The sequence below is a fragment of the Nocardia sp. NPDC051911 genome (assembly GCF_040681035.1).
GTDB lineage: Bacteria > Actinomycetota > Actinomycetes > Mycobacteriales > Mycobacteriaceae > Nocardia > Nocardia sichangensis.
Genome location: NZ_JBFAXY010000009.1, coordinates 112,681 through 169,140, shown reverse-complemented (window position 1 = coordinate 169,140; position 56,460 = coordinate 112,681). Strand labels below are relative to the sequence as shown.

Sequence of the window (56,460 nt, the reverse complement as noted above, 5' to 3'; positions counted from 1 at the left end):
GTCCTTCATCGCGACCGCCATGCCCGCGCCGAGATCGGAGTTCTGCGAGATGGTGGCCAGTCGGTCGTAGGCCGTCTCGGTGAGCGGCTTCTCCGGCGGGTAGAGGAAGTAGGCGTAGCCGCGTTCCCGGCTGCGCCCGACCCGGCCGCGCAGCTGATGCAACTGCGAAAGGCCCAGCGCGTCGGCGCGTTCCACGATCAGGGTGTTGGCGTTGGAGATGTCCAGACCGGTCTCGATGATCGTGGTGCACACCAGCACGTCGTATTCGCGCTGCCAGAAGCCCTGCACGGTGGACTCCAGCGCGTCCTCGTTCATCTGGCCGTGCGCGACCGCCACCCGCGCTTCGGGCACCAGATCGCGAATCCGCTTGGCCGCCTTGTCGATCGACGACACCCGGTTGTGCACGTAGAACACCTGGCCGTCGCGCAGCAACTCGCGCCGGATCGCGGCGGTGACCTGCTTGTCGTTGTAGGCGCCCACGTAGGTGAGCACCGGGTGGCGTTCCTCCGGCGGGGTGAGGATGGTCGACATCTCGCGAATCCCCGCCAGACTCATCTCCAGGGTGCGCGGAATCGGGGTGGCCGACATGGTGAGGACGTCGACGTGCGTGCGCAGCGCCTTGATGTGCTCTTTGTGCTCGACACCGAATCGCTGTTCCTCGTCGACCACCACGAGGCCGAGGTCCTTCCAGCGCACGCCGGTCTGCAACAGCCGGTGCGTGCCAACCACGATGTCGACGCCGCCGTCGGCCATTCCCTCCAACACCGCGCGGGCCTCGGCCGGATCGGTGAAGCGGGACAGGCCTTTCACGGTGATCGGGAAACCCGCGACGCGCTCGGTGAAGGTCTGCAGGTGCTGCTGCGCGAGCAGCGTGGTCGGCACCAGCACGACGACCTGTTTGCCGTCCTGCACCGCCTTGAACGCCGCGCGCACCGCGATCTCGGTCTTGCCGTAGCCGACGTCGCCGCAGACCACGCGGTCCATCGGGACGGCCTTCTCCATGTCCGACTTCACCTCGGCGATGGCGGTCATCTGGTCGACGGTCTCGGTGAACGCGAACGCGTCCTCCATCTCCTTCTGCCACGGCGTGTCCGGTCCGAACGCGTGACCGGGCGCTGCCTGGCGGGCGGCGTACAGCTGCACCAGCTCGCCGGCGATCTCGCGAACCGCTTTGCGCGCCTTGCGTTTGGTGTTGGCCCAGTCCGAGCCGCCGAGCTTCGACAGGCTGGGCATCTCGCCGCCGACGTAGCGGGAGAGCTGGTCGAGCGACTCCATCGGCACGAACAGCCGGTCACCGGGCTGGCCGCGTTTGCTCGGCGCGTACTCGATCACCAGATACTCGCGGCGCGCGCCGCCGACGGTGCGCTCGATCATCTCGACGAACTTGCCGATGCCGTGCTGGTCGTGCACCACCATGTCGCCCGCGCTCAACGCGAGCGGGTCGACCTGGTTGCGCCGTTTGGCGGGCATCCGCTTGCCCTCGGTCGGCGCGGTGACCCGGTTGCCGGTGAGGTCGGATTCGGCGACGACCACCAGACCGGCGCCCTCGAAGACCAAGCCGTCGTGCAGCGAGCCGCACAGCACGCCCACCACGCCCTCGTTCGGCTCCGCGCCCGCCGCCAGCGCCGCGGCGGGGACCTCCGCGTCCGCCAGCCGTTCCAGGATGCGCTGCGCCGTGCCGTGGCCCGCGACGACCACCACGGCCCTGCCGCCGGTGAGCACGTGGGCGCGCAACGAGGCGAACATGGTCGCCACCAGTTCGTCGGACCCGCGCGCGGCCGGGCCGGGCAGCACCGGCAGCACGACCTCGGAGGAATCACCGGAAGCGAGCGGGCTCAGCGTCCACCAGGGCAGGCCCTGCCGGTCGGCGCTGGCCTGGATCTCGGGCAGCGGACGGTAGGCGGAGGCGGCCAGGTCGAGTCCGTGTCCGCCGAGCGGCGCCGCGCCGCCGAACGAGGCCGCGGTCCAGGATGCCTCCAGGAATTCCTCGCCGGTGCGTACCAGGTCGGCCGCGCGGGTGCGGATCTTCTCCGGATCGCACAGCAGTACGTGGGTTCCCTCCGGCAGCACCTCGGTGAGCAGGCACAACTGCCCCGGTTGCAGCACCGGCAACAGCGCTTCCATGCCCTCGACCGGGATGCCCTGCGCGAGTTTCTCCAGCATCTCCACCAGCGCCGCGTCGGCCGCGTTGGCGGCGGCGACCTCGGCCGCCCGCTCGCGCACCTCGGGTGTGAGCAGCAGTTCCCGGCACGGCGGCGCGACCACGACGTCCACCGCGACGTCCGGCAGCGAGCGCTGGTCGGCGACGGAGAACGGCCGCAGTTCGGTGACCTCGTCACCCCAGAATTCCACGCGCACCGGATGGTCGGCGGTGGGCGGGAAGACGTCCAGGATGCCGCCGCGCACCGCGAACTCACCGCGCTTGCCCACCATGTCGACCCGGGTGTAAGCGAATTCCACCAGCCGCGTGAGCAATTCGTCGAAGTCCAGCTCGGCGCCGACGCGCAGCACGATCGGCTCGATCTCGCCGAGCCCACCCGCCATCGGCTGCATCAGCGACCGCACCGTGGTCACCACCACGCGCAGCGGCGCGGGGAAATGCGGGTCGCCGGGGTGGGCGATCCGGCGCAGCACCTCCAGCCTGCGCCCCACCGTGTCGGCGCCCGGCGAGAGCCGCTCGTGCGGCAGCGTCTCCCAGGACGGGAACTGCGCGACCGTGGGACCGAGCATCTCCACGAGTTCGACACTCAGGTCGTCTGCCTCCCGCCCCGTGGCCGTGACCACCACCAACGGCCGCTCGGCGGCCAACCGCGACGCGACGAACGGCCGCACCGCCGACGGCGCGACCAGCTCGACCGACGATGTGCCGATCAGCTCCGCGACGGTCCGTAGCGAGGAATCGGCACCGGCCGCGGCGGCCAGTCCCGCCAACGGGGGGCGGTGGGTGGACATCGACAACTCCTGAGCGCAGGCGACACGTTTCGAGCGGCCAACCGAGTCTAGTTAAGCGGGCATCTTGTTTTTGCAGCGCCCGCGCCGCCGCGAGGCGACTGCCGCCCCCGCCCGGTACCAGAGCGCCCATCCGCGATCTATTTCGTCGCCGACACGGCCGCCCACCCGAACACGCTCCGGCTCCTCCCGGCGAGAAGCGAGCCACAGCGAGAAGGTCCCGGCGGAGTCGTCAGCACGATTCGCGGCTACGTCATCCGGCGGAACAAGCACACCACCGACGAGCACCTACGATAGCCAGGGCGAATCGCCCGACGCACACTGCGGGGCCCTTCACCAGAGGTGCAGGAAACTCCGGACGTCATCGAAACCGTCGAGTGCCCGCCCGTCCACGTCCGACGGATCCGCCTCGGCACGCGCCGACAAGGAGCGCGCCAACGCAACGGACTCATCGCTGAGCCGCCCGAATCGCCGAGCGGTATGTCCCAGGCACAGCCCGGCCAGCCCGAGCAGCGGGCTGCCGGCCACAGCCGGCGTTCCGACCCGCACACACCAGTGCTCGACGAACTCCCGATCGTCGTCGTTCAAGGCGCTGCCAACCAGAGCATCCGCCGCCTCGAACTCGTACGCGCGGTCTCCGAGTGCCCGCTCCAACACCGCGACTACCACCTCATGCGGCAGAGCAGGAGGATTGTGGAAGCTCCGATGCGTATGCATGCCGCGAGATTATCCATCCCCCCGCAGGTCCGCGACCCATGACTCGACAGGGCGAACGTTGCCCGAAGCGAGCTCGACCACCGTCGCGCCCAGCGCACCCACAGCCACGTCTTCCGAGCGAAGCAAGACCGAGCATCCGCCGTTCGCGGCCCGGCTCGCGTTTCCACGACCGCAGCGCACGCGACGAAAGAACAGCCCGAGCCCACAGCCAGCCGGCCACCACACGCGTGCACCGGGCAGCAAGCTTCGACACCGACGCGCCCAGCGCACCGTAACCACGTCTTTCGAGCGAAGCGAGACCGAGCATGCGCCGTTCGCGGCGCCGCAGGCGCTGCCAAAGTTACGGCACGTAGCGCCGCAAACGTCTTGCCGCGAATTCCCTGAAGTACGAGAGCTTCTCGGCCGGGACGATGGCCGGGAGCAGGAAGTACCAGGCGCGCTCCATCCGGACCGCCATCTGGTCGATGGATTCGGTGCCGACGGCGATGATGTGCACGCCCGCGGCCATCTCCTGCCACAGCAGGCCGATGACCTCGGCGTCCAGGTCGGCGATCAGGTCGCCTTGGGCGATGGCCCGTTCGGCGAGCAGCCGGTAGGTGTCGCCCCAGTTCTTGGCGATGTTGTCGCCTTGAGCGCCGCGGTAGTCGCCGATCTGGTGGGTCAGCTTCAGCATGGCGCCGACCATCGGGTCGTTCATCGATAGATCGGCGACGACGTAGGTGATGCCGATGCACGCCTCCAGCGCGGGCACTCGCGGATCGAAGAAGCCCTGACACGAGCTCGTCAACCGCTCGTTGCCCTGGTCGACCACCGCGCGCGCCAGCTCCTCCTTGGAGCCGAAGTGAAAATACAAGGCGCCCTTGGTCACATTGGACTGCGCGATGATCTCGCTCAGGCTCGCATTCGCATATCCCAAGCGCAGAAAGACATCGGCAGCGCCTGCCAGGACGGAGTCGCGGGTGATCTCCGCGCGCGCTTGCCTAGCCATCAGATCCGCCTGTCATCCCAAAAACCAGCCATCCTGAAGTAGACCGACATCCCGAAGTTGACCGACTTACCGCCCGAACAGCACCCAAAGGATGGGTGAACCGTACCACCAGGCGCGCGTCCAGCAGCCAATTCGAGCATTCGGCGAGAGCCGTCGCGCAATTTGCTGGTTAACAATCCGGCTCACTCACCGGCGCCCGCGCGCCATTCCGAACTCAGTTGTGGATCGGCTTCCAGATGACTCAGCCCGTTCCAGCACAGGTTCACCAAGTGGGCCGCCACAACCTCTTTCGAGGGTTTGCGCTCGTCCAGCCACCAGGTGGCGGCGGTGGCGACCTGACCGACGAGCGCCTGCGCGTAGAGGGTGGACAGACTGGTGTCGAACCCGCGCCGCGCGAAATCTCCGGCCAGAATGTGCGCCACCTGATTGGTCGCTTCGTTGAGCAAACTGGAGTACCTGCCCTCGGCGGCGGCGGCGGGCTGATCTCGCACCAGAATTCGAAACCCGTCGGTCCGTTCTTCGATATAGGTCAGCAGCGCCAGCGCGACCTGTTCGAGCCGGATGCGCGACCGGTTCTGGGTGAGCGAGGAGGTGATCATGTCCAGCAGCATCGACATCTCCCGGTCCACGACGACCGCGTACAACCCCTCTTTGCCGCCGAAGTGTTCGTACACCACGGGTTTGGAGACCTGGGCGCGTTGCGCGATCTCCTCGATGGAGGTCGCGTCGTAACCGCGTTCGGCGAACAGCGCGCGTCCGATCTCGATCAGCTGCTGACGCCGCTGGGTGCCGGTCATCCGTGGACGGGACACTCGATGCGACTCACTCGAAGACACCCCTGCTCCTCCGCCCTTCCCGCGTTGTTGCCGGTCGTGAGTGCCTCGACGGTTCCCGCCGAGCCGACGAGCGCATGCCGGGACGGGACCGCGGGCGAGCCCGGCGATCCGCCCTCGTGCGTGCCTGGTCAGCCGTCACATCGGGGCTCCGACGCACGACATCGACATTCGGATACCACTGTCCCAGACCGGTCGGCAGTCCGCTTCTCCGGGGCGAGGGGACGCGGGGGCTCTCCGCTGTAGTCGGCGATCGAGCGGTCCTCCGCCCGAGCGCTGCCCGGCCGGAGGACAGGAGCGCTCCCGCGCTGGTCCGGCCCGAATACCAGATGCCGCGCGGGGAACAATTCGCGGGGAGGCGGGCGAGTATGCGAGGATTCATCCCGTGCCATGGCACAGCGGCGGGGGTTTCGCCAACCGCCGGTGTGGCAATCCGCCGTGGTGTAATGGCAGCACATCTGATTTTGGTTCAGAGAGTTCAGGTTCGAGTCCTGGCGGCGGAGCTCGAGAGCACGATGACTTATCGTTGGCCCGCACATCGCTGACCAAGCACGACGACGCCCAGCACGAGGACAGGCAGCCGAGGGAGATCCATGCCACAGCAGACCGCCGTCGTCGTTCTCGCAGCCGGTGCCGGGACACGAATGCGGTCGAAGACCCCCAAGGTCCTGCATTCGCTGGCCGGTCGGAGCATGCTCGCGCACGCGCTGCATGCGGCGAACGAGATCGACCCCGCGTACCTCATCACCGTGGTGGGGCACGATCGCGAACAAGTCGGCGCCGCGGTGGCCGCGGTGGCCGACGATCTCGGCCGGGAGATCACCCCGGCGATCCAGGAAGAGCAACTCGGCACGGGCCACGCGGTGCAGTGCGCGCTTGCCGCCCTGCCGGTCGGCTTCACCGGCGACGTGCTGGTCACCTCCGCCGACGTGCCGTTGCTGGACGGACACACCCTGGCCGCGCTGCTCGATGAGCACCGCAGCTACGCCGAACGCCCCGCGGTCACCGTGCTGACCTTCGTGCCGCCGGACCCGAATGGTTACGGCCGCATCGTCCGCGACGCCGAAGGCCAGCTCGCCGAGATCGTCGAACACGCCGACGCCACCCCGGAACAGGCCGCGATCACCGAGGTCAATTCCGGCGTGTACGCGTTCGACGCCGCGGTGCTGCGCACCATGATCAGCCGCCTGTCCACCGCCAACGCCCAGCACGAGCTGTACCTGACCGACGTGCTGCGCCTGGCCAGGGAGGCCGGACACCCGGTGCACGGCGCACGCCTGGTCGACGCGGCCAAGGTCACCGGCGTCAACGACCGCGTGCAGCTGGCCTCGGCGGCGCGCACGCTCAACCGCTACATCCTGGAACGCCACATGCGCGCGGGCGTCACGATCATGGATCCCGCCTCGACCTGGGTGGACGCCAGCGTGCGCATCAGCAGGGACGCCGTGATACTGCCCGGTGTGCAACTGCTCGGCAACACCGTCGTCGGCGAGGACGCCGAGGTCGGCCCGGACAGCACGCTCACCGACGTGGTCGTCGGCGACGGGGCGAAGGTGATCCGCACCCACGGCGAGGGGGCCACCATCGGCCCGAAGGCGACCATCGGCCCGTTCGCCTACCTGCGGCCGGGCACCATCGTGGGCGACACGGGCAAGCTCGGCGCGTTCGTCGAGACCAAGAACGCCTCGATCGGCGCGCATTCGAAGGTCCCGCACCTGACCTACGTCGGCGACGCCACCATCGGCGAGCACAGCAACATCGGTGCGTCGAGCGTCTTCGTCAACTACGACGGCGTGACCAAGCACCACACCGTCGTCGGCTCGCACGTACGCACCGGCAGCGACACCATGTTCGTCGCGCCGGTGACGGTGGGTGACGGAGCCTATACGGCGGCGGGTACTGTACTGCGCAGAAACGTTCCGCCCGGAGCTCTCGCGGTGTCCGGTGGACCGCAGAAGAACATCGAGGGCTGGGTGCAGCGACACCGTCCAGGGACGGACGCGGCGCGCGCGGCGGCGGAAGCCATCGCGGCCAAGGAGATGTCGGGTCAGGCAATAGAGCAAAAGGATGGCAAACAGCAGTGACCGCGTCATGGATGGACAACCAGAAGAACCTGATGCTCTTCTCGGGACGCGCTCATCCTGAGCTGGCCGAGCAGGTCGCCAAGGAGCTCGACGTCCACGTCACGCCGCAGGTGGCACGGGACTTCGCCAACGGCGAGATCTTCGTCCGGTTCGAGGAGTCGGTGCGCGGCTCCGACGCCTTCGTCCTGCAGAGCTTCCCCGCGCCGCTGAACCAGTGGCTGATGGAGCAGCTCATCATGATCGACGCGCTCAAGCGCGGCTCGGCCAAGCGGATCACCGCGGTGCTGCCCTTCTACCCGTACGCCCGCCAGGACAAGAAGCACCGCGGCCGTGAGCCCATCTCGGCCCGTCTGGTCGCCGACCTGCTGAAGACCGCGGGCGCGAACCGGATCATCACCGTCGACCTGCACACCGACCAGATCCAGGGCTTCTTCGACGGCCCGGTCGACCACATGCACGCGCAGGTGCAGCTGGCGGAGTACGTCCGCACCAACTACAGCCTCGAGCACATCACCGTCGTCTCCCCCGACTCCGGCCGCGTGCGCGTCGCCGAGAAGTGGGCCGACTCGCTGGGCGGCTCGCCGCTGGCGTTCATCCACAAGACCCGCGACCCGCTGGTGCCCAACCAGGTCAAGTCCAACCGCGTGGTCGGCGAGGTCGAGGGCCGCACCTGCATCCTGATCGACGACATGATCGACACCGGCGGCACCATCGCGGGCGCGGTCAAGGTGCTGAAGGACGCGGGCGCCGGTGACGTGGTCATCGCCGCGACCCACGGCGTGCTGAGCGAGCCCGCCGCCGAGCGCCTCGCCAACTGCGGCGCCAAGGAGGTCGTGGTGACCAACACCCTGCCGCTGTCCGAGGAGAAGAAGTTCCCGCAGCTGACCGTGCTGTCCATCGCGCCGCTGCTGGCCCGCACGATCCGCGAGGTCTTCGAAAACGGCTCCGTGACCGGTCTTTTCAACGGAAACGCATAGAGCTCTTACCGCGAGAACGGCGGCTCGGACTACGGTCCGGGCCGCCGTTTTCGTGTCCGCGTTAGCCGCGGCGATCAGTGGGGATACTGAGGGTATGGACCGTGATCCGTTGGAGACCGAGATGGGGGACGACGACCAGGAGGACGAGATCCGCGAGTATCAGCGCAACATCGAGGATCCGCCCGACGAACTGCGCATCCGTTACCACGAGGACGAGGACGACGGCAGGCTCGGCATCGACGACGAGCTGGACCAGGAGTGGACGGCCCGCGACACCCTCGCCGCGGACGAGTCGGACGACCGGTCCGCCGAGGTGGCCGCGATCGAGATCATCGACGACGAGGATCTCTGAACCTGCTCCGTCCCCGACGCGCCTGTAGCAATCGGCTATGACGACGCGCTCACCGTGGTAGGCATAGGTTGCGTGACCGGGACGACACGAGGAGGGTGCGATGAGCACGCCGAAGGATCCGGACCACCCCGACGAGCAGCGGCCGCCGGAGTCACCGTCGAAGCCGACCGGGGAGACCTCCGGTGACGAGCCTGCCCAGCCGTCGACCGGCTCCGCCCCGGCGCAGACGCCCGGTGAACGACCCACCGAGCACGATCCCGCCGCCGCGCTACCGCCGGAGCACGAGCCGGGCCCGGCCGACCAATGGTGGCAGTCGAGCGGCTCGCCGCCCGGGGGAGCGCTGGGCGGCCAGTGGGGCGCCGAGCCCAGCGGCCAGCCCGCCGAACCCCGGCCTTGGGGCGCCAACGGCGGGGGCGAGCAGCAGTCCTGGGGCGCCGAACCCGCCGCGCCGGGGGCTCCCTCGCCGGGTTCCGGGCCACAGCCTCCCGACGAAACGACTCAGCGGTTCACGCCGGACGAGCACACGCAGTACGGTTCGGGCGGGCAACCGCCTTATCCGCCGAGCGGGCAGCCCGGTGACTTTCAGCAGCCGTATCCCCCGCAGCAGCCGTATCCGCCGACCGGGCAACCGCAGTACCCGCCAGGCGGTGGGTACGGCTACCCGACGTCCGGGCCGCAACAGCCGCAGTACGGCTACCCGTCCTATCCGCAGCAGGGGTACGAGCCCTACGCCACCCCGCCGAAGCAGCCGACCAGCCAGGTGTACTCGATCATCGGCTTCGTCTGCGCGATAACCGCGGTGCTGTTCTGCCCGATCTTGTTCGGCCCGGCCGGGATAATCCTGGGCATCATCGGGCGCAACAAGGGCGAATCGCTCGGCAAATGGGCAGCGATCGCTGCGGCCGTCGGGATGGTGATCGGCCTCATCGTGGGGTTCGTCGTGTTCGGCGGAGACATCACGACGTAGATTTTCGGTATGCGTCTATCGGGTGACATCAGCGCGGCGGGTGTGCGGGCATGACCGGATTCGCGGGTTTCCCGCTCGCCGGGCTCGACTTCTACGAAGACCTGGAGGCCGACAACTCCAAGGCGTTCTGGACCGCGCACAAGAAGATCTACGACGAGTCGGTGCTCGCGCCCATGAAGGCCCTGGTGGCCGATCTGGAGCCGGATTTCGGGACCGCCAAGATCTTCCGGCCCTACCGCGACGTGCGGTTCGCCAAGGACAAGTCGCCGTACAAGACCGCGCAGGGCGCCGTGGTGCGCGCCGCGGCGGGGGTCGGCTGGTACGTCCAGATCAATGCCGGGGGTCTGTTCGTCGGTGGCGGTTTCTACCAGGGCTCGTCCGAGCAACTCGCGCAGCTGCGGGCCACCATCGATGACGAGGTGCGCGGACCGGAACTGGTGGCGATCCTCGCGAAACTCACCGACGCGGGCTTCACCATCGGCGGCGAGAAGCTGAAGACCCGACCCAAGGGCTACGACGCCGACCACCCGCGCATCGACCTGCTGCGGCACAAGTCGATCACGTGCGGCCGGGAATTCGGCGCGCCCGCCTGGCTGGACACGCCGCGCACGGCGAAGGAAGTCCGCGCCGCCTGGGAGACGATGCGGCCGCTGGTCGAGTGGCTCGGGGCGGTGGTCGGCGGCGCCCCGTCGTGGTGAGCGCCGCCGATCGACACGTGGTCAGCGCCGCCCGGCGAGCAGCAGCGCGAAACGATCGTCCGGATCGGTCCACACGTGTCCGGTGGCGAAGCCCGCGGCGGCGAGTTCGGCTTCGAGGCCCTCGACGCGGAACTTGGCGGAGATCTCGGTGCGCATCTGTTCGCCGCGGCCGAAGCGCACGGTGAGGTCGAGATCGCCGACCGCGACGGTCATGTCCTCGCTCGCCTCCAGCCGCATCTCGATCCACTCCCGTTCGGCGTCCCAGACCGCGACGTGCCGGAATTTCTCCGGCGCGAAGTCGGCGCGCAGGCGAGAGTTCAGCACGTGTAGGACGTTCCGGTTGAACTCGGCGGTGACGCCCGCCGCGTCGTCGTAGGCGGGAACGAGTACCGCCGGGTCGGTGACCAGCCCGGCCCCGAGCAGCAGTTGCTCCCCCGGCTCGAGCAAGTCGTGGATCCTGGCGAGGAACTCCGCCCGTTCCGCGGGGACGAGGTTGCCGATGGTGCCGCCGAGGAATGCGATCATCCGGCGTCCGCCGCGGGGGAGGTTGGCCAGCGTGTCGGTGAAGTCGCTGACCACACCGTGCACGGCGAGCCCAGGGAACTCGACCGCGACCTCGTCGGCGGCCGACCGCAGCGCTGCCGACGAAACATCCTGCGGTACATACTTCTTCAACGGCCCGCGCGCGCTCAGAGCGGTGAGCAACAGGCGCGTCTTCGCCGCCGATCCGGCGCCGAGTTCGACCAGTACCTCCGCTTGGGCGGCGTCGGCGATCTCGTCGACCACCCGTTCGAGCAGAGCGCGCTCGGTGCGTGTCGGGTAGTACTCGGGCAGCTCGGTGATCCGCTCGAACAGCTCGCTGCCCTTGGCGTCGTAGAACCATTTGGGCGGCAACCATTTCGGGTTCGCGGTCAGGCCCAGCCTGGCGTCCGAGCGGAGCGCGGTGTTCAGGTCGTCTTCGGTCAGGTGGATGTCCAGCGTGACTGCGGTCATGGCACCGGCCTTTCGGGTCAGAGGAGGGGGTCGACGGACAGCGCGCCGGGCCTGGCGCTCACCAGGCTGCGGTCCGGGACCGACTGCCAGCGGGGGTCGTCGTCGAACGGTTCGGAGGACACGAGTGCGAAATCGTCGGTGACCAGCACCGACAACGAGTGGTGGCAGGTGGTCGCCCACAGTTGCGCACCGTCGGAGAGCAGGAGGTTCAGGCGTGCTTCCGGCGCCCGGTCGAGGATCGCGGAGACGAGCAGCCGCAGTGCCGCCGGAGCCGCCGACCACTCGCCGTCCGGTGCGCCGGTCGACAGCAGATCGCACAGCAGCACCCACAGCGTCGCCGCGTCGGTGGCGGATTCGGCCTCCAGCAGCCGCGCCGGAGAGAACAGGTCCTCGGCGCCGAGTCCGGCCGCGACGACCGCGAATTCGGCCGCCACGCCGGTCAGGGTGCGGCGCCAGTCCGGCACCACGCCGTTGTGGCTGAACGCCCAGCGGTCGCGGGTGAACGGCGCGCACGCGGACCGTTCGACCGGCATGCCGACCGTCGCCGAGCGCACCGCCCCGAGCACCGCGGCGGACTCCAGTTGCGGCAGCACCTCGTCAACGGCCGGGTCGGTCCAGATCGGCTCGGCGTTGCGGTAGCGGCTGGCGGTGACCGTGTCGTCCGGCGTGACGCTCCACCAGGCGACGCCGAAACCGTCGGCGTTGATGGTGCCGCCGTGACGCATGTCGCGCGGCGCCCACGCCTGGGTGCGCAGCGAATGGGAGCCGAGGGTCAACATGTCGCCCACCCGCACCGGCGGGCCGACGTAACCCAAGTGTCTACACATCCGCACCCGCCGGGGCCGACGTCGCGAGGCGCGGGCCGCTCGCCGCGGGACCGCGGCCGCACCATCGCCCGGCACGACGGGCGGCGCTCACTCCCCTTCTCCGGGCCGCAGATCCCGCGCCAGGCGGAACCCGGCGAAGATCTGGCGACGGATGGGATGGTCCCAGTTGCGGAAGGTGCCGCGGCAGGCCACCGGATCGGTGCCGAAGGAACCGCCGCGCAGCACACGGTAATCACCGCCGAAGAAGACCTCGGAGTACTCGCGGTACGGGAACGCCCGGAACCCCGGGTACGCCTCGAAACCCGAAGCGGTCCATTCCCACACGTCCCCGATCAACTGGTGCACGCCCGCGGGGGACGCGCCGGCCGGATACGCGCCCACCTCGGCGGGTTCCAGATGCCGCTGCCCGAGGTTCGCGGTGGCGACGTCGGGATCGGCTTCGCCCCAAGGGAATCGGCGCGACGCGCCGGTGGCCGAATCGAACCGGGCCGCCTTCTCCCATTCCGCTTCGGTGGGCAGGCGCTTGCCCGCCCAGTTCGCGTAGGCCTCGGCCTCGAACCAGCACACGTGCACGACCGGCTGTCGCGGCCGCAGGGGGGTCATCACGCCGAACACCCGCCGCCACCAATGCCCGGACGGATCACGCTCCCAGAACTGCGGCGCGACCAGGCCCGCCTCGACGCGATGCGCCCAGCCGCGCTCGGACCAGAGTTCGGGGCGTTCGTAGCCGCCGTCGTCGACGAAGGCCAGGTACTGCTCATTGGTGACCGGCGCGGCGTCGATCGCGAAACCGGCCACTCGCACCGGATGGGCGGGGCGCTCGTTGTCCAGCGCCCACGGGTCGGTGGAGGTGCCCATGAGGAATTCCCCTGCGGGGATCACTACTTCCGCGCCGACCGCCGCCGTCGCGGCCGGGGCGTCCGCCGCCGAGAGCACGGCGGCGCCGGTGCGCAACTGGTGGGTGGCCAGCATGGTCTCGTCGTGCTGCTGCTCGTGCTGGGCGATCATGCCGAAGGCGAATCCGTCGTCGATCAGCGGACGGCCGCGCAGATCGCTGCGCTCCAGTACGTCCAACACCTTGTCGCGTACGGTGCCGACATAGTCGCGCGCCTGGGCGGGATCGAGCAGCGGCAGCGTGGGCCGGTTCGCGCGGGCGTGTTTGAAGGCGTCGTAGAGTTCGTCGATGTCGGCGCGCACCGGGTCGCGTCCGCCGACGTCGCGCACGAGCCAGAGTTCTTCCTGATTGCCGATGTGCGCCAGGTCCCAGACCAGCGGGCTCATCAGCCGGGAATGCTGGGCCACGAGTTCGGCTTCGTCGACGCAGTCGGTGAGCGTGTGGGTGCGCAGGCGGGCGCGCGTGAGAACGTCGGCGATCCGATCCCTGAGCTGTTCGGTGCCGAAGTTGTCGGTGGGGGCGGGTTGGAAAGTGGTCACGAAAAATATCTCCGGGATTCATGGGGGTCGGCGGCGGCGATTCGGCTGGCGGCGGCCCGGTGGGCCTGCGTAGCGCCAGGGCAGCGCGGCTGGTTCACGTGGCGACTCCCGGAAGCCGCGGGCTCGGGGCGTGCTCGATGTCGTCCTCGGTCGGGGTGCGACCGCGGTGACATCGTTCGGCGGCGGACTCGACGGCGCGGGCCGCCTCGTCGGTCGCGGTGTGCTCGGCCGCGAGACGCAGCAGGGCGACCGCGCCCGCCCGGATGTCCGGATCAGCCAATCCGTAGCGGGCGGCATCGACCCAGCGGCCCGCCAGCGGCGCCGCGATCGAGCTCGCCTCAGCGACCACCGACGGGCTGGACATGAGCGCGTCGAACACGTGCACGGGAATGGTCCACGCGTCACCGGGCTGCGCGTCGATGTAGCGGACCTCCAAGTGGCCGGACGCGCGTACCGGCGGGAACAGCGTGGTGAGGTGATAGTCGAGATCGCCGGTGTCGGGGCGGCGGCCTACCTCGTCGTCCAGCGCGCCGGACAGCCAGTCGGCGAAGGTGGCCCCGGGCGGCGCGGACCATCCGTCGGCGTCGCCGCATTCCGCCGCACCGTCGGGTCGGCGCACGCACAGCAGCGGCACGTCCAGCGCCCATCTGCCGTAGGCGGCCACCGGGTCGGTCCAGTCCAGCACCGGCGGACGGGTGCGCGTGTTGTCCAGCCGCAGCCAGGCCCGCATGCGCTGGGAGGCCCACGCTCCGGGCGGCGCGCCACGCAGGACGGGTGAACAGGCGAAGGCGGCAAGCAGGGCCGGGCCGACGGCATACAGGGCGGTCCACCGCGCGGTGACGTCCGCACGGTCGGCGCCCGCGTCGACGCTGACCTGGGCGGCCGCGGTGTTGCACATCATCAGCTTGCCGAACGGCCCGATGCCGCCGAAGGAGCGCTCCATCGCGCGATAGCGCGGCAGCTGAAGCAAGCGTTTGGGACGGCGGTCCGCGTCGGCGGCGACGGAAACGGGGCGGATTGACCGGGATTCGAGAAGTTCCCGCAACAGGCGGGCATCATCGCGCAGTCGATCACACAGCTGCGCGGCAGCTTCGTAGGGAGCGCTGGAGAGTTCGATCTGACCACCGGGTTCGAGAGTGACCCGGCTGCCCCCCGGCAGCACGAGCGCCGGCGAATCAGGGGCGATGGACCGTGGTGCGTACGGTCCGAGAGCGTCCGCCAAGGCGGACAGTTGGGGGCGCGGAGCGGCCGAAGGTCCGGACGCCGAACACTCACCCTGCACCGTGAGCCATTCGAGTTCGGCGCCGATCAGCGTGGGTGGTCCGAGCTTGAAGCACACCCCGCCGATATAGGCCTCCGCCGCCGCGCGGGAGGACAGTTCTCCCTGCTCGGTGGCACAACCGGCCGACTCAGGACTCTCGAGCGTGACCGCCATGCCAACCTCCAGTGGGCGTCGGGACGTTGTCCGCTGTTCTTCGGTTATCGCCATTCGGCCCGGTGGTATTCCACTCACGGGCCGAAATTCGCGTGCGGCGATCCATCCAGCGTAGCCATGCGGACCGACAAGAAACCGACATGAAGCCGAACAATCGACCCGATAAGGTCGGCTCCATGCTGGATGACGCTCGCGTACGAGCCGACACTCCCGGATGCGTGTCCGGGCCGGAACCCGGACCCGTTTTCCTCGACAGCGCCGGCTCGTCGCTACCGCCGCGAGTCGTCACCGACACCGTTGTCGCGCATCTGCTGCGGGAAGCGGAGGTCGGAGGTTATCGCGCCGCGAACGAGCGGCTCGACGATCTCGCCGACGTCAAGACCGCGATCGGGGCGTTGATCAACGCCGAACCCGAGAGCATCGCGCTCAGCGACAGCGCCACCCGATCCTGGGCGGACTTCTTCTACTCGGTCCCGCTCGCGGCGGGCGACCGCATCCTGATCTCCGAGGCGGACTACGCCAGCAATGCCATCGCCGCCTTGCAGCGCGCCCGCGCCACGGGCGCCACGGTGGAGCGGATTCCGAGCGACGGCAGCGGGCAGATCGACCTCGACGCGCTCACCGCGCTGGTCGACGAACGGGTCAAGCTGGTTTCGATCCTGCACGCGCCGACCAACGGCGGGTTGGTGAACCCGGCCGCGGAGGCGACCAGGATCGCGCACTCGGTCGGCGCGCTGGTGCTGCTGGACGCCTGTCAGTCCGCCGGGCAGCTGCCTTTGGACGTGGCCGAGCTCGGCGTCGACGCCTTGTCTGCCACCGGACGCAAGTGGCTGCGCGGCCCGCGCGGCACCGGATTCCTGTATCTGCGGCCGGAGTTGGCGCGCTCCATGGAACCAGGCCGGCTCGACCTGCACAGCGCGGAATGGACCGGCCCGCACGACTACCGGCTCGCGCCCGACGCAGGCCGCTTCGAGTTCTGGGAGTGCGACGTCGCGGGCCGCCTCGGCCTGGGCGCCGCCGTGCGATATCTGCTCGAACTGGGCCCGGAGAACGTCTACGCCGCGATCGCGGCCCGCGCCGAGCACCTGCGCAAGGCGCTGCCGGAGATTCCCGGCGTCACCGTGCGCGATCTCGGCATCCGGCACAGCGGCATCGTGTCGTTCACCGTTGACGGCGTCGAGTCCGTCGAGGTGCGCGACCGGCTGCTGGCGCGGGACATCACCGTCACGGTCAGCCACGCGGGCTCGACCCTGCTGGACATGACCGGCCGCGGCCTGGCCTCCGTCGTGCGCGCTTCGCCGCACTGCTTCGTCGGTTTCGACGAGCTCGATCGCTTCGTCGCCGCGGTGGCGCAGCTGCGCGCCTGAGCCGCGAGCGCCACGGAACGGTCAGGCCAGATGCACGGCCAGTGCCCTGGCCACCAGAGCCGCCGCGTCCACTCCTGGGTCGACCAGGCGCAAGCTTCGATTGGCCTGTGCGGTGGCGATGCCGTGCACATTGGTCCACAGGGCGATCGCACGGTGGCGCGGGTCGATCGCGCCCGATTCCGCCGCCGCGCCGACCAGCTCGGCGAACCGCGCGAACAGCGGCAGGCTGACCGACCGCAGATTCTCGCCGGAGCCTTCGAGCAGGTCGTGCCGGAACATCAGGGTGAACATCTCCGGCCGCCGCGCGGCGAATGCGATGTACTCGGCGCTCATCCGGGTGAGACGATCGCGCGCGGCCCCGGCGTCCACCGCGGCGAACCGGTCCGCGAGATCGGCGAAACCGCGCGCCGCGATGGCGGCGAGCAGTGCGCGGTGGGTCGGGAAATACCGCCGCGGCGCACCGTGCGAGACGCCCGCGGCCCGGGTGATGACCCGCAATCCCAGTCCCGCGGCGCCGACCTCTTCGAGCAGGTCGACACCGGCGTCGACCAGTCGATCTCGTAGCGACTCGCTCTCGGCCATGCGGACATTGTCTACGCCTGTCGCCGTGTGACCACACACCGGGAGTAGACAGTGTCTACGAGATCGGGTAGACAATGTCTACGCTCAATGTCCCGGGAGGTTACGTGTGGTACCCGCTGTTCAAGTACGTCCTGCTCGGTCCGCTGCTGCGGCTGCTGGGCAGGCCGACGGTCGAAGGACTGGACAACATTCCGCGAACCGGACCGGTGATCATCGCGGCCAATCATCTCGCGGTGATCGACTCCCTCTACCTCGCGCTGGTCGTGCCACGGCGCGTGACGTTCCTGGCGAAGCAGGAGTACTTCACCGGAAAAGGCGCGCGCGGCCGGATCAACCGCTGGTTCTACTCGGTCTCCGGACAGGTGCCGGTCGATCGGACCGGCGGTGACGCGGCCGCCGCGGCGCTGGCCGCCGCCACCCGCATCCTGACGGACGGCGGGGTCTGGGCGATCCATCCCGAAGGCACCCGTTCCCCCGACGGCCGGATCCATCGCGGACGCACCGGCACCTTGCGGGTCGCCATGGCCACCGGCGCGCCGGTCGTTCCCGTGACCCTCTCCGGCACCGATCGGGTGAACCCGCGCGGCAGCCGTCTGCTGCGTTTCGGCAAGGTGCGTATCGCGTTCGGCGAGCCGCGTCGCTATCCGCCCGCCGAGCAGCGCCGGACGGTGCGCGCCGCGACCGACGAGTTGATGCGCGAACTGGCCGCCCGCTCCGGCCGGTGCTACGTCGATCGTTACGCCGCAACCTTTCCGACCGCTGTTTCGCGCCCCTGACCTGCGCCCCTGGAAATGGGGTTAACGCTGGGCCACTATGGCGTGATAGTCGGGGGAGGCCGGTTCCCGGCAACGGTTGGTGATGGAGGAGTTGGGACTTTGAGCAGATTCACCGACGAGATGTATGCGACCGCACAGACCTCCGAGCGCGGCCTGGTGACCGGCGAGCCCGGCGCCCCGCTGCGGCGCACGTGGTCGGAGATCCACCGGCTCGCCCGGCGCATGGCGGGCGGGCTGGCCGAAGCCGGTATCGGGCACGGTGACGCGGTCGGCGTGCTCGCGGGCATGCCGGTCGACATCGCCCCGGCCTGCCAGGCCATCTGGATGCGCGGCGCGTCGATCACCATGCTGCACCAGCCGACTCCGCGCACCGATCTGGTGGTCTGGGCGCGCGACACCGAAACCGTGCTGACCATGATCCGGGCCCGCGCGGTCGTGCTCGGCGCGCCGTTCGAGGCGGCCGAGCCGCTGTTGCGCGAACGCGGCATCACCGTCGTGCGCATCGACCAGCTGCCCGGCGGCCCCGACATCGATCCGGTGCCCACCGCCGAGGGCGATATCGCGTTGCAGCAGTTGACTTCCGGCTCGACCGGCTCGCCCAAGGCGGTGCGGATCACGCACGAGAATTTCTTCGTCAACGCCTACGCCATGTTCGACCGGGTGAAATTCCAGCTCGCCGACGATGTGATGGTCAGCTGGCTGCCGCTGTTCCACGACATGGGCATGGTCGGATTCCTCAGTGTCCCCATGCAATTCGGCGCCGAAGTGGTGTGCGTGACGCCGCTGGACTTCCTCACCAAGCCGCTGCTGTGGGCCGAGCTGATCAGCAAGTACCGTGGAACTGTCACCGCCGCACCGAATTTCGCCTATTCGCTGCTCGCCCGGCGGCTGCGGCAGGCCGACGAAGGCGCGTTCGACCTCAGCAGCGTGCGGTACATGTGGAACGGGGCCGAACCGGTGGACCCGGACACCATGGAGGCGCTGGCCGCGGCCGGAAAACGCTTCGGCCTCAACCCGATGGCGCTCACCCCGGTCTACGGCATGGCCGAGACCACGCTCGCCGTGTCGATCCCCGACCCCGGGCACGGACAGGTGCTCGACGTGATCGACGCCGACCTGCTCGAGGCGATCGGCAAGGCGGTGCCCGTGCCGGTGGAGCACGGCCAACCGGCCAACATCCGGCGATTGCCCACCCTCGGCTATCTGGTCGACAACCTGGAGGGCCGGATCGTCGACAGCGAACGTCAACCGTTGCCCGCCCGCTCGGTGGGCGTGATCGAATTGCGCGGTCCCGCGGTCACTTCCGGCTATGTGACGGTGGACGGATTCCAATCGGCCCGGGACGACGAGGGCTGGCTGGACACCGGCGACATCGGCTACTTCACCGACGAGGGACTGATCGTGGTGTGCGGCCGGATCAAAGACGTCATCATCATGGGCGGCCGCAACATCTACCCCACCGACATCGAGCGCGCGGCGGCCAGGGTGGCAGGCGTCCGGCCGGGCAACGCGGTGGCGGTGCGCCTGGACGCGGGCCAGAAGCGGGAGAGTTTCGCCGTGGTGGTGGAGAGCGGCAGCCACCAGGATCCCGACGAGGTCAAGCGCATCGAGCGCGAGATCGTGCACTCGGTGTTCGCGGAGGTCGGCGCGCGGCCACGCACCGTCACCGTGCTCGGTCCCGGCGCACTACCGAAGACGTCTTCCGGCAAACTGCGCAGGGCCGCGACCGCGATGCATCTGCCGCGCGGGTGATCGGCCGAGTGCCGCTCAGTGCAATTGGTTCTGCGCGGTCTCCAGCCCGACGCGCAGCAGCAGTTCCACCGCGTCGGCGGCCTGCTCGATGATCACCGGGACCTCTTTGCGCTCCGGCGTGGAGAACGGCTTCAACACGTAATCGGCCGGGTCCTGGCGGCCCGGCGGACGGCCGATGCCGATGCGGGTGCGCAAGTAGTCCTTGGTGGTCAGGGCGCTGGAGACGGAACGAAGACCGTTGTGCCCGCCCTCACCGCCGCCGCGCTTGAGCCGGATGGAGCCGAACGGCAGGTCGAGTTCGTCGTGCACGACGATCACCTCGGTCGGCGGCACGGAGAAGAATTTCGCCAGCGCGGCCACCGGCCTGCCGGACAGGTTCATGAACGAACGCGGCTTGGCGATCAGCACCTGACGCCCGTCCAGCCGCGCCTGCAGCAGGTCGGCGCCGGATTTCTTGTGCACACCGAAACGGCCGCCGACGCGCTCGGCGAGCACGTCGGCGACCAGGAAACCGACATTGTGCCGGGTGCGCTCGTATTCGGGACCTGGGTTGCCCAGTCCGACGACGAGCGCGGGCCCGGCGGACGATTCGGTACTACTCAGCGCTCTCGCCCTCGGCCTCGCCCGCACCCTCGCCCTCGACGGGCTCGGCGGCCGGGGCGGCGATGACGTTGACGATCAGGGTCTCGGCATCGGCGGCCAGGTCGACGCCCTCGGGCAGCTGCAGCTCGCCCGCGGTGATCTGGGTGCCGGCCTCGACGCCCTCGACGGAGACCTCGATGGCCTCGGGCAGCTTCAGCGCGTCGGCCTCGACGGAGACGGTGGTGGCTTCCTGGGTGACCAGGGTGCCGGGGGCGGCGTCGCCGGTGACGGTGACGTTCACGTCGGCGGTGACCTTCTCGCCGCGCTTGATGATCAGCAGGTCGGCGTGCTCGATGTAGCGGCGGATCGGGTGCACCACGACGGACTTGGTCAGCGCGAGCTGCTTCTTGCCGTCGATGACGAGGTTCAGCACCGCGTTGGTGCCGTGCTCACGCAGGATGGCGGCGAAGGCCTGGGCGTTCACCGACAGATGCTGCGGGTCGGCCTGGTGGCCGTACAGCACGGCCGGGACGTTGCCCGCACGACGGGTACGGCGCGCTGCGCCCTTACCGAACTCGGTGCGTACGGATGCTTCGAGAAGGTTGACGTCGGACATGACTGGATCTACTCCTACGGCTCTTCCGGGCTGTCAGTTACACGTCAGGGGTGCTGCACACCTGACGGATGGTCTATTCGTCGGGGCGAAGACCGAACAGGGACGGCCGGAAGCCGCGCCGCGTCGATCACGGTGTCGCAAAACTGGTCTGCGGTCACCCTCGCCGAGACAACCCGAACACCATACCCCAGCGCAGAGGCGCTCTTTGAATCGGGTGGTCACCGGCGGTTCGGCCCGCGCTCGAGCGAGTCGCGTACGCTGGCGGGGTTGCCGATCGGTCGTCTGCGAAAGGTTGTCTTGCGTTGAGCGCCTCCCCTGAGGGTGTTGTCGCGCCCGCACCCCGTGGGTTATCCGCCGAGGTAGCCCGCCGGCGCACGTTCGCGGTGATCTCCCATCCCGACGCGGGCAAGTCCACGCTCACCGAGGCGCTGGCCCTGCACGCCAGGATGATCTCCGAGGCGGGCGCGATCCACGGCAAGGCCGGGCGCAAGTCGACCGTCTCGGACTGGATGGAGATGGAGAAGGCGCGCGGCATCTCGGTCAGCTCGACCGCACTGCAGTTCAACTACCGGGCCAAGGGCTCCGATGTGGACAGCGTCATCAACCTGGTCGACACCCCCGGCCACTCCGATTTCTCCGAGGACACCTACCGGGTGCTCACCGCCGTCGACGCCGCGGTGATGCTGATCGACGCGGCCAAGGGCTTGGAGCCGCAGACGCTGAAACTGTTCCAGGTCTGCCGCCACCGTGGCATCCCGGTGATCACCGTGATCAACAAGTGGGACCGGCCAGGGCGGGCGCCGCTGGAACTGCTCGACGAGATCAACGAGCGGATCGGACTCACCCCCACCCCGCTGTTCCTTCCGGTCGGCATCGCGGGGGACTTCCGCGGCCTGCTGCGCCGCGGCCCGGACGGCGTCCCGCTCGAATACATCCACTTCACGCGCACGGCGGGCGGCGCGACCATCGCGCCCGAGGAGTCGATCACCCCGGAGGCCGCGGAGGCGCGCGAAGGCGAGCCGTGGAGCACCGCCGCGGAGGAGAGCGAACTGCTCTCGGCCACCGGCCAGGACCACGACCAGGAGCTGTTCCTCGCCGGGCAGACCTCGCCGGTCATCTACGCCTCGGCGATGTTGAACTTCGGCGTGCGGCAACTGCTGGAGACCTTGGTCGCGCTCGCGCCTGCGCCCGGTTCGCGTCGTGACGTCGACGGCAAGCCGCGCGAGACCGGCGACCCGTTCAGCGCGGTGGTGTTCAAGGTGCAGGCGGGCATGGACGCCGCCCACCGCGATCGCCTCGCGTTCATGCGGATCGTGTCCGGCGAATTCGAACGCGGCATGGTGGTCACCCACGCGCAGACCGGTCGGCCGTTCGCCACCAAGTACGCGCTGACCGTGTTCGGCCGCGAGCGCGCCACCGTCGACACCGCGTACCCGGGTGACGTCGTCGGCCTGGTCAACGCGACGGCGCTGGCACCGGGGCACACGCTGTTCGTGGACAAGAAGGTGGAGTTCCCGCCGATCCCCTCGTTCGCACCGGAACATTTCGCGGTGCTGCGGGCGCGCAGCGCGGGCAAATACAAGCAGTTCCGCAAGGCCGTGGACCAGCTCGATTCCGAGGGCGTCGTGCAGGTGCTGCGCAACGACATCCGCGGCGACGCGTCTCCCGTGCTGGCCGCGGTCGGCCCGATGCAGTTCGAAGTGGTGACCGCGCGCATGCTCGCGGAGTTCAACGTCGAGACCACGATGGAACACCTCGCCTACACGCTGGCCCGGCGCACCGACGCCGCGTCGGCGGACGAACTCGGGCGGCAGCGCGGGGTGGAGGTGTTCACCCGCTCAGACGGTGCGCTGCTCGCGTTGTTCAGCGACAAGTGGCGGCTGCAATACATCGAGAAGGAGCACCCGGCGCTCACCCTGGAGCCCCTGGTCGCTACGGCCGACTGAGTCAGCCGGCCTCGGACTCCGGCCGCAGCGGCGCGGCGCCGGGGTCGCGTTCGATCGATGAGATGCCGTCCTCCTTGGCGATCAGGCCCCAGCGGCTGGAGGTCAGGCGCAGGCTGGGCAGGTCGCTGAGGGAGAGCACCACTTCATAGGTGCGTTCGTAGCCGGTGTGCGAGATCCGCCACCGCCCGTCGTCGCAGCGCACGTAGCGGTCGGTGTAGAAGGCCGCGCCGCGCAGCAGCATGTTGTGGCCCGGAATGAGCACCGTGTCGGCGAGGTACCAGGTGCCGGTGGCGGTGTCGCCTTCGACATCGATCTCGGGGTGGTCACAGCGGTGTTCGGTGATCACGTGCGGCCCGAGCGTGTTGCGCATGAACGCGATGAAAGCCTCGCGCGATTCGAACTGGAGATATTCGCTGTAGGTCGCGGTCGCCTCGGGGATCATGGTGTCGGCGAAATCATCCCACGACTTGGTGTCGAGAGTACGCAGGTACCGGTATTTCAACCGCGAGATCGCCGACACGTCGTCCGGCTCCCGCTCCTCGCCGCGGGTCAGGCGTGGGTCGTCGCGCACCCGCCCGAAGTCGATCGGCCCCGCGTCGAAGGGCAGCCGCTCGTCGGCGCGCAGGTCGCCGGGATCTCGTTCGCCGGTGCTCGCCGCCCGCTGACCACGGCTCGGCGCGGGACCGGCCGTGCCGATATCTCGCTCCTCGGGCTCCGGTCCGCTCGAATCTATGTCCACCCCGCCGCGCTCCTGCCGGCCCGGGGGAAAACCCGGGTCGTCGCGCTGCTGATTACCGGGACCCTTGCCCCGGTCGTTACGCGTTTGCCCAGCGATGCCCAAACCTGGGTCGCCGCGCCCCTGCCCGCCGGTTCGCTGATCCATACCCTCAACAATCCCATCCCGAGTGCCGGATTGGGAGAGTTGTATCAGATTGCTATCGCGACGAGAGAGAACATTCCTACGAAGATCAACTTCGGGGTGTCAGCTTCCGATCGTGAAGCAGGTGCGGCAGAAGTCCTCACCGAACTCGGTCAGCCGGAGACTCTTGCGGACGATCTTCGGCGCCCGGCCCGCCTTCTTCAGCGCCGCCTCCACCACCGGCTGCACCTCCAGCACCATGTAGCGGCTCAGGACCACCGGATCGTCCGAGGTCAGCGTCAGCCCGAGGCGGTTGAGGTTGATCAGGTAGGACCGCGACCGGTCCGGGTAGCGCACCCCGGCCTGCTCGGGCACCGAGGTGAGGTCGCCCTGCACCAGTTCCGAGCCGATCCCCAGCGGACGGTTGGTGCGCACGTCGACCGACGGCTGCGGGCCGTTGAGCGCCATGAAGCGCAGGATGCGCGCCTCGTCGGGAGCGAGCTCGTCGAGGATGCGGTCGTAGGCCGGGTGCACGTCCTCGGTGAAGTAGACGTCGGCGGACCTCGCCAGCAGCGCGTCGCCGCGGCGGCGCAACTCCTCCGTGCTCGCCGAGCGCAGGTACGGCCCGACGGCCAGCGCTTGCTGCGAGGTGGGTCCGTTGGAGGTCGGGACATAGCTGACGATCTCCCGGACCGACCCCTCGGTGACGCCGAGCGCGCTGCGAGCGATGGAGCGCAACGCGTTTCCGGTCCGCTCGGCGATCTCGGCTGAGGACTCCCCGTCCAGCGCGGCCTGGGTGATCTCCCTGGTGACCTCGTAGGTCGTGCCGACCGCCCATTGGCTTCCGCGCACGACGGTGCCCGCGGCCACTCCGGCCGCGCGGAACACACCGCGGATCAGCCGTGCCTCATTGCTGATCTGCCGCTGTTCGACATCCGAACTGCGCTCGACGGCGCGGGGACCTGGCCTTACCACGTCCTGTCCGGTCCTGTCGTCTGCCACGTTTTCTCCGATATCGCCGGGGGGAACGAATCCGTCCCACAGATTACTTCCCCTTGTGTCGCGGGGCATTCGCACCGCCTGACTCGGACAGTGCGACCGGCGCGCGGCGCGCAATAAGGTTTCTTCGCCGAGGGGGTGCTAGTTTTGGTTGCCGGTGAGGCGGCGATCACCGGTGTATCGGCAGGAGGGTGTCGTGTTAGAGAGCGTTTTCGGAATCCACCCGACGATCCTCCTCGAGCTCGTGACCATACCGCTTTTCACCGGCGTGATCGGCTACATCACCAACTGGACCGGCGTGCTCATGCTGTTCAAGCCGGTCGCCTTCCACGGCATCCGAGTTCCCGGCCTGCGCGCGCTGTATCCGTTCCTTCCCAAGCGAATTCAAGTTCTCCCGCTACTGAGCTACGACGGCCGGTTCGGCTGGCAGGGCATCGTCCCGTCGCGCGCGGACAAGATGGCCAGCATCGCGGTCGACAAGGGCCTGGCCAAACTCGGCAGCGTCGCGGACTTCTATCGGGAGCTCGAGCCGGACAAGCTGGCCGAGCACCTCGCGAGCATCGCCGACGCGCAGATCAAGGACATCGTCGAGGACATCCTGCGCCGCGAGCATCCGCAGCTCTGGTACAACCTGCCCGCCCAGGTGCGCGACATGGTGCACGCCAGGGTGCGCCAGCAACTGCCGGAGATTCTGCGCGAGCTGACCGAGGAATTGGGCGCGAATATCGATCAGCTGCTCGATGTGAAGCAGATGGTGATCCGCTACTTCCAGGCCCGGCCGCATCTGCTCAACACGCTGTTCCAGGTGCTCGGCGCGAAGGAACTGCGTTTCATGCAGAACTTCGGTTTCTACTTCGGCGCGCCGATGGGTGTGCTGCTGGTCGCCATCCTGCATCTGACCGGCTGGTCCAGCCTGGTCGTGCTGCCGATCGGCGGCGTGATCATCGGCTGGGTGGTCAACTGGATCGGCATCAATATGATCTTCGCGCCCGCGTATCCGAAGTGGTGGGTCCCGTGGCGGCAGGGCCTGCTGATCAAACGCAAGTCCGAAATCACCGACGGATACGCGGAATTGGTTTCCAGCCAGGTGATCACGGTGGCGAATATCGGCGACGAGTTGCTCAACGGCCCCCGATCGGACCGCACCATGCAGATGCTGGAGGACACGCTGCGCCCGGCCGCCGACCGCGCGCTCGGTCCCGCGCGTCCCGCGGTCAAGTTCGTGCTCGGCAGCCGCGAATACGACTCGCTGCAATCGACGTTCACCAGCGAAGCCATGGCCATCGCGCCGATCGCGTTCGCCGACCCGGAATTCAACGTCCGCCAGGGCAGGCAGATCAACGAATACATCGCGAGGCAGATGGCGATGTTGTCGCCGCCGGACTTCGTCGACATGCTGCGCGCGGCCATCAAGCAGGATGAATGGCTCCTTTTCGTCCATGGCGGCGTGTTGGGGCTGTTCGCCGGATACGCTCATATCCTGATCTTCGGAACGGGAGTGGCGACATCATGGCTGTAGCGGGTCCGGACGACGGCGATATCCAGGCCGTCGAGCACCTCGACGCGACGGCGGCGAATGCCGAGCCATCGCAGGAGATCGCCCGGCGGCCGGCTTCGGACATCGCGCACACCGACGAATTACCCAGACGGGTAACGGTTCCCCTCGCCACCGTGCGTGCGGCGACAGGCGTCGCGCGGGTCGCGTGGACCGCGGTCACCGGGGTGACGTCCTGGAGCGTCGGCACCGCGGTCGGCGTCACCTCGACCGTCGTACGGCGCAGCATCGAGGGAGCGCCGCCGCGAGAAGTGCTGGCCGAGGCGGAGTCCGAGGTCCGTGACGCGATGCGCAAGGCGCTCGGGATGCCCGCCGCCACGGAACCGTCCACGCAGGAAGCGGTGCCGACGCTGCGTGAGCAGGGAGCCGCGCTGTTGCGGTTGTCGGCCAGCCCGCACGGCGAGGACGACAACCATCCGGCCTTCGCGGGCATGCTCGCCGAGTTGACCCCGGACGAAGCGCGCATCCTGCGCTTCCTGCATCTGGACGGGCCACAGCCCTCGATCGACATCCGCACCGGCCGCCCGCGCGCGCTCGGCTCCGAACGCCTGGGCTCGATGCTCACGCTGATCGGCGAGCACGCGGGCCTGCGCTTTCCGAACCGGATCCAGCAGTACCTGACCAACCTGCGCAGGCTCGGCTTGATCGAGCACGCGCGCGAGCCGGTCGGCAATCCGAACCGGTACCAGCTGCTGGAGGCGCAGTCACCGGTGCGGGAGATGCTGAAGCGCTCCGGCTTCGGCACCAAGGTGATCTACCGCAGCGTGGTGCTCACCGACTTCGGCGCGGACTTCGTGCGCACCTGCCTGCCGGTGGTCGTGCAGGACGGACGCGCCTCGGGCCACTAGGGCCCCCAGCCGCGCAGCGCCATCTCGGCCACCCGCTCCAATTCGGCCCGGCCTGCTCCGTCGCGCGCCGCCTGGGACATGCCCTGCATCACCGTGCCGACGTAGCGGGCCAGCGTGCGCGCGTCGAGGTGGCTCGGCAGGACGCCCGCGTCGATGTCGGCCTGGATGCGCGCGGCGAACGTGTCGATGTTCCGATTGCGCATATCGCGCAGGAGATCGGCGATCTCGGCGCTGGTGGTGTTGACGCCCGCGCTGATCACCAGACAGCCGTGCGGGCATTCCGGCCGGGTGTATTCCGTCGCCGCCTCGCGCAGAATCCGCCGTACCGCCGCCTCCGCGGTGTCCTCCTCGGCCAGCGCCCTCGCGACGAATCCGCCGTAGCGGTCGCCGAATTTCGCGACGACCTCGCCGAACAACGTCTTCTTGTCCCCGAACGCCGCGTACAGGCTGGGTGCGCCGATGCCAATGGCCGCGGTCAGGTCCCCGATCGAGGTGGCCTCGTACCCCCGGGCCCAGAACAGCCGCATGGCCTTGTCCAGCGCCGCGTCCCGATCGAAAGATCGCGGCCGCCCTCGGGTCGTCGTGCTCATGGCGCAATTTTATAGCGATCACTAGAGAATGTGCTACCTTTCTTTCTGTAGCGGTCGCTAGAGAAAGGGGCGCGCCATGGGCGCACTGACGGGCAAGACGGCACTGGTCACCGGGAGCAGCCGGGGCATCGGGCGATCGATCGCCGAACGACTGGCGCGTGACGGCGCACGCGTCGCGGTCCACTACAACCGCGACGAACAGGCGGCGAAGGCGACCGTGGCCGCGATCGAGGCTTCGGGCGGCGCGGCGTTCGCGATCCGCGCCGAACTGGGCGTGCCAGGCGACGCCGAGACGCTGTGGGCGGCCTTCGACGCGCACGCCGACGGGCTGGACATCCTGGTGAACAACGCGGGCACCGACGGGATCAGGGAGCCGATCGCCGGAACCGACGAGGCGGCGTTCGACCGGGTCTTCGCGATCAACGCCAAGGCTCCCTTCTTCATCACCCGCCTCGGCTTGGACCGGTTGCGCACAGGCGGGCGGATCGTCAACATCTCCACCGGACTGACCCACGGCGCGTACATGCCGCAACTGATCGCCTACACCATGACCAAGGCCGCGCTCGACAGTTTCACCAGCGTGCTCGCGAAGGAGGTCGGCGCGCGCGGCATCACCGTGAACGCGGTCGGGCCGGGGATCATCGACACCGACATGAACGCGAACTGGCTGCGCAACGCCGAAGCCCAGGCGTCGGTGGCGACGATGTCCCCGCTCCACCGCGTGGCGCAGGCCGACGACGTCGCCGACGTCGTCGGGTTCCTCGCCTCCGACGACGCCCGGTGGGTGACCGGGCAGTGGATCGATGCCACCGGCGGCGCGCTGCTGTAAGCGCCATTCTCGCGTGCGAGCTACGGACCCGCATCGCCCGGCCGCTCCCATCAGGCGTACCTCCGCCTTCGCTGCGGCCATGCGCGAACTGAGGACGGACTCCGCCCGACTGCACCTATTAGGCGTACCTCCGCCTTCGCTGCGGCCATGCGCAGGCTGAGGACGGACTCCGTCCGGCTGCAGCTATTAGGCTTTAGCACCGTGCTGTCAGTTGTGCCGAGTCCCGTCACCGTGCGGGCGCCGTCGAAGGTGAACCTCCATCTCGGAGTGGGCGACCTGCGGGCCGATGGCTACCACGACCTGACCACGGTGTTCCAAGCACTGTCCCTCAGCGACGATCTGGAGATCGCGCCGTCGGCTTCGCTGGCCGTCCGGGTCACGGGTGAGGGCGCCGCGGAGGTGCCGACCGACCGGACGAATCTGGTATGGAAAGCCGCCGTCCGGCTGGCGCACCTCGGCGGCCGCGCTCCCCTGGTGGAAATCGCCATCACCAAAGGCATTCCGGTGGCAGGGGGCATGGCGGGCGGCAGCGCCGACGCCGCCGCCGCGCTGGTCGGGCTGAACGAACTGTGGGACCTGGGACTGTCCAGGGAGGAACTCACCGCGGTGGCGGCCGAACTCGGCAGCGACGTGCCGTTCGCCCTGCACGGCGGCACCGCGCTGGGCACCGGCCGCGGCGAGCGCCTGTTGCCGGTGCTGTCCCGCAACACGTTTCACTGGGTGCTCGCGTTCGCCAAAGGCGGCTTGTCCACTCCCGCGGTGTTCGCCGAACTCGACCGGTTGCGCGAGCACGGCGAACCGCCCCGGCTCGGCGAGCCGCAGCAACTGATGCAGGCGTTGGCCTCCGGCGACGCGCGGCAGCTCGCACCCCTGCTCGGCAACGATCTCCAGGCGGCGGCGGTGTCGCTGAAGCCGGAACTGCGCCGTACGTTGCGCGCGGGCATCACCGCGGGCGCGCTGGCCGGATTGGTCTCCGGTTCCGGGCCCACCTGCGCGTTCCTCTGCGAGAGCGAGGAGTCGGCGATCTCGGTGGCCGCCGAACTCGCGGGCGCGGGCGTCTGCCGCAGCGTGCGGACCGCCAGCGGACCCGTGCCGGGCGCGCGCGTCCTCAGCGGCGACGCACCCGGTAAGCACTGACCGCCATTGGCCGCGACCGGACGCGGCGGCTTGCGGCCGACGCCGCAAGCCGCCGAGCGGGCACTTCAGGCACGGTTCCTGCCGAACCGTCCGTAGCTCCGGCGGGGTGTCCACTGCGAGGTGGTGATGCCGACGACACTGCGGCGAGCACGAAACCCTATGTGGCCTGCCGTACGTGCGGGAACGCTCAGCATGACGGCCCTGCGCGCGATCGTTGCGGTACGCAGGTCGGCGAGCCGATCAAGCGGGAACGCTCGGCATCGCCGCATCCGTGTGACCGATGCGCGGCCTCGCTCAGGGCAGCAGGTCGGCGAGCCGATCGACCTGATCGGCGTCGCGGCCGTAGCAATAGAACATCACCTCGTCCGCGCCGAGATCGCCGAATTGCGCCATGGCGGTGCGGATCCGGGCGGGCGTGGTGAGCATGCCTTCGAGCATGCCTTCGGCGCGGCCGGTGAACGCGTAGTAGGCGCCCATCGACGCGCGTGCGTCTTCGATGACGTCGTCCGGACCGAGGGCGACGTTGAGCTGGGCGACGATCCGCGGCGCGCCCGGTCGGCCGTGGTCGGTCCAGGAGCGGCGCACGGTGTCGAACAGCCCGCCCGCCCACGACGGCGGTGCGGCGGCGAGAAAGCCACCGGCCCAACGGCCGACGCGCTCGAGTGCGGCGGGCTGGAAGCCGCCGAACAGGATCTCGGGCCCTTCCGGGCGCAGTGGCGCGGGGCCGATCGGCCCGCACTCCTCGCCGTAGGGCTCACCGGCCCACAGGCGGCGCATGAGCGCGACTTGCTCGTCGAGGCGGCGGCCCCGGGTGCGCAGGTCGGTGCCCGAGGCGAGGTGGTCGTCGGCGCGGCCGCCGACGCCGAGGCCGAGCACCAGCCGCCCGCCGGACATCCGGTCCAGCGTGGCGGCCTGTTTGGCGAGCAGCACCGGGTCGCGCAACGGCGCGAGCAGTACTTCGGTTTGCACTCGGACGCGGCTGGTCGCGCCGGCGATCGTGGCCAGCGCTATCAGCGGTTCGGGATTGTCGTAGACCAGCCGGTCGAGCAGGCCGAGCGTGCGGAACGGGCCCGCGTCGGCGCGCCGAGCCCAGTCGAGCAACTCGGCGGGATCGGAGATGGGCAGGCCGAGGCCGACGTACATGAGAATCCTCCAGAGAGCATGCGGAATGGGAATAGTGCCGCCCGCCGACGCCTTCGGATAGGAGGCGGGCGTCCCACTCTGCGGCTGTACTTCTGGGGAGCGCCGATTCGGTTGCATGAGAACGAACAGCGTTCGTTCGCGATCAATCTAAACGAACATTGTTCGTACCGCAAGCTCGCCGCCGTTCGCCGGGACGACAGGCGGTCCGCCCACATCGGTACGCTGGCCCGGGGCCCCAGGGCCGCGACAGGTAGGTCTCATCGGACCGCCCCCGCAAGACACGGAAGGATCCATGTCCAACCTGATCAATCTCGAACAGGTCCACAAAAGCTTCGGGATCAAGCCGCTGCTGGACAATGTCTCGCTCGGCGTGCACGCGGGCGAACGGATCGGAGTCGTCGGCCTCAACGGCGGCGGCAAGACCACCCTGCTCGAGGTGCTCACCGGCATCGAGGAACCCGACAGCGGCCGGGTCAGCAGACTCGGCGGCCTGCGCATGGCTGTGGTGACGCAGCGCGGTGTGCTGCCCGCGGGCGCGACGGTCGGATCGGTGGTGCTGGCCGGGCTGGCCGACGACGCCATGACCGACGAGGTCGCCGAACACGAATGGGCCGCCGACCCGCGCATCCGCTCGGTGATGGACGGCATCGGCATCGCCGGCCTCGGCATGGACACCCTGGTGGACAACCTCTCCGGCGGCGAGCGCCGCCGGGTCGCGCTCGCCGCCGCGCTGGTGCGCGAACTCGACCTGCTCGTGCTGGACGAGCCGACCAACCACCTGGATGTCGAGGGTGTGCAGTGGCTGGCCGCGCACCTGCTCGGCCGCCGCAGCGCGCTGGTCGTGGTGACCCACGATCGCTGGTTCCTCGACACCGTCGCCACCAACACCTGGGAAGTGGTCGGCGGCAAGGTCGAAAGCTACGAGGGCGGTTACGGCGACTGGATCTTCGCCCGCGCCGAGCGCGCCCGCCAGGCCGATGCCTCCGAGGCCCGGCGGCGCAATCTGGCCCGCAAGGAACTGGCGTGGCTGCGGCGCGGCCCGCAGGCGCGCACGTCCAAGCCGCGCTACCGGGTCGAGGCCGCCGAAGCCCTGATCGCCGACGTGCCGCCGCCGCGCGACAGCGTCTCGCTGGCCGCCTTCGCGCGCAAACGCCTCGGCCGCGTGGTCGTCGAGCTGGAGGACGTCACGCTCACCACGCCGGACGACCGGGAATTGGTGCGCGACCTGACCTGGCGGCTGGCGCCGGGCGAGCGCGTCGGCCTGGTCGGCGTCAACGGCTCGGGCAAGACGACGCTGCTGCGCGCCCTTGCGGGCGACACCGACGCGACCTTGGCCGCGGGCAAGCGCATCCAAGGCCAGACCGTCCAGATCGGCTGGCTGCGCCAGGAACTCGACGACCTGCCCACCGACCTACGCGTGCTGGAGGCGGTGCAGCAGGTGGCGCAGCGAATCATGCTGGGCGACAAGGAGATCTCGGCGGGACAGCTGGCCGAGCGACTCGGTTTCACCCCCGCCCGCCAGCGCACGCCGGTCGGCGACCTGTCCGGCGGCGAGCGGCGACGCCTGCAGCTGACCCGCATCCTCATGTCCGAACCGAACGTGCTGCTGCTCGACGAGCCGACCAACGACCTGGACATCGACACCCTGCAACAGCTGGAGGACCTGCTCGACAACTGGGCCGGCACGCTGGTCGTGATCAGCCACGACCGGTACCTCATCGAACGGATCTGCGACTCGACCTGGGCGTTGTTCGGCGACGGAAAGCTCACCAACCTTCCGGGCGGCATCGAGGAGTACCTGACCAAGCGCGCGGCCCTCGCGGCGAACCAGACCCGCACCGCCGCACCCGATGCCAAGCCCGCCGACGCCCCGGCCACCGATTCCGCGGCCTACCGCGCGGCCCGCAAGGAGCTGACCCGGTTGGAACGCGCCATCGACAAGCTGTCCGAGCGCGAGCAGCGCTTGCACGTCGCGCTGGCCGACGCCGCCACCGACCCGGACAAGCTGGTCAACCTGGGCGCGGAGCTCAAGCAGGTGCTCGCGGAGAAGGAAACGGCCGAAGAGCGCTGGATGGAACTGGCCGAAGGCGTGTGAGGCCCGGCCGCCTCTTGCGGACATATACCCGGAGGGGGTATCTTTCGATGTCGGGGTACCCCCCGCCCGTATGAATGATATGGATGCGAAGGAGTCGGACATGCCCACCACCACCTACACCGTCACCGGGATGACCTGCGGGCACTGCGTCAGCTCCGTCAAGACCGAGATCGGCAAGATCGACGGCGTGACCGGCGTCGATGTGGATCTCGCCAGCGGCGCCGTCCGCGTCGACAGCACCGCGCAGATCGCCGACGCCGACATTGTCGCCGCCGTGGACGAAGCAGGCTACGAAGTCGCCGTCTGACCGGTCGCCACCAGTGGTTCCGCGCACCGGCCGACGCCGGTAGCGGAGCCACTGTTCTGTGCGACGCGCTACGCCTGGGCCGCCAGCCGGACGAAGGCGGCGGTGTCGAGGGTTTCGCCGCGAGCGGTGGGAGCGATGCCCGCGGCGAGCAGACGGCGCTCGGCTTCGGCAGGCGAACCGGCCCAGGCGGCGAGGGCGGCGCGCAGCGTTTTGCGCCGCTGCGCGAATGCGGCGTCGACGACTTCGAAGACGCGGCGGCGGTGCTCGTCGTCCATCGGCCACGGCGGCTCGGCGAAGCGGTCGATCCGGACCAGGCCCGACTCGACCCGCGGCACCGGCCAGAACACTTGCGTGCCCACCGCCCCCGCACGCCGGACGGTCCCGAAGAAGCCCGCTTTCACGCTGGGCACGCCATAGATGCGGCCGCCGGGCTCGGCGGCCAAGCGATCGGCCACCTCGGCCTGCACCATCACCAGAGCGACCGCGATGCCGGGCAGTTCGGCGAGCAGATGCAACAGCACCGGGACGGCCACGTTGTACGGGAGATTGGCTACCAGCGCGGTCGGCGCGGCGGGCAGGTCCGCCGCGGTGACGCGCAGCGCGTCCGCCTCCACCACCGACAGTCGCTCCGCGAGTTCCGGAGCCCGGTCCGCGACGGTCACCGGAAGATGGCGCGCCAGCACGGGATCGATTTCGACGGCGACCACCGAGTCCACCACGTCCAGCAGTGCGAGGGTCAGCGAACCGAGACCGGGCCCGACCTCGAGCACCACGTCCCCGCGCCCCACCCCGGCGGCCGCGACGATCCGCCGCACCGTGTTCGCGTCGTGCACGAAGTTCTGCCCGAGCTGCTTGGTCGGCCGGACCCCGAACCGCTCGGCGAGCACCCGCACTTCGGCGGGCCCGAGCAGCGCCGCACTCCCGCGGGCGGAAATATCAGGTTCGGACACCTCGAGAATCTATCAACCGGCATACCCGGCCTGCCGCGACGTCTCCCCCGCGTCAGCTGATGCCGAGGCGACCGGTGCAAGCGGGCCAGGCGCCCCAACCCTGCCGCTGCCGGGTGATCTCCGCGATGGCGATCTGTTCTTCCCTGGTGGCCAGGTCCGCGCGGGGGGCGTACCGCAGCCCGCCCTGCCGCTCCCAAGTGCCTTGGTCGAACTGCACACCGCCGAAGTAGCCGTTGCCGGTGTTGATCGACCAGTTGCCGGTCGACTCACAGCGGGCCAGCGCGTCCCAGATCGCGCCGTCGCGCACCGGGGGCACCTCGGTGCCAGGCTTGGCGCCCTTGCGGACGGTCTTCGGCTTCGCCGCCACGGTGACGGTCGAAGCGACCGGTTTACGGTCCACTTCCTGGCCGTTGACCATGGTGACCGCGAAGGTGACGTTCTGCACGCCGGGAGCGCCGGGCGACTCCACCACCGTGCGGCTCATGTTCATCTCCGGGTCTTCGATGACGTTCTCCGGCGGGTCCAGCGGCATCGTCTCGGTCTGCTGTTCGACCCGCTTGCGCGTCACGGTGACGTGCAAGCCGTTCGTCAGGGGCGTGGCCGCGGCCGGTTCGACGGAGTCCTGCTCGAGCAGCGGGATGCCGGTGACCTCGAGGAATTTGCCGACGGTGGGCGCGGCGGCGCGCACGTCCACCGGATTGCCGATGCCGTCGACCAGCGAGACCACGCGCGGAGTCGCGATGGTCAGCGTCCCGCCCTGCAGCGGGAGCCGCTCGTCGCGGGCGGGCGAGACGTACACCTCTTTCGGGATCTTCAGCTGTTCGAGCGCCTCCCCCGCGGTCACCCCGGTGGTCCAGACCTTCTGCGTCATACCGTCGACCGATAGGTCGACCTCTTTCGCGCGGTTGAGCGTGATGGTCGCGCCGTCGGCGATGTGCGCGGCCAGTGCGGGCGCCACCTTGTCCCGGTCGGTCACCGCGAAGCCCGCGGCCTTCAACACGCCGCGCACGTCGCGCGACATCGTGGTCTGGAAGAGCTTCTCGCCGTCCACGACGACGGTCACCGTCTTGCGATTCACGATCGCGAGACCGGCGCCGACGATCAGCGTCAGCAGCAGTGCGCCGACCGCGATGTACAGCAGCGGCGAACGCGACTGGTTGATCCGCATGAAGGGGGACATGGTCACAGCACGATAACGAGGGGGCAGGGCGCCGACAACAGCAAGCTCCGGAACAGGGCCTTTTCAATATCACGATCGAATATCGACCCCGCAGGTAAATCACAAAACGGAACGCCGAAAGTGACATAGGACACATTTCGCATACAGCGATGCATTCCGGGCATCCGTGACGCCCTCGGGTACGCGCCCCTTGGCGGGCGCCCCCGCTCAGATCCGGTAGACGCGACGCGCGTTGGCGGTGGTGATCTCGGCCAGTTCCAGCGGATCCTGCTCGCGCACCTCGGCCAGTGCCCGCACGGTGTACGGCAGGCAATACGGCTCGTTCGGCGCTCCGCGGAACGGATGCGGGGTCAGATACGGCGCGTCCGTCTCGACCAAAATCTGGTCGTCGGGCACCACCTTGGCCGCCTCGCGCAGTTCGTGCGCGTTCTTGAAGCTCACCGTCCCGGAGAAGCTCAGGATGTAGCCCTCGGCCACGCACGACAGGGCCATGTTCGTGTCCGAGGAGAAGCAGTGGAAGATCACCCGCTCCGGCGGACCCTCGTCCAGCAGCACGGTCAGCAGGTCGTGGTCGGCCTCGCGGTTGTGGATCATCAGCGGCTTGCGCACCCGCTTGGCCAGGTCGATGTGCCAGCGGAAGCCCTCGATCTGGGTCTCGACGTCGGCGCAGCCGTCCAGCTTGCCCGGCCAGTAGTAGTCCAGGCCGGTCTCGCCGACAGCGACCACCCTCGGGTCGTCGGCCAAGCGCTCGAGCTCGGCCTTCGCCTCGTCGTCGAGCGCGTTCGCCCTGGTCGGATGCAGCGCGACGGCGGCGAACACCCGATCGTCCCAGTGCGCGGCCCGCACCGCCCACCGCGCGGCGTCCAGATCGTCGGCGACGGTGACCACCCGGCCGACCCCGACCGAGGCGGCCCGGTCGACGATCGCGACGGTCGACGCCGCGTCGGTCGCGCCGCAGGCGTCCAGGTGGGTGTGCGCGTCCACGATCGGCGACAGCGGCTCGGGCAGCTCCGGCGCGGAACGCTTCGCGCTCATCGGCGGCCACCCCGCGGCGCGGACGCGGGAACCCGCGAATCGGCGAGGGGCATATTCACGCGAGCGGAAGAATGCACGCGCATTACAGTAGACACACCATGAGCGAAGTCGACCGCCCCGCCTTCTACATCACCACGGCCATCGCCTATCCGAACGGCGCGCCGCATATCGGGCATGCGTACGAGTACATCTCGGCCGACGCCATCGCCCGCTTCAAGCGCCTCGACGGCTACGACGTCTTCTTCATGACCGGCACCGACGAGCACGGCCAGAAGATGCAGCAGGCCGCGGTCGCCGAGGGCATCCCGGTGGAAGAGCTCGCGGCTCGCAACTCCGACGTGTTCGAGGCGCTGGACAAGACGCTCGACATCTCCTTCGACCGGTTCATCCGCACCACCGACGCCGACCACCAGGCCGCCAGCGTCGCCATCTGGGAGCGGATGCTGGCCAACGGCGACATCTACCTCGGCAACTACTCCGGTTGGTACTCGGTGCGGGACGAGGCGTTCTACACCGACGAGGAGACCACGGTGCTGGAGGACGGCACCCGCATCTCCACCGACTCCAAGACGCCGGTCACCTGGACCGAGGAGTCGAACTACTTCTTCCGGCTGTCGGCCTACCAGGACAAGTTGCTGGCGCTCTACGACGAGCATCCGGAATTCATCGCGCCGGCGACCCGGCGCAACGAGATCGTCAGCTACGTCAAGGCGGGTCTGAAGGACCTGTCCATCTCGCGCACCACCTTCGACTGGGGCGTGCCGGTGCCCGACCATCCCGACCACGTCATGTACGTGTGGGTGGACGCGCTCACCAACTACCTCACCGGCGTCGGCTTCCCGGACACCTCCTCCGCCGCCTTCGGCAAGTATTGGCCCGCCGACGTGCACATCATCGGCAAGGACATCACACGCTTCCACACGGTGTACTGGCCCGCGTTCCTGCTCTCGGCCGGAGTGGAGCTGCCGAAACGCGTATTCGTGCACGGATTCCTGTACAACAAGGGCGAGAAGATGTCCAAGTCGGTCGGCAACGTGGTCGACCCGCTAGAGCTGGTCGACGACTACGGCTTGGACGCGGTGCGGTTCTTCCTGCTGCGTGAGATCTCCTACGGCCAAGACGGCAGCTACAGCCACGAGGCCATCGTGAGCCGGATCAACAGCGACCTGGCCAACGAGTTCGGCAACCTGGTGCAGCGCAGCACCAAGCTGGTCGCGCGCGACTGCGGCGGCGTGGTGCCGACACCCGGCGAGTTCACCGACGACGACCGCGCCCTGCTGGATCTGGCGGGCGGTCTGCTGGAGCGCTGCCGGGCCGAATTCGACGCCCAGCAGATGCATTTGGCGCTGGAGGCGATCTGGCTGACCCTGGGCGAGACGAACCGGTACTTCTCCGCGCAGGCGCCGTGGGCGCTGGCGAAGTCGGGCACCCCGGAGGATCTCGCTCGCGAGGCCACCGTGCTGTACGTGACGCTGGAGGTGCTGCGCATCGTCGCGATCCTGGTGCAGCCGGTGCTGCCGGGGTCGGCGGGCCGTATCCTCGACCAGCTGGGGCAGCGGAGCCGGACGTTCGCGGACATCGCGACGCCGATCGAGCCCGGGTTGGCGTTGCCCGCGCCGGAACCGGTGTTCCCGAAGTACGTCGAACCGAAGGACTGACCGCCTCCCGCCTGCCGTAACGGTAAGGCGCACAACACTTTAGCGGTGTTCCACGGCGACATGCCCACGAGTGGATCCACCTGCCTTCCCGCCGTGGAATGTGTTGTCGGATAATGAAACACCGGTTCGCGGCCTGGCGACGCCCCGGACCGTGTGCGATCGGTACGACGACGTTCCGTTCGGAATCGGTTCCGGCACAGAGAGGGCACACATGGGCCAGCAGCACGCGACGGCATCCGTTCACCGGTCCGGTTTCGCCGAGCGGCATCGGGCGGCACGCGAAGCCGTGCTCACGTCGCAGCGCGGCAGGCTGGTCGAGGCGATGGTGGAGTCCGTCGACAACAAGGGATACCCGGCCACCACCCTCACCGACATCGTTGCCAGGGCGAGGGTTTCGCGGACGACCTTCTACGACCACTTCGCGAACAAAGAGGAGTGCTTCGCCGAGGCGGTGCACACCGGCGTCGACATCATGGCGACCCGGATCGTGGACGAACTCGCCCAGCTGCCGCCGGACGCCGACGCCTACGCGAAGATCGAGTCCATCGTGGTCACCTTCTGCCAGACCGTCGCCACCGAGCCCGATTTCGCCCGATTGGTGCTCGTGGAGTCGTTCAAGGTGAACCAGGAGGCCGTCGGCTACCGCGACTTGGCCGTCGACCGATTCGCCCAGCTGTACCGGGTGTTCTACGACCAGGCGCGGGCGGCGGACCCGACGCTCCCCGAACTGTCCGACGGGCTGATCGCCCTGATCCCGGACGCGATCGGCGAGCGCACGCGGCGGGTCATCGTCTCGGACGGACCCGCGCGCGTGCCGGATCTGGCGCCGCTGTTCGTCCAGTTCGTCATGAGCGCGCTGGGGCTTCCCGTTCCCTCCTGAAGGCACGGCGACCGTCACCGGGATGGCGTCCTCGCGCTACCCGACGCACCGCCGCCCCACCGGTCACCCGGTGGGGCTCGGGCACCGTCGTCGCGGCGACCGGATACCGCTCACACAGCTGTTCCGCGATGTCACTTCCAGGGGTCGAGCAGGGTATTGATCTCCTTGGTCAGCGCGGCCTGCAGGAACGGACCGAAGGTGATCCGCGCGACGCCCTGGTCGGCGAGGGCGGCCTTGTCGGCCTGATCCGGGAGGACGGTCGCGCTGATCGGCAGCGGCAGCTCGCCGGTCAGGCGGCGCATGTCGGCGTCGGCGTGGCGGCCCACCGGGAACAGCACGTCCGCACCCGCCTCGGCGGCCAGCCGCAGCCGCTCGATGGCGCGGTCCACCCGGTCGGCCTCGTCTCCGTCCTGGCGCAGGAGCAGGTCGGTGCGCGCGTTGATCACCAGGTGCACACCCGTCGCGTCGGCGGCCTTGCGCAGTCCGTGCACGAGGTCGGCGTGTTCCTGGCCCGTGCGCAGGCGCTTGCCCTCGCTGTGCACGGTGTCCTCGATGTTCAGTCCGATCGCCCCTGCCTCGAGCAGGCCCTCGACCAGCCGCGCGGGCTCCTGTCCGTAGCCGGACTCGATGTCGACCGACACCGGGACTTCCACCGCCGCCGTGATCTGCCGTACCCGGGTCAGCGACTCGTCGAACGTCATCCCTTCGCCGTCCGAGCGGCCGATCGAATCGGCCAGCGGATGACTGCCCACCGTCAAGGCCGGAAAGCCCGCCGCCACGGCGACTTTCGCGGACCAGGCATCCCACACCGTCGGGAAGACGCCCGGATCACCCGGCACGTGCAACCCGAGAAACGTCGTGGCCTTGCTCTCCAGAGAAGTCATACCGATGATCATGCCCGCCACCCAGCTTCGGGTCGACCACCCGCGCGGAGCGAACCGCACAGCCGAAGTCGCGGTCGGCTAGGAAGTGCGGCGCGCGGCGAGAACCGCGTCGTAGAGCTCGCGACGCGACACGGCGTGGGCGGCGGCGACCTCGGCGCAGGCGTCTTTGAGGCGCAGGCCCGCCGCGGTTCGGGATTCCACGGCGTCCACCAGGTCCGCTGGATCGGCGGCGGCGGGCTGGGCGCCCGCGAGCACCACGGTGATCTCGCCGCGTGCGCCATCGACGGCCCACTCGGCCAGTTCAGCCAGGGTCCCCCGGATCACTTCCTCGTAGGTCTTGGTCAGCTCCCGGCAGACGGCGGCGCGGCGGTCCGAGCCGAGGATCTCGACCGCGTCGGCCAGGCAGTCGGCGAGCCGATGCGGCGCCTCGAAGAAGACGCAGGCGCGTGGTTCGGTGGCCAAGGTACGCAACCATTCCCGGCGCTGGCCGGATTTGCGCGGCGGGAATCCGTCGAAGCAGAACCGCTCCACCGGCAGGGCCGACAGTGCCAGCGCCGTGGTCACCGCCGAGGGTCCGGGCAGGCAGGTCACCGGCAGATCCCGCTCGACGCACGCCGCCACCATGCGGTAGCCGGGATCGCTCACCGACGGCATGCCCGCGTCGGTCACCAGCAGCACCGTACGGCCGTCGGCGATCTCGTCGAGCAGCATCGGAATCCGGGCGGTCTCGACGTGATCGTAGAAACTGATCACCCGGCCGGAGATCTCGACGCCGAGCGCCTTGGCCAGCGCCCTGGTGCGGCGGGTGTCTTCGGCGGCGACGACATCGGCCGTCGCCAGCGCTTCGCGCAGGCGCTGCGAGGCATCGCCGACATCACCCATCGGCGTCGCCGCGAGCACCAGCCCGCCCGCCGTCTCGTAAGCCACCGCACTCCTGTCCGCATCACGTATCCGGCGACAACCGCCAACCCGCAGCCTATCCACCGACGCCACCGGCCCCAGCAGATACCGGCGGCAACGAGGTTCGGCCGCACCGGCGGAAGCAATCCCGCATGCCTTCGAGACGAATCTCACTCACGCCGGCAGCCGACCGCGAATCCGCCGGGCTCGTTCTCGACACGTACAGCCGATCTCGTGAGCACATGGGTAACTCACCGGGTACGCCCAAAACTACAGCGGCACTCACGCGGGACCTGAACGCGAATCCCGAACCACCCAACTAGTACGGCCTGAAGACCCGGAGAGGCGGAGGAGCATACGATCGGGGCGTGACCCAGGTGACCGACCAGCGCGCGACCGCACGGTTCGGAACCGTGCCATCCTGGTCGAGCCCGGGGCCGCTGCGGCCGCCACGCGACTTCGGGCCGACCGACCGCGCGCGCGGCTGGCTGGTGACCGCGTTCCTCACCGCGATCGCGGCGGTGACGCGCTTCACCATGCTCAACTACCCGACCGACGCGGGCACCCCCGTGTTCGACGAGAAGCACTACGCTCCGCAGGCTTGGCAGATGCTCACCGGCGGCTGGGTGGAGGACAACCCCGGCTACGGGCTGGTGGTGCATCCCCCGGTCGGCAAGCAGTTCATCGCGATCGGCGAGGCGATGTTCGGCTACAACGGCTGGGGCTGGCGTTTCACCGCCGCGCTCGCCGGAACGGTGCTGGTGCTGCTGGTGATCCGGATCACCCGGCGGATGACACGCTCCACCCTGATCGGCGCGATCGCGGGCATCCTGCTGATCGCCGACGGGCTGACCTTCGTCTCCTCGCGCATCGGCATGCTCGACATCTTCATGGCGTTGTTCGTCACCGCCGCCTTCGGCTGCCTGATCGTCGACCGCGACGAGGTGCGTGCTCGGTGCGCGCGCGCCGACGCGGAGGGCCGGATCGGCGTGACCGACTGGGGACCGCGCCTCGGGGTGCGCTGGTGGCGCTTCGGCGCGGGCCTGCTGCTCGGGCTGGCCTGCGGAACCAAATGGTCCGGAATCTATTTCATCGCCGCCTTCGGCTTGATGAGCGTCTACTTCGACCTCTCGGCGCGGCGGCTCTACGGGGTACGCCGTCCGTGGCTCGGGGTCGCGCTGCGGGACATCGGGCCCGCGCTGTACGCGCTGGTGCTCGTGCCGCTCGGCATCTATCTGGCCAGCTACTGGGCCTGGTTCGCGAGCGAGACCGGCGTGTACCGGTACATGCCCGGCAATCCGTCCGCGCCGACGGACCCGATCGGCACCGGAGGATTCTGGTCGCATGTGGTGCCGGGCGCGCTGCGTTCGCTCTGGTACTTCAACGCCAGGTCGCTGGAATTCCACACCGAACTGACCAATTCGGCGGGCAACCATCACCCTTGGGAATCCAAGCCGTGGACCTGGCCCATGGGCCTGCGCCCGATGCTGTACTACTACGCAGACAGCGGCGTCACCGGTTGCGGGCAGACCCAGTGCGTGAAGGCCGTGATGCTGATCGGCACGCCCGCCATTTGGTGGGTGGCTTTTCCGGTGCTGGCCTGGATGCTGTGGCGCGCGGTGGTCCGTCGCGACTGGCGCCACGGCGCGGTGCTGGTGGGCTACGGCGCCGCGCTGCTGCCCTGGTTCGCCACCCTCGACCGGCAGATGTACTACTTCTACGCCGTCCCGATGGCTCCGTTCCTGGTGATGGGCGTGGCGCTGGTGCTCGGCGACGTGCTGGGCCCCGCGCACCCCAGCACCATCCCGCGCAGCCCCGCCGGGATCTACCTGCCCACCCCGCCGAACGAACGGCGCAGCCTCGGACTACTCGCGGTCTGCCTCTACCTGGGCCTGGTGATCGCCAACTTCATCTGGCTGTGGCCGATTCTCACCGCGCTACCGATCACCCCGGGCAACTGGCACGACCACCTCTGGCTCCCCAGCTGGAGATAAGAGGTCAGGCCTCGAGTGCCGCCTGCACATAGCGCAGGGCGGTGGCGTCGTCCAAGCCCAATCTGCGCACCGTCGCGACGTAGGCGGTGGCCGCGCGACCTGCCACGTCGCGGGTCGGGTCTCCCGAGGAGGCGATGAACGAACCCTGCCTGCCCCGGGTTTCGACCACGCCGTCCGCCTCCAGCTCGCGGTAGGCGCGTGCCACCGTGTTGGGGGCGAGGCCGAGTTGAGCCGCAAGGGCGCGGACGGTCGGGATCTTGGTTCCTGCGGTCAGTTCGCCAGAACGCACCTGGGCGATGATGCCGAGGCGTAGCTGCTCGTAGGGCGGCACAGTCGAGTCGTGCGAGACGGTGATGGTGAACATGCCCGCGCTCACAACTCGTCGCGGGACAGCGGGCAGGACAGGCAACGCGGGCCGCCCCGGCCGGAGCCGAGTTCGGAGCCGGGGATGCGCAGCACCTCGATGCCTTCGTCCTCCAGCCTGGCGTTGGTCATCTCATTGCGCTCGTAGGCGACCACCACGCCGGGCGCGAGCGCGAGGGTGTTGTTGCCGTCGTCCCACTGTTCCCGTTCGGCGGTGACGCCGTCCAGTCCCGTGTCGATCACCCGCAGCTTGCCGATGCCCATCGCCTCGGCGGCCGCGGGCAGGAACGGGTCGGGACCGCTGATGCCGACCCGGCCGCTGCCGAGCCGTCCGCCGTAGTCGTCGGCCTTGCGGATGGTGAAGGCGCACAGCGATTCGCGCACCGCCGGATACATCACGACGGCGTCCGCGTCGACCATGGTGCACACCGTGTCCAGGTGCATCGTCGCGCGGGTTTGCGCGATCGGCACGACGAGCACGGTGTGCGCGAGGTCATCGTCGAACAGGCTGCGCGCCAAGGCTTCCGCGCCGGCGGGCGAGGTGCGCTCGCCGACGCCCACCGCGACCACGCCCTCCGAAAGCAGCAGCACGTCGCCCCCTTCGATCGGCGCGGTGTGCGATTCGTACGCCCGGCGCACCCCGAGGAAACGCGGATGGAACGCGTAGATGAGATCGGTCAGCGAGGTCTCCCGGCTGCGGGCGGGCAGCGCGAGGGAGGTGATCGCCACGCGCGGACCGACCCAGAACGAGGAATCCCTGGTGAACAGCAGATTGGGCAGCGGATCGATGACGAAGTCGCCGCCGTGGTGCATGCGGCGCACCAGCGAGGTGGCGTCGGGCCCGAACGGCAACTCGTCGAAGGTCATCCCCGCCATGAGGATGTCGGCCAGTTCCCCTGCGGGCACGCCGCGCAGGAAGGCGGCCAGTTCGTCGGCCAGCGTGTGTCCGAGCCTGCGCGCGTCTACGGCGGCCGAGATGCCCTGGATCCGGGCGGCGCCGCTGACCTGGATGGTCTCGGCGAGCAGGTCCGACAGCAGCAGCACCTCGGTGCCGCGGCCACGCAGCACTTCGGCGAACGCGTCGTGCTCCTGCTGCGCGCGCTCCACCCACGGGATGCCGTCGAACAACAGCTGATCGTTGTTGCGCGGGGTCAGCCTGCGCAGCTCGTTGCCCGGCCGGTGCAGCAGCACCGTACGCAGCGTGCCGACTTCGGACGTCACGGCCAAACGCGCACCCTCCCGCGCGGACACAGCATCTGCTCCCATGATCGAACCGTAGTGCGCCGCGGCCGGAAGAGCACGGAAATCCCGGCTTCGGCGTGCGGATCGGTGCGCGATCGCCGAATCCGGTCCCAGCACACCCTAACCTCAAGTATTGTTGAGGTGATTGGGAGGAGCGTGCATGTCGACAGCAGCCGATTGGCGGGCGAAGGAGCTGACCCCCGGGCAGCTCTCCGAGCGTAGTGGAGTCGCGGTCTCCGCGTTGCACTTCTACGAACGCGAAGGGCTCATCACGAGCAGACGCACCAGCGGGAATCAGCGCAGATATGCCCGCGAGACCTTGCGCCGCGTCGCGTTCATCCGCATCTCCCAGCGCGTCGGCATACCGCTGAGCGAGATCAGGGCGGCCCTCGATCAACTACCGGAAGGCCGCACGCCCACCCGGCGCGATTGGGAGACCTTGTCCACCACGTGGCGCGCCGACCTGGACGACCGGATCACCCAGCTGATCCGATTGCGCGACAGCCTCACCGGCTGCATCGGCTGCGGCTGCCTGTCCCTCGGCACCTGCCGCTTGGTCAACGAGCACGACCGGCTCGGCGCCGAAGGTCCCGGCGCGCGCGTGCTCGACGTGCAGCTCAATTGCCCGTCGAAGCCAGCAGCCTGCTGAACCGGGCGCTGGTGCGCCGCATCGCGAACTCGTAGGGAAAGGCGAACTTGCGCTTCCACCAGTAACCGAAGCGGATGTCGAACGAGCTGTAGATCAGGAACCGGTTGCGTTCGATCCCGCGCAGGATCGCCGTCGCCACCCGCTCCGGCGGCACCGCGTGCTCGGTGAACGCGGCGGTGAGCCGCTTGATCTTCGGGTCCTCTTTGTTCACTCCGACCAGCTCGACGCTGCGCACCAGCGGCGTGTTCACCGCGCCGGGCGCCACCAGATGCACCGTGATGCCGTGTTGCGCCAGATCCACCCGCAACACCTCGGATACGCCGCGGATGCCGAATTTGCCCGCGCTGTAAGCCGCGTGCCAGGGCAGCGCGAGCAGGCCCGCCGCCGACGACACGTTCACCAGCGCGCCGCCCTTGCCCGCGCGCACCATGGGCGGCACGAAGGTCTCGATGACGTGGATCGGCCCCATCAGGTTGACCTCCACCATGCGCCGCCAGTGCTGGTGCTCCAGGTTCTCCACGGTCCCCCAGACCGACGTGCCCGCGATGTTCATGACGACGTCCAGGCTGCCGAGTTCGGCGTGCGCCCGGTCGGCGAAGGCGCGCACCGCGTCGTAGTCGGTGATGTCCAGCGCTTGCGCCAGAGCCACACGTCCGCCCGCGGCTCGGATGTCCGTCACCGTGGCGTCCAGGCCCTCGGCATTGACATCGGTGAGCACCAGTTCGCCGCCGTCCGCGGCGGCGGCCAGCGCGGTGGACCGGCCGATGCCGCTCGCCGCGCCCGTGACCAGAACCTTCGCATCGCGCACCGTCGTTCGACCCGCTCGCCCGCGACCTCTACCCAGCACTGCGCATCCCATCTCGAATCGCCGAATCGGTTCCCCGCAGGGTAGTCCAGTCGGCGGCCGCCGACCGGGACGCCGCTAACGACCCAGAACCGCGAGCATGCCCGCGACGGCTCGCGGCCAGGTGAATTGCTCGGCCCGGCTGCGCGCGGCGCTGCGCCTGCGGGCCTGCGGCATGGCCAGCACGTCGCTGACCGCCCGCGCGAACGCGGACGGATGGTCGGCGGCCACCGCGCCGCAGTCGGCGGTCACGATGTCGGCCAGCGCGGAGGATCGGCTCGCCACCACGGGCGTGCCCGCCGCGAGCGCTTCCAGCGCCGCGAGGCCGAAAGTCTCGTGCGGACCGGGCGCCAGCGAGACATCCGCCGTGGCGAGCAGTTTGGCGACCATCGCGCGCTCGGCGATGAAGCCGGTGAAGTGCACGGCGGGCACCCCGCCAGGCAGCGGGGCCAGCGTGCGGGCCCGCCGCTGCAACGCGTCGCGGCGCGGGCCGTCCCCGGCGACGATCAATCGCGCCTCGATACCCGCCGCCCGCAACGCGCCGACCGCCTCGATGCTGCGATCCACCCGCTTCTCGACCGACAACCGGCCGCAGTGCACCAGCAGCGGATGACCCGGCACCCCCAGATCGGCGCGCAGCCTGCGATCGCGCCGGTGCGGGTTGAACAGATCGAGATCGACGCCGAGCGGGACCAGCTCCACGTTCCGCGCGTCGATGCGCAGGAACTCCTCGCGAGCGAAGCTGGTGGTGCACACGACGATGTCGTAGTCGGTGGCGGTGTGCCGGTTGGCCACATCGGCGCAGCGCCGCGCCACCGGGCCGGGCAGTACCTGCCCCAGCAGCCGGTCGAGCCGCTCGTGCGAGATCATCACGCCTGCCACGTCGCGCCGCCGCGCCCAGCGGCCGAATCCGCGCAGCGTCAGCCGGTCGGAGACCTCGAGCACGTCGGGCCGCAATCCGTCCAGGACGTCGGCCACCCGGCGTGGATCCGCGGCACGGTAACCCCCGGTCCACGGAATGGCCAACGCGGGCAGTGTGATCCGTACGACGCCGGTGGGCAGGATCTCCTCGGACCGGCGCGGGCCCGGCACGATCAGTACCACATCGTGTCCCGCGGCGACGTAACCCTCGCCCAGATGGTGCAGCGCCGTGCGCAGCCCACCCGACCGCGGGCCGTAGAAGTTCGCAAGCTGAACTATGCGCACGTGGCCGATCGTGCAGCGGATCGGGTTACCCGCGCCCAACGGTGCGTGAACGGCCGTGAAAGAACCGGATAACCGGCGGCTGTCGCGGTGATCTCAGTGCGCGGGCAGCCCGCGCCCGGCCCGCGGAAGATCGAGATCAAGCGGGATCCGGCCCGCGGTGAGGTGCGTCTCGACCTGCTCGGCGGGCATCGGCTTCGCGATCAGAAAGCCTTGCGCGCGGTAGCAGCCGAGGCCGACCAAGGTGCGCGCGGCGACCGCCGTCTCGACGCCTTCCCCGACGACGCCCAGCCCGAACGAGCCGGCCAGGCCGATGATGGATTTCACGATTGCCAGATCGTCGGTGCTGGCGCCGAGGCGCTGCACGAAACCCCGATCGATCTTCACCGCGTCCACCGGCAGCGCCTTCAGATGCGACAGCGAGCTGTAGCCGGTGCCGAAATCGTCGATGGCGATCTGCACGCCCATCCGCTTGAGTCCGCGCAGCGTGACCTGGGTCCGGGCCAGGTCCTGGACCACGACGTGCTCGGTGATCTCCAGGCACACCGAGCTGCCGTCGATGCCGAACAGGCGCAGGATGTCCTCGATGCGCTCGACGAAATCGAGGCTCACCAACTGCACCGGCGACACGTTGATCCGCATCACGACGTTGCCCGCCAGACCGCGCCTGCGCCATTCGGCGAATTGCGCGCACGCCGACCGGATCACCCAGCGGCCGAGTTCGCCAGCCAGGTTGGTGGCCTCGGCGACGGTGACGAACGCGGCGGGCGGCAGCAATCCCCTGGTCGGGTGCAGCCAGCGAACCAGCGCCTCCAACGCCACGATGCGGCCCGTGCGCAGATCCACCTCGGGTTGGTAGTGCAGCAGCAGCGAGCCGTCCGACACCGCGCCGCGCAGGTTGAGCTCCACGTCGTCTTGGAGTTCGAATTGCGCGCGCATGGTGTCGGTGAACACCGCGACGCCGTTGCCGCCGCCCGATTTCGCCGACAACAACGCGTGATCGGCGCGGCGCAGCACGTCGGCGACCGTCGTCTCACCGGGGAAGCCGAGCGCGACGCCGACGCTGGCGCCCCGGCTGACCGACTCGCCGCCGACGGTGACGCGCCGCGCGATCAACTGCTGGATGCGGTTCGCCTCGTACTCGGCGGCCACCGCGTCCATCGGCTTGGCGGGAACGATGACGAATTCGTCGCCGCCCAGTCGGGCGATCATGTCGTTCGGGTCCAGGTTCTCCCGCAGGCGCGTCGACAAGGTGCGGATGAAGTTGTCCCCTGCGGTGTGACCGAGGAAATCGTTGAGTGCTTTCAAGCGGTCCAGGTCGAGGAAGAAAGCGGCCACCGGGCCGGGGCTTCCCGCGCGTAATCGCTCCTCCATGTGCTCGAGCAGCGCGCGCCGGTTGGCCAGGCCGGTCAAGTCGTCGTGCAGCGCGATGTATCGGAGACGTTCCTCCGCGACCACCCGCGCTTGCAGTTGCGCGAACAGCGCCGCGATGGCTTTGAGCACGTTGAGTTCGCGATTGCTCCACTCCCGATCGCCCGACTTGACGAACCCGAGCACACCGGTCGGCTCGCCACGCGACATCAGCGGTACCGCCGCCGAGGTCACCCCGACGATGCCGGAACCACGGCGCACGGTCTCCTGGTAGTCGGCGAATTCCGGCGTCGGGCGCGCGACCATCGGCTCGGTCGCGTTCTCCAGGGCGCGGAACACCGGGTCGGCGCCGTCGAAGTAGATCACGCCGAGCGGATCGGGATCCGGAATGTTCTGCCGGTGCGGCCACTCGGCGATGAGCACGGTTGCCCGGCGTTCGCGGTCGGTGTGCCGCACGTAGCTGAAATCCACGTCGAAGTACTCGACCAGTTGCGCGAGCACGCGTTCGGTGGCGGCGACCATGGTCGTGGCGTCCACACCCATGAGCTCAGAGGCGACCTGGGTCACCAACGAGTCGAGTGTCCGCCGTGGCACATTGTCTCCGATCGCGCTAACTACTGGTGTCCACACCGAGCACCGGACGCCGCCTGCTGCGTACGGTGGCGGCGGAGGCGTAGCTCAGGCGAAGCACCAACGCCATGGTCTCATGCTCGGGCACTTCCAGCAGGTCCAGGAAACGGCCCTGAAGTGACGTTAGTGTATCCGTGAAGTCGGGGGAAATCGCTGCAAGTTCCGCATGGCGTCGGGCGTAGAGGTATACCGGGGAAATCGGCTGCACGCACAATCCGAGGCGCTCGGCCCGCACCCAAACCCGCGCGACCGCCGCGCCCGCCGCCGCGTAGTCGGTCAATCGAGGGTCGGCCGCGTCGAATGTCACGGCCAGAATGGCGGAGCTGGACCGCACCCGGTCACCGGTGTATTTCCCCAGCGCCGCTCCACCCGACCAGGACCGCAACTGCGCCATGACGTCGGCGCGGGTGGTGATCTGGAATGCCGCCCATTCGTCGTCGGTCAGTTCCAGGCTGCGCGCATCGATTCCGGTCTCCGGCGTGTCGTCCGCCCAACGGACTTCGGCGAGCATTTCCTCGTATAAGCGGGGCGTGAGATAGCGGACCCGATCGGAATCCCCCAGCAACCTCGCAGCTTCCTCAATGTCCTCCCGTTCCACGACGGCGCGCACATGCGCACCGGCCGCTTCGGCGGCCGCCGTGAGCGCGTCGAGTACGCCGTCTGCCAGCGGGGCCCCGGTGCCGACCCTGCGGTTGGTCTCGCGTCGCAGAACGGCGGGATAGTCGGCCGCCAGCTCGGCACTGCGATCGTTCCCCAGCCGCAAGCGGGCGACGAGACGACCGGACCCCGGCGCTCCTTCGACGAACTCGTGCGGGCCGAGGATTCCGTGCGCGGCCGCGGCGACCCGCGCGTTGTAGACGGCCGCGCCGAGTGCGACGGCGCTGCCGCGATAGCCGATGTCCATCGCCGTGCTGCACTCGGGCGCCAGCTCGATGGCGATGTGCTCCGCGCCGGCCCGCAACGACCAAGGCTGCATGTTTCCCCCGGATGGAGCCCGTTGCGCGCAGGCGAGGACGCTTGCGATGGGCCCGGTGACGGACTCGGGCGGCGCATCGGCCCACACCGGCTCGTCGTTCGGCGGCGGGTCGGCCAGCTCGTCGAGATGCCGTTCCACATCGATCCGGACGCGACCGGAATCCAGCTTCAGCCCCAGTCCGATGCGCCGCACGGCGGCGGCCACGCTCGCGGCGCCGAGGCCGACGTCACCGGCCAGCTGCGGCCAGCTGTTCACCGTCTCGCCGACTTCGACCAGGCTCGCGCCCAGCCGCGGCGACAGCCCGGAGGCGCCGAGCAGCTTCACCACGTACGGCGCCTTCTCCCGCGAGGTCAGTCCCCGCAAATCCCGGGCGCTGACCTCGCCGAGTAATCCGTGGAACGCGGGACGACGGGCTTCGAGATCGAAACGCTCGACGTCCAGCAAACCACGGTCACTGGTTTCCATCAGTACGGGAATGCGATGCCGGGCCGCCGCCTCGCGAATCACGAGTTTCATATCGAGCGAATCGCATTCCTCGACCACGATCGCGAGTCCGTCCAGGAATTCGTCCACCGAATTCTCGTCGACCCCGGCCGCGAAGATCTGCACCGGGAGATAAGGGTCCAACTCGGCGATACGGCGTGCGGTTACCACCGCTTTGTTGACGCCGATGTCGAACAGCGTCCCGGCCACCCGGTTGAGATTCGACAACTCGATATCGTCCAGGTCCGCCAAGCGCAATCCGCCGCAAACGCCCTCCATGGCGAGCAGATGCGCGATCGCGTGCCCGGCGCTTTGTCCCACGATCCCGATCGTGCGTTCGGCCAAAAGGTCCTGTTCGGCTCTGGTCAGTTTGTTCCGATTACGATCCAGCCGGATCATCCGGAAAGTACGCGGCCCCGGCAATCCGACCACCGCGGCGCGCCACGGATAATAGATCCAGCGATCCGCTTCGTGCCCCTCCGGAATATCGGGCGCGGCAACCATTCTGCTGTATTCGGCGCGCAACGACGCACGCAGATCGAGGATTTCGATGCGCGGGTCGGCGCGCAGCGCGGCGAGTATCCGCGCGTCCTCCGGATCGGCGGGGTCGATGATCAGCGGCCGGTGGTCCGCCGCTCGGCTCCGGTCATCGCCCATGTCCGCGCCGGCCCTCCGTCGGCCGCCCGATCCCGCATCGCACATCGGGCGTACGCGCGGTCGACAGGCCGAGCGCGTCCTGTTCGCGCTGGGTCAGGGATCGCTGCGCTTCCTCGGCTGAGGCGGCATAGCTCCGGGTATCCCACCACAGCGGAACCGTTCGGTAGCGCTCGTCCGGATACGGCACCGCGGGAATGCGCTCGGCCGCAACCGCACCGCACGCCTCGTGGCGGGCCACGGTGAAGGAGGCCACAGTCGCGAAGCCGTAGCGGGCGCCGAGCAGGCGCGCGCCGTGCAGCACGGTGCGCGAGATCGCCGCGCTGAGTTCGCCCCGGTTGGCGGCATCGCGAGCGACCCACGCGCCTTTGGCCTCGATCACGCCCTGCGGTATCCGGTCGGCGATCATCTGCCGCAAGTCGTCCGCGCCCGGCTGACCGGCCCATTCGACCAGCGCGTGCGCCTGCCGCGCGTCGGTGTACGGACCTTGCATCCGCACCCCGGCGACCATGTCGCCGTCGGCGTCGAGCGCGGCGAAGAACAGCGCCGATGACGCACCGTCGGCGACCGTTTCGTATTCGAGCGCGTGTTCGACTCCGAAATGCCGGTAAACGGCACACGCCCCGTGCAGATACCGGTCCCAGAGTTCCGGCTGCACGCCCGGTTCGGAGACAAAGAACGCACACTCGGATTGCGCGTCGTAATACCGTCGCACTCCCCGCCCACGGGAGTTCCTCGGCACGACTGCAATCAGATCCACAGTCATGTTGTTCCTACTCCATCGCCGCGCTGCCATGCGCGATAGTCCAGCCCGATGCAGCCCTCCGCGGCCCCGAGCCGAGACGAAGTTGCCCAGGGCAGTATCCGTCATCGGACAGGAATTGACCAGCCGTCCGGTTAATCTTCCGAAAACTCTGTGGTACACGCCATATTTTCGCAGGTCAGAACCGGCGTATTCGAAATCGGAAATAACATGGAGACCAGTCGGTCCGAGGTCAGTTACCGATTAGCAATTTAAACGAGGATTGAAATGAACAACTCGACCGATTCCGGGGCGTGCCAGATCTCGATCTCTTCACGGTAGGCCCGGGTGATCTCGGCGGACGCCGTCGCGTCGTCGACCTGCGCCCAGACGTCCTCTACCGGATCGTGATAGTCGCCGTTCGGCGCGAACCGGGCATAGACGCCTTTCGGGACACGCACCAAGACGTCACCCACCGGCACCGCGTCCGGCGCGGGGTACTCGAAACAGACCACAGCGTTGTAGTTCCCGGCCGGATCCGGCACGTACACCGTGTACATCGGACGGTCCACGCCGTCCCCCCGGTCCCGCAGGCGGTCCTTGAGGAACTCGATGAGGTCGCTGTTGCTGACCTTGAAGCTCGGGCGCACGCGCGGGACGACCAGCCCGCCGTAGACCGCCTCGGCACGCACCGCGATCGCATAACTCATCGCGCGTCGACCGCCAGGTACAGATCGATCTTGTAGGCGTGCGGGTAGCACTCGAAATCGCCGGTGTAGGTCCGCTTGATCTGGTTGTGTTCCTCGGCGTAGGCGATCTGCGTCCACAGGTCGGTCATCACCTGCGGGAAGTTACCGACCGAGGAGAACCGTGCGTAGGCGCCGCGCGGCAGCCGGGCGACCAGGTGACCGCGGGTGACGTCGGCGAAGGACGCGCACTGATAGCCGACGATCTGGGTGTTGTACGTGCCCAGCTCACCGGTGTAGTCGGTGTAGGCGCTGGCCAACGGGCCGCCGAGTTCCTGGTGCAACACCGCCGCCCAGGCGGCCTCCAGATCCCGGTCACGCAGTTCCCCGAGCGCACGTTTGGGGCTGCGTACCGGCAGCCCGGCAACCCACGTCTCGTCCCGCTCGACGATCTCAAACTGCATGGAAAGACTCTTTCGAAAGAAGCCGGAGGTGAACCACCGCATCCGGTCGGTCGGAACCGCCATGCTACCAACCCCGACCGGGTGGTACCGATCACATATCGCACCCGGCGGCCGCTCGATCACCCCGCTGAACTGGACAGATGTCCGAAGCGGTACCGTCCGGACGGGACCGATCAACGATCGACGGCACCGGCCGGTCGCGTCGGCGCACCGTGGGCACGATCGCCCGGTTCGTCCCTCCCCCGGGACCACCGAAGGGAGTTCTGATGCACGAGACACCGATCTCCGACCGACGCTGCCACGCCCTCGGGCGCCGCACGGTATGGGCGGTCTACGCCACCGCCTCGTACGGCCGGTGCTGACGTGTGCCGGACCATCGCCGAACTCGACGCGGCGGTCGCCGACTGCTTCGCCTGCCCGCGTCTGGTCGCCTGGCGCGAGCTCGTCGCGCGACAGAAACGCGCCGCCTTCCGCGACCAGACGTATTGGGGCCGTCCCGTACCCGGCTTCGGTCCGGCGGACGCGCGGATGCTGCTCGTCGGACTCGCGCCCGCGGCGCACGGCGGCAACCGGACCGGCCGCATGTTCACCGGCGACCGCAGCGGCGACGTGCTCTTCGCGGCGCTGCACGCGGTCGGTCTGGCCAACCAGCCGACCGCGGTCAGCGTCGACGACGGCCTGCGGCTGCACGGCGTGCGGGTCACCGCTCCCGTGCACTGCGCACCGCCGGACAACAAGCCGACGCCGGAGGAGCGAGATCGCTGCGGACACTGGCTGGCGACCGAACTGCGACTGCTGACGCCCACCGTCCGCTCGGTGGTGGTGCTCGGCGCGTTCGGCTGGCAGGCACTGCTTCCGGTGCTGGCCGAAGCGGGCTGGGCCGTGCCGCGCCCGCGACCGCGATTCGGCCACGGCGCGCACGTCGAACTGGCCGCCGCCGAGGAGGGCCGCGGTCCGCTGCACTTGTTCGGCTGCTACCACGTCAGCCAGCAGAACACCTTCACCGGACGACTCACTCCGGCCATGCTCGAAGCGGTGCTGGCCGAAGCAGCGCGGGTCGCGGGGCTCGAGGTGCGGCGAAGCCACGCGCCGCGCGGGTGATCGGTCGCGCATCGCCGCTCGGCAGCGGGTTCAGACGTGATCGACCAGGGCCGGATGACCCGCTTCGTGGGCGCAATGCGCGCAGCAGAAGTAGTCTCCACGCGCCTCCACACCGTGCCCGACGATCCGGCAGGAACAGTGCGTGCAGGTCGGGGCCATGGCGGTAATCGCGCATTCGAAGCTGTCGAAGGTGGCGGACTGGCCGTCGCGGGTGATGGTGAACGTCTTGTCGTACTCGTTTCCGCACGTATCGCAGGTGGCCATGAGAAGTGGTCCTCTCGCGTCGATGGGATCGAATATCGCAGTTCGCGGTACCCAGCGCCGAGGACGCGAAACGAGCCGGGAGACCTCAGCTCAGCCGCAGCGCCGCGACCGGGCAGCTGTCGACGACGAGCTCGAGCAGCTCCCGGTCGCTCGTGACGGTGTCGGGCGGCACGACGATCCCGTCCGCGCCGACCCGGAACAGGTCGGGCGCCAGCGCTTCGCACATGCCGTGCCCCGCGCAGACGATACGGTCGGCGATGATCCTCATCGGACGATCCGCTCCAGCCGGATGGGCAAACCATCGGCGGGCACCGGTCCGGTTCCGGCGACCAGTGGCAGCTGGTAGCCGTCCGGCACGCTCCAGCGATACCGCAACAGCATTTGATGCACTACGGCTTTCACGGTCATGCCGCCGAAGTAGAGGCCGATGCACTTGTGCGCCCCGCCACCGAAAGGCGCCCAGGCGAAGCGGTGCGATCTGTCCTCACGACGGTGCTCGGCGAAACGTTCCGGGTCGAAGGTATCGGGATCGTGCCAGTACTCCTCGTTGCGCATCAGCCCGTACGTGCCACAGAGGATAAACGTCCCCTTCGGCAGGTAGTAGCCGAGGATGTCGGCGTCGGCGATGGTTTCGCGGACCTGCTGGGCCACCGGCGAGTAGACCCGCAGCGCTTCCTTGAACGCGAGATCGAGCGAGGGCAGGCGGTCGAGATCGTCGTAGTCCAGCGCCGGCTTGCCCAGCGCGACGGATTCGGCGCGCAGCCGCTCCTGCCATTCGGGGTGCCTGCCGAGTTCGTAGACCAGCATGGACGCGGCGATGGTGCTGGTGTCGTGGGCCGCCATCATCACGAAGATCATGTGCTCGATCACCTCGGCGTCGGTGAAGGTATCGCCGTCGGCGGTGCGGGCCCGGCACAGCACGCTGAACAGATCGCTGCCGCCGCCCGCGCGCTTCGCGGGCAACTCGCGGCGGAAGTGCTCCTCGAGCACCCGGCGGCCGCGCACGCCGCGGGCCCACACACCGCCCGGCACGTTCGCCCGGATCAAGGCGGCCCCGCCGCGCACCGCGTCCTCGAAGGCGCGCTCCAATCGTGCCGAGCCCGCGCCGGATTCGGCGCCCGCGAAGACTTCGGTGGCCTGCTGGAGCAGCAGTTTCTTGATCGACCGGTAGACCGGGAAATCGTCGGCGGGCTCCCACTGCGCGATGCCGCGGGTGATCCGAGGCGTGGTCAGGTCGAGGTACCCGATCAACCGCGGCCGCGTGAAGGCCTGCTGCATCACGCGCCGATGGAAGAGGTGGTCGTCGAAATCGCGCAGTAGCAGACCCCCGCGGAAGAACGGGCCGATCAGCCACTCCCAGCCGCGCTGCGCCGACAACACCTTGTCGCGGTCCAGCATCACCGCCTCGTAGCCCTCCGGACTGCCGAAGGTGACCATGCGCCGACCGAGCATGCCGAACCACTGCACCGGGCCGAAGCGGTCGAAACGCTTCCGCGCGAATTGGATCGGGTCGGCCAACGCGTGCAAGGTGTATCCGATGCCGGGGAGCCCGAAGTCACCGAGCACCGGTTTCAGTCCGCTGCCCGGCGGCGGATCGGCCAGCGGCCGCACCTGCGCCGGGTAATGCGCGACCGCGCGCGCGGCCGCGCGCTGCGCGTGCCACGCCCAGGTGGTCCGCGCCTGGCGGATCGTGCCGGAGATCTCATCGAACGACTGGGGCACAAGCAGACTCATGACCGTCTTCCCTTCGCGACACTGCGATAGTCCGACGATAGAGGAAACCATCGTTTCCGTAAACGGTTGTTTCCCAATTTTGGCTGTGCCAAGCTGGCGGGGTGACCCGTACCGTCAGCGGCACCTACCGCGGAGCCTCCACGGCCGAGCGCCGCGAGGACCGGCGCAGGCGGTTGCTCGACGCCGCCCTCGACATCATCGGCACACAGGGACTGTCGGCGTTGACCGTGCGCGGGGTGTGCGAACAGGCCAAGGTCGGCCCGCGCTTCTTCTACGAGGCGTTCCCCGACCGCGATGCGCTGGCCTCCGGGGTGCTGGTGGAGATCCAGCAGGCGG

52 protein-coding genes, 1 tRNA gene and 1 pseudogene (2 of these 54 cut by a window edge) are annotated in these 56,460 nt (G+C 69.1%); 22 read left to right on the top strand and 32 right to left on the bottom strand.

The annotated features are described in order from the left end of the window. From mfd to AB0L97_RS13960, 4 genes are all read right to left on the bottom strand, one after another. Positions 1–2,952, bottom strand: partial view of a transcription-repair coupling factor gene (gene mfd / locus AB0L97_RS13975; protein ID WP_364428941.1) — the 5' portion only. 660 nt of this gene lie to the left of the window's left edge; the window shows 2,952 of its 3,612 coding nt (coding positions 1–2,952); the start codon lies at positions 2,950–2,952; its stop codon lies beyond the left edge, outside the window. Positions 2,953–3,282: 330 nt separating this feature from the next. Then, positions 3,283–3,666 (bottom strand): hypothetical protein, encoded by a 384-nt coding sequence (locus tag AB0L97_RS13970; RefSeq protein WP_364428938.1) that lies wholly within the window; start codon positions 3,664–3,666, stop codon positions 3,283–3,285. A 340-nt stretch (positions 3,667–4,006) separates the two neighbouring features. Beyond that, positions 4,007–4,654 (bottom strand): TetR/AcrR family transcriptional regulator, encoded by a 648-nt coding sequence (locus AB0L97_RS13965; RefSeq protein WP_159843027.1) that lies wholly within the window; start codon positions 4,652–4,654, stop codon positions 4,007–4,009. A 182-nt stretch (positions 4,655–4,836) separates the two neighbouring features. Further along, complete coding sequence (locus AB0L97_RS13960; protein WP_355074504.1) at positions 4,837–5,451, bottom strand: TetR/AcrR family transcriptional regulator; 615 nt, start codon at positions 5,449–5,451, stop codon at positions 4,837–4,839. 468 nt (positions 5,452–5,919) lie between these two features. Here AB0L97_RS13960 and AB0L97_RS13955 point away from each other — a divergent pair. The 6 genes from AB0L97_RS13955 (at position 5,920) to AB0L97_RS13930 (ending at position 10,565) form a co-directional block, all read left to right on the top strand. Further along, positions 5,920–5,990 (top strand) — tRNA-Gln (locus tag AB0L97_RS13955). Positions 5,991–6,080: 90 nt separating this feature from the next. Then, on the top strand, positions 6,081–7,571 hold the full coding sequence (gene glmU, locus AB0L97_RS13950) for a bifunctional UDP-N-acetylglucosamine diphosphorylase/glucosamine-1-phosphate N-acetyltransferase GlmU (RefSeq protein WP_355074505.1): 1,491 nt from the start codon (positions 6,081–6,083) through the stop codon (positions 7,569–7,571). Then, positions 7,568–8,548: a ribose-phosphate diphosphokinase gene (locus tag AB0L97_RS13945; RefSeq protein WP_356963876.1), complete on the top strand. Its 981-nt coding sequence runs from the start codon at positions 7,568–7,570 to the stop codon at positions 8,546–8,548. The genes glmU and AB0L97_RS13945 overlap by 4 nt, the downstream gene beginning before the upstream one ends. Positions 8,549–8,642: 94 nt before the next feature. Next, positions 8,643–8,900: a hypothetical protein gene (locus AB0L97_RS13940; RefSeq protein WP_355074508.1), complete on the top strand. Its 258-nt coding sequence runs from the start codon at positions 8,643–8,645 to the stop codon at positions 8,898–8,900. Between the two features lie 100 nt (positions 8,901–9,000). Beyond that, positions 9,001–9,867 (top strand): hypothetical protein, encoded by an 867-nt coding sequence (locus AB0L97_RS13935; RefSeq protein WP_364428932.1) that lies wholly within the window; start codon positions 9,001–9,003, stop codon positions 9,865–9,867. Between the two features lie 50 nt (positions 9,868–9,917). Further along, complete coding sequence (locus AB0L97_RS13930) at positions 9,918–10,565, top strand: DUF2461 domain-containing protein (protein WP_364428929.1); 648 nt, start codon at positions 9,918–9,920, stop codon at positions 10,563–10,565. A gap of 21 nt (positions 10,566–10,586) precedes the next feature. Here the strand turns inward: AB0L97_RS13930 and egtD are convergent, their stop codons facing one another. The 4 genes from egtD to egtA form a co-directional block, all read right to left on the bottom strand. Further along, positions 10,587–11,558 carry an L-histidine N(alpha)-methyltransferase gene (gene egtD, locus AB0L97_RS13925; protein ID WP_364428926.1) on the bottom strand — a complete coding sequence of 324 codons (972 nt, stop codon included), beginning with the start codon at positions 11,556–11,558 and terminating at the stop codon, positions 10,587–10,589. Positions 11,559–11,575: 17 nt separating this feature from the next. Beyond that, positions 11,576–12,385, bottom strand: coding sequence for an ergothioneine biosynthesis protein EgtC (egtC, locus tag AB0L97_RS13920; RefSeq protein WP_364428923.1), 810 nt, complete (start codon positions 12,383–12,385; stop codon positions 11,576–11,578). A gap of 87 nt (positions 12,386–12,472) precedes the next feature. Continuing rightward, positions 12,473–13,819, bottom strand: coding sequence for an ergothioneine biosynthesis protein EgtB (gene egtB / locus AB0L97_RS13915; protein ID WP_364428920.1), 1,347 nt, complete (start codon positions 13,817–13,819; stop codon positions 12,473–12,475). A 94-nt stretch (positions 13,820–13,913) separates the two neighbouring features. Further along, a complete protein-coding gene (egtA, locus tag AB0L97_RS13910; RefSeq protein ID WP_364428917.1) occupies positions 13,914–15,254 on the bottom strand; it encodes an ergothioneine biosynthesis glutamate--cysteine ligase EgtA in 1,341 nt (446 codons plus the stop codon). 176 nt (positions 15,255–15,430) lie between these two features. On the opposite strand from egtA, the gene AB0L97_RS13905 reads away from it, so the two are divergent. Continuing rightward, entirely contained in the window at positions 15,431–16,621 is a 1,191-nt protein-coding gene (locus tag AB0L97_RS13905; protein WP_364428914.1) for an aminotransferase class V-fold PLP-dependent enzyme, read from the top strand. Positions 16,622–16,642: 21 nt separating this feature from the next. Here AB0L97_RS13905 and AB0L97_RS13900 read toward each other — a convergent pair whose 3' ends face one another. Next, positions 16,643–17,203 (bottom strand): TetR/AcrR family transcriptional regulator, encoded by a 561-nt coding sequence (locus AB0L97_RS13900; protein WP_355074523.1) that lies wholly within the window; start codon positions 17,201–17,203, stop codon positions 16,643–16,645. A 104-nt stretch (positions 17,204–17,307) separates the two neighbouring features. Here AB0L97_RS13900 and AB0L97_RS13895 point away from each other — a divergent pair, with 104 nt between their 5' ends. Both AB0L97_RS13895 and AB0L97_RS13890 read left to right on the top strand, forming a co-directional pair. Continuing rightward, positions 17,308–17,979 carry a lysophospholipid acyltransferase family protein gene (locus AB0L97_RS13895; RefSeq protein WP_364429120.1) on the top strand — a complete coding sequence of 224 codons (672 nt, stop codon included), beginning with the start codon at positions 17,308–17,310 and terminating at the stop codon, positions 17,977–17,979. Positions 17,980–18,078: 99 nt separating this feature from the next. Then, on the top strand, positions 18,079–19,731 hold the full coding sequence (locus tag AB0L97_RS13890) for a fatty acyl-AMP ligase (protein WP_355074525.1): 1,653 nt from the start codon (positions 18,079–18,081) through the stop codon (positions 19,729–19,731). Between the two features lie 15 nt (positions 19,732–19,746). Here AB0L97_RS13890 and pth read toward each other — a convergent pair whose 3' ends face one another. Both pth and AB0L97_RS13880 read right to left on the bottom strand, forming a co-directional pair. Then, positions 19,747–20,361, bottom strand: coding sequence for an aminoacyl-tRNA hydrolase (gene pth / locus AB0L97_RS13885; protein WP_355074526.1), 615 nt, complete (start codon positions 20,359–20,361; stop codon positions 19,747–19,749). Beyond that, positions 20,327–20,929: a 50S ribosomal protein L25/general stress protein Ctc gene (locus AB0L97_RS13880; protein ID WP_355074528.1), complete on the bottom strand. Its 603-nt coding sequence runs from the start codon at positions 20,927–20,929 to the stop codon at positions 20,327–20,329. The genes pth and AB0L97_RS13880 overlap by 35 nt, the downstream gene beginning before the upstream one ends. 302 nt (positions 20,930–21,231) lie before the next feature. Between AB0L97_RS13880 and AB0L97_RS13875 the strand changes: the two genes are divergently transcribed. Then, positions 21,232–22,875: a peptide chain release factor 3 gene (locus AB0L97_RS13875; protein ID WP_355074529.1), complete on the top strand. Its 1,644-nt coding sequence runs from the start codon at positions 21,232–21,234 to the stop codon at positions 22,873–22,875. Between the two features lies 1 nt (position 22,876). Here the strand turns inward: AB0L97_RS13875 and AB0L97_RS13870 are convergent, their stop codons facing one another. Then, entirely contained in the window at positions 22,877–23,428 is a 552-nt protein-coding gene (locus AB0L97_RS13870; RefSeq protein ID WP_355075029.1) for a nuclear transport factor 2 family protein, read from the bottom strand. Between the two features lie 429 nt (positions 23,429–23,857). Next, on the bottom strand, positions 23,858–24,736 hold the full coding sequence (locus AB0L97_RS13865; RefSeq protein ID WP_355074531.1) for an Abi-alpha family protein: 879 nt from the start codon (positions 24,734–24,736) through the stop codon (positions 23,858–23,860). Positions 24,737–24,871: 135 nt separating this feature from the next. On the opposite strand from AB0L97_RS13865, the pseudogene AB0L97_RS13860 reads away from it, so the two are divergent. Beyond that, positions 24,872–26,252 (top strand): annotated as a pseudogene (locus tag AB0L97_RS13860) (hypothetical protein). Then, the gene (locus tag AB0L97_RS13855) at positions 26,243–27,136 is read left to right on the top strand and encodes an Abi-alpha family protein (protein WP_355074533.1); all 894 of its coding nucleotides are present in this window, start codon (positions 26,243–26,245) and stop codon (positions 27,134–27,136) included. The pseudogene AB0L97_RS13860 and the gene AB0L97_RS13855 overlap by 10 nt, the downstream one beginning before the upstream one ends. On the opposite strand, the gene AB0L97_RS13850 is transcribed toward AB0L97_RS13855, so the two are convergent. Continuing rightward, complete coding sequence (locus AB0L97_RS13850) at positions 27,133–27,726, bottom strand: TetR/AcrR family transcriptional regulator (RefSeq protein ID WP_364428905.1); 594 nt, start codon at positions 27,724–27,726, stop codon at positions 27,133–27,135. The two genes, AB0L97_RS13855 and AB0L97_RS13850, sit on opposite strands and share 4 nt — an antisense overlap. A 76-nt stretch (positions 27,727–27,802) precedes the next feature. Between AB0L97_RS13850 and AB0L97_RS13845 the strand changes: the two genes are divergently transcribed. Both AB0L97_RS13845 and AB0L97_RS13840 read left to right on the top strand, forming a co-directional pair. Further along, the gene (locus AB0L97_RS13845) at positions 27,803–28,555 is read left to right on the top strand and encodes an SDR family oxidoreductase (RefSeq protein WP_364428902.1); all 753 of its coding nucleotides are present in this window, start codon (positions 27,803–27,805) and stop codon (positions 28,553–28,555) included. Positions 28,556–28,756: 201 nt separating this feature from the next. Continuing rightward, positions 28,757–29,692, top strand: a complete 936-nt coding sequence (locus AB0L97_RS13840) for a 4-(cytidine 5'-diphospho)-2-C-methyl-D-erythritol kinase (protein WP_355074538.1) — start codon at positions 28,757–28,759, stop codon at positions 29,690–29,692. A 294-nt stretch (positions 29,693–29,986) separates the two neighbouring features. Here AB0L97_RS13840 and AB0L97_RS13835 read toward each other — a convergent pair whose 3' ends face one another. Further along, positions 29,987–30,835, bottom strand: coding sequence for an LLM class flavin-dependent oxidoreductase (locus AB0L97_RS13835; protein ID WP_364428898.1), 849 nt, complete (start codon positions 30,833–30,835; stop codon positions 29,987–29,989). A 292-nt stretch (positions 30,836–31,127) separates the two neighbouring features. Here AB0L97_RS13835 and AB0L97_RS13830 point away from each other — a divergent pair, with 292 nt between their 5' ends. Further along, complete coding sequence (locus AB0L97_RS13830; RefSeq protein WP_364428895.1) at positions 31,128–32,930, top strand: ABC-F family ATP-binding cassette domain-containing protein; 1,803 nt, start codon at positions 31,128–31,130, stop codon at positions 32,928–32,930. Positions 32,931–33,030: 100 nt separating this feature from the next. Further along, the gene (locus AB0L97_RS13825) at positions 33,031–33,237 is read left to right on the top strand and encodes a cation transporter (protein ID WP_364428892.1); all 207 of its coding nucleotides are present in this window, start codon (positions 33,031–33,033) and stop codon (positions 33,235–33,237) included. A 68-nt stretch (positions 33,238–33,305) separates the two neighbouring features. Here AB0L97_RS13825 and rsmA read toward each other — a convergent pair whose 3' ends face one another. From rsmA to AB0L97_RS13810, 3 genes are all read right to left on the bottom strand, one after another. Continuing rightward, the gene (rsmA, locus tag AB0L97_RS13820; protein WP_364428889.1) at positions 33,306–34,187 is read right to left on the bottom strand and encodes a 16S rRNA (adenine(1518)-N(6)/adenine(1519)-N(6))-dimethyltransferase RsmA; all 882 of its coding nucleotides are present in this window, start codon (positions 34,185–34,187) and stop codon (positions 33,306–33,308) included. Between the two features lie 52 nt (positions 34,188–34,239). Further along, a complete protein-coding gene (locus tag AB0L97_RS13815) occupies positions 34,240–35,367 on the bottom strand; it encodes a transglycosylase family protein (protein WP_355074547.1) in 1,128 nt (375 codons plus the stop codon). A gap of 207 nt (positions 35,368–35,574) precedes the next feature. Beyond that, complete coding sequence (locus tag AB0L97_RS13810; protein ID WP_364428885.1) at positions 35,575–36,402, bottom strand: TatD family hydrolase; 828 nt, start codon at positions 36,400–36,402, stop codon at positions 35,575–35,577. A 71-nt stretch (positions 36,403–36,473) separates the two neighbouring features. Here AB0L97_RS13810 and metG point away from each other — a divergent pair, with 71 nt between their 5' ends. Both metG and AB0L97_RS13800 read left to right on the top strand, forming a co-directional pair. Continuing rightward, positions 36,474–38,060 (top strand): methionine--tRNA ligase, encoded by a 1,587-nt coding sequence (gene metG / locus AB0L97_RS13805; protein WP_364428882.1) that lies wholly within the window; start codon positions 36,474–36,476, stop codon positions 38,058–38,060. Positions 38,061–38,271: 211 nt separating this feature from the next. Beyond that, a complete protein-coding gene (locus AB0L97_RS13800) occupies positions 38,272–38,940 on the top strand; it encodes a TetR/AcrR family transcriptional regulator (RefSeq protein ID WP_355074553.1) in 669 nt (222 codons plus the stop codon). 131 nt (positions 38,941–39,071) lie between these two features. Here AB0L97_RS13800 and AB0L97_RS13795 read toward each other — a convergent pair whose 3' ends face one another. Both AB0L97_RS13795 and rsmI read right to left on the bottom strand, forming a co-directional pair. After that, complete coding sequence (locus AB0L97_RS13795; RefSeq protein ID WP_364428878.1) at positions 39,072–39,824, bottom strand: isocitrate lyase/phosphoenolpyruvate mutase family protein; 753 nt, start codon at positions 39,822–39,824, stop codon at positions 39,072–39,074. Between the two features lie 78 nt (positions 39,825–39,902). Next, positions 39,903–40,751 (bottom strand): 16S rRNA (cytidine(1402)-2'-O)-methyltransferase, encoded by an 849-nt coding sequence (gene rsmI, locus AB0L97_RS13790; RefSeq protein ID WP_364428875.1) that lies wholly within the window; start codon positions 40,749–40,751, stop codon positions 39,903–39,905. A 350-nt stretch (positions 40,752–41,101) separates the two neighbouring features. Here rsmI and AB0L97_RS13785 point away from each other — a divergent pair, with 350 nt between their 5' ends. Next, complete coding sequence (locus tag AB0L97_RS13785) at positions 41,102–42,718, top strand: phospholipid carrier-dependent glycosyltransferase (protein WP_364429116.1); 1,617 nt, start codon at positions 41,102–41,104, stop codon at positions 42,716–42,718. 4 nt (positions 42,719–42,722) lie between these two features. Here AB0L97_RS13785 and AB0L97_RS13780 read toward each other — a convergent pair whose 3' ends face one another. Together AB0L97_RS13780 and arcA are read right to left on the bottom strand one after the other, a co-directional pair. Next, positions 42,723–43,082, bottom strand: a complete 360-nt coding sequence (locus AB0L97_RS13780; RefSeq protein ID WP_355074559.1) for a GntR family transcriptional regulator — start codon at positions 43,080–43,082, stop codon at positions 42,723–42,725. 8 nt (positions 43,083–43,090) lie between these two features. Then, complete coding sequence (gene arcA / locus AB0L97_RS13775) at positions 43,091–44,347, bottom strand: arginine deiminase (RefSeq protein WP_355074561.1); 1,257 nt, start codon at positions 44,345–44,347, stop codon at positions 43,091–43,093. Between the two features lie 136 nt (positions 44,348–44,483). On the opposite strand from arcA, the gene soxR reads away from it, so the two are divergent. Then, a complete protein-coding gene (gene soxR, locus AB0L97_RS13770) occupies positions 44,484–44,972 on the top strand; it encodes a redox-sensitive transcriptional activator SoxR (RefSeq protein WP_067795363.1) in 489 nt (162 codons plus the stop codon). On the opposite strand, the gene AB0L97_RS13765 is transcribed toward soxR, so the two are convergent. The 7 genes from AB0L97_RS13765 to AB0L97_RS13735 all read right to left on the bottom strand — a co-directional run bounded on the left by AB0L97_RS13765 (position 44,941) and on the right by AB0L97_RS13735 (position 53,025). Further along, complete coding sequence (locus tag AB0L97_RS13765) at positions 44,941–45,831, bottom strand: SDR family oxidoreductase (RefSeq protein WP_364428868.1); 891 nt, start codon at positions 45,829–45,831, stop codon at positions 44,941–44,943. The genes soxR and AB0L97_RS13765 overlap by 32 nt on opposite strands. Positions 45,832–45,894: 63 nt before the next feature. Beyond that, positions 45,895–47,022, bottom strand: coding sequence for a glycosyltransferase (locus AB0L97_RS13760; protein ID WP_364428865.1), 1,128 nt, complete (start codon positions 47,020–47,022; stop codon positions 45,895–45,897). A 93-nt stretch (positions 47,023–47,115) separates the two neighbouring features. Beyond that, the gene (locus tag AB0L97_RS13755) at positions 47,116–48,933 is read right to left on the bottom strand and encodes an EAL domain-containing protein (protein WP_355075033.1); all 1,818 of its coding nucleotides are present in this window, start codon (positions 48,931–48,933) and stop codon (positions 47,116–47,118) included. A 67-nt stretch (positions 48,934–49,000) separates the two neighbouring features. Beyond that, positions 49,001–51,136 carry an Rv1355c family protein gene (locus AB0L97_RS13750; protein WP_364428862.1) on the bottom strand — a complete coding sequence of 712 codons (2,136 nt, stop codon included), beginning with the start codon at positions 51,134–51,136 and terminating at the stop codon, positions 49,001–49,003. Beyond that, complete coding sequence (locus tag AB0L97_RS13745) at positions 51,126–51,899, bottom strand: hypothetical protein (RefSeq protein WP_355074568.1); 774 nt, start codon at positions 51,897–51,899, stop codon at positions 51,126–51,128. The genes AB0L97_RS13750 and AB0L97_RS13745 overlap by 11 nt, the downstream gene beginning before the upstream one ends. Positions 51,900–52,147: 248 nt before the next feature. Then, the gene (locus AB0L97_RS13740; RefSeq protein ID WP_364428858.1) at positions 52,148–52,585 is read right to left on the bottom strand and encodes an effector binding domain-containing protein; all 438 of its coding nucleotides are present in this window, start codon (positions 52,583–52,585) and stop codon (positions 52,148–52,150) included. After that, positions 52,582–53,025, bottom strand: coding sequence for a GyrI-like domain-containing protein (locus tag AB0L97_RS13735; protein ID WP_355074571.1), 444 nt, complete (start codon positions 53,023–53,025; stop codon positions 52,582–52,584). Before AB0L97_RS13735 ends, AB0L97_RS13740 begins: the two co-directional genes overlap by 4 nt. Positions 53,026–53,388: 363 nt before the next feature. Here AB0L97_RS13735 and AB0L97_RS13730 point away from each other — a divergent pair, with 363 nt between their 5' ends. Continuing rightward, positions 53,389–54,126 carry a uracil-DNA glycosylase gene (locus AB0L97_RS13730; RefSeq protein ID WP_364428854.1) on the top strand — a complete coding sequence of 246 codons (738 nt, stop codon included), beginning with the start codon at positions 53,389–53,391 and terminating at the stop codon, positions 54,124–54,126. Between the two features lie 30 nt (positions 54,127–54,156). Here AB0L97_RS13730 and AB0L97_RS13725 read toward each other — a convergent pair whose 3' ends face one another. The 3 genes from AB0L97_RS13725 to AB0L97_RS13715 form a co-directional block, all read right to left on the bottom strand. Further along, positions 54,157–54,390, bottom strand: coding sequence for a hypothetical protein (locus AB0L97_RS13725; RefSeq protein ID WP_039801014.1), 234 nt, complete (start codon positions 54,388–54,390; stop codon positions 54,157–54,159). A gap of 85 nt (positions 54,391–54,475) precedes the next feature. Further along, a complete protein-coding gene (locus AB0L97_RS13720; RefSeq protein ID WP_355074575.1) occupies positions 54,476–54,658 on the bottom strand; it encodes a ferredoxin in 183 nt (60 codons plus the stop codon). After that, a complete protein-coding gene (locus tag AB0L97_RS13715; RefSeq protein WP_364428849.1) occupies positions 54,655–56,124 on the bottom strand; it encodes a cytochrome P450 in 1,470 nt (489 codons plus the stop codon). Before AB0L97_RS13715 ends, AB0L97_RS13720 begins: the two co-directional genes overlap by 4 nt. A 101-nt stretch (positions 56,125–56,225) precedes the next feature. On the opposite strand from AB0L97_RS13715, the gene AB0L97_RS13710 reads away from it, so the two are divergent. Beyond that, positions 56,226–56,460 carry the 5' end (the start) of a TetR/AcrR family transcriptional regulator gene (locus tag AB0L97_RS13710; RefSeq protein WP_364428846.1) on the top strand. It continues 431 nt past the right edge of the window, so the window shows 235 of its 666 coding nt (coding positions 1–235); the start codon lies at positions 56,226–56,228; the stop codon falls past the right edge of the window.

What these genes read in the sequence shown, in the direction of transcription:
- AB0L97_RS13880 (WP_355074528.1), bottom strand. Translation starts at nt 20,929, where the DNA reads ATGTCCGACGTCAACCTTCTCGAAGCATCCGTACGCACCGAGTTCGGT.
- AB0L97_RS13845 (WP_364428902.1), top strand. Translation starts at nt 27,803, where the DNA reads ATGGGCGCACTGACGGGCAAGACGGCACTGGTCACCGGGAGCAGCCGG.
- egtC (WP_364428923.1), bottom strand. Translation starts at nt 12,385, where the DNA reads ATGTGTAGACACTTGGGTTACGTCGGCCCGCCGGTGCGGGTGGGCGAC.
- AB0L97_RS13715 (WP_364428849.1), bottom strand. Translation starts at nt 56,124, where the DNA reads ATGAGTCTGCTTGTGCCCCAGTCGTTCGATGAGATCTCCGGCACGATC.
- AB0L97_RS13780 (WP_355074559.1), bottom strand. Translation starts at nt 43,082, where the DNA reads ATGTTCACCATCACCGTCTCGCACGACTCGACTGTGCCGCCCTACGAG.
- AB0L97_RS13720 (WP_355074575.1), bottom strand. Translation starts at nt 54,658, where the DNA reads ATGAGGATCATCGCCGACCGTATCGTCTGCGCGGGGCACGGCATGTGC.
- AB0L97_RS13765 (WP_364428868.1), bottom strand. Translation starts at nt 45,831, where the DNA reads ATGGGATGCGCAGTGCTGGGTAGAGGTCGCGGGCGAGCGGGTCGAACG.
- soxR (WP_067795363.1), top strand. Translation starts at nt 44,484, where the DNA reads ATGTCGACAGCAGCCGATTGGCGGGCGAAGGAGCTGACCCCCGGGCAG.
- AB0L97_RS13850 (WP_364428905.1), bottom strand. Translation starts at nt 27,726, where the DNA reads ATGAGCACGACGACCCGAGGGCGGCCGCGATCTTTCGATCGGGACGCG.
- AB0L97_RS13835 (WP_364428898.1), bottom strand. Translation starts at nt 30,835, where the DNA reads ATGTACGTCGGCCTCGGCCTGCCCATCTCCGATCCCGCCGAGTTGCTC.
- metG (WP_364428882.1), top strand. Translation starts at nt 36,474, where the DNA reads ATGCACGCGCATTACAGTAGACACACCATGAGCGAAGTCGACCGCCCC.
- arcA (WP_355074561.1), bottom strand. Translation starts at nt 44,347, where the DNA reads ATGGGAGCAGATGCTGTGTCCGCGCGGGAGGGTGCGCGTTTGGCCGTG.
- AB0L97_RS13965 (WP_159843027.1), bottom strand. Translation starts at nt 4,654, where the DNA reads ATGGCTAGGCAAGCGCGCGCGGAGATCACCCGCGACTCCGTCCTGGCA.
- AB0L97_RS13900 (WP_355074523.1), bottom strand. Translation starts at nt 17,203, where the DNA reads ATGGCCGAGAGCGAGTCGCTACGAGATCGACTGGTCGACGCCGGTGTC.
- egtA (WP_364428917.1), bottom strand. Translation starts at nt 15,254, where the DNA reads ATGGCGGTCACGCTCGAGAGTCCTGAGTCGGCCGGTTGTGCCACCGAG.
- AB0L97_RS13795 (WP_364428878.1), bottom strand. Translation starts at nt 39,824, where the DNA reads ATGACTTCTCTGGAGAGCAAGGCCACGACGTTTCTCGGGTTGCACGTG.
- AB0L97_RS13940 (WP_355074508.1), top strand. Translation starts at nt 8,643, where the DNA reads ATGGACCGTGATCCGTTGGAGACCGAGATGGGGGACGACGACCAGGAG.
- AB0L97_RS13935 (WP_364428932.1), top strand. Translation starts at nt 9,001, where the DNA reads ATGAGCACGCCGAAGGATCCGGACCACCCCGACGAGCAGCGGCCGCCG.
- egtD (WP_364428926.1), bottom strand. Translation starts at nt 11,558, where the DNA reads ATGACCGCAGTCACGCTGGACATCCACCTGACCGAAGACGACCTGAAC.
- AB0L97_RS13755 (WP_355075033.1), bottom strand. Translation starts at nt 48,933, where the DNA reads ATGGGTGTGGACGCCACGACCATGGTCGCCGCCACCGAACGCGTGCTC.
- AB0L97_RS13725 (WP_039801014.1), bottom strand. Translation starts at nt 54,390, where the DNA reads ATGGCCACCTGCGATACGTGCGGAAACGAGTACGACAAGACGTTCACC.
- AB0L97_RS13800 (WP_355074553.1), top strand. Translation starts at nt 38,272, where the DNA reads ATGGGCCAGCAGCACGCGACGGCATCCGTTCACCGGTCCGGTTTCGCC.
- AB0L97_RS13750 (WP_364428862.1), bottom strand. Translation starts at nt 51,136, where the DNA reads ATGGGCGATGACCGGAGCCGAGCGGCGGACCACCGGCCGCTGATCATC.
- AB0L97_RS13810 (WP_364428885.1), bottom strand. Translation starts at nt 36,402, where the DNA reads ATGAGCGCGAAGCGTTCCGCGCCGGAGCTGCCCGAGCCGCTGTCGCCG.
- AB0L97_RS13905 (WP_364428914.1), top strand. Translation starts at nt 15,431, where the DNA reads ATGCTGGATGACGCTCGCGTACGAGCCGACACTCCCGGATGCGTGTCC.
- AB0L97_RS13815 (WP_355074547.1), bottom strand. Translation starts at nt 35,367, where the DNA reads ATGTCCCCCTTCATGCGGATCAACCAGTCGCGTTCGCCGCTGCTGTAC.
- AB0L97_RS13930 (WP_364428929.1), top strand. Translation starts at nt 9,918, where the DNA reads ATGACCGGATTCGCGGGTTTCCCGCTCGCCGGGCTCGACTTCTACGAA.
- AB0L97_RS13830 (WP_364428895.1), top strand. Translation starts at nt 31,128, where the DNA reads ATGTCCAACCTGATCAATCTCGAACAGGTCCACAAAAGCTTCGGGATC.
- AB0L97_RS13745 (WP_355074568.1), bottom strand. Translation starts at nt 51,899, where the DNA reads ATGACTGTGGATCTGATTGCAGTCGTGCCGAGGAACTCCCGTGGGCGG.
- AB0L97_RS13735 (WP_355074571.1), bottom strand. Translation starts at nt 53,025, where the DNA reads ATGCAGTTTGAGATCGTCGAGCGGGACGAGACGTGGGTTGCCGGGCTG.
- AB0L97_RS13740 (WP_364428858.1), bottom strand. Translation starts at nt 52,585, where the DNA reads ATGAGTTATGCGATCGCGGTGCGTGCCGAGGCGGTCTACGGCGGGCTG.
- AB0L97_RS13970 (WP_364428938.1), bottom strand. Translation starts at nt 3,666, where the DNA reads ATGCATACGCATCGGAGCTTCCACAATCCTCCTGCTCTGCCGCATGAG.
- AB0L97_RS13855 (WP_355074533.1), top strand. Translation starts at nt 26,243, where the DNA reads ATGGCTGTAGCGGGTCCGGACGACGGCGATATCCAGGCCGTCGAGCAC.
- AB0L97_RS13960 (WP_355074504.1), bottom strand. Translation starts at nt 5,451, where the DNA reads ATGACCGGCACCCAGCGGCGTCAGCAGCTGATCGAGATCGGACGCGCG.
- AB0L97_RS13825 (WP_364428892.1), top strand. Translation starts at nt 33,031, where the DNA reads ATGCCCACCACCACCTACACCGTCACCGGGATGACCTGCGGGCACTGC.
- glmU (WP_355074505.1), top strand. Translation starts at nt 6,081, where the DNA reads ATGCCACAGCAGACCGCCGTCGTCGTTCTCGCAGCCGGTGCCGGGACA.